Below are 57671 nucleotides of genomic sequence, written 5' to 3' on the forward strand. Positions count from 1 at the left end.
CCAGAGCCGACACCAGAACCGACACCAGAACCTATACCAGGAATACCAAAAACTAACGCACCCTAAACTTTCTGCACATGAAAATTACGAGACGTGATGAGTAAAACCCACAGATAAACCCAAAATTCTAAGGTATGTATGTGATTTATTAACCTTGCGGTGTACGTATATAAATTACCTGATTTTCCGTGTTGTAAATAAACAAAGGCAGATTGGCATTTTCACTAATTACTGTTAAAGCTTCCTGTAAGATTTCCCAGTGATTTGTAACGTCAACAATAGCACTGCTATTGTTAGTCGTGGCTTCGGATATACCACTTTGCAGCATTTGTTCGTATTCAGGAGTAATCCTGACACTAATTCCCTTTTCATCTACTGTAAAATTACAAATTCTAATTTCACTAGAACAGGTTTTATTTAAATCTGTACGGGTTTGCTGCCAAGCACTATTTAGTTGCAGTTTCTCTTGTGCTTGCTTGAGAGAGGCTGAGTATGGTGCTATGGCACTCTGAGCTTGATTGTAGTAGAGACTGTCATTAGAGACTTGTTTAGCCGCCTGTAAAGCCTGCTCCCAATATATGACAGCTGCTTGCCATTGTTGTTGTTGTTCGTAAGCTTTGGCTTGCTTGGCAATGCTTATAAGTTGTTGGTAGCTTTTAGCTCCTAGTTCTTCTATGGTGACGCGATCGCGCGCTCTGGCTAATTTAGGTTTATATTCTAGTAAAAGCTGTTGTGCCTCTTGGTATCCCGGACTAGTCTGGGGAATAACATTCAAAGCATTAACGACTATTTGCCAAGTAGACTGTACTTTTTGCCAATCTTGGATAGTTTTAGCCGTGCTTTCACGCCTTGCTGCTACACCCGCCACAGCTTTCGCATCCACCAGTTTTTTTAGCCATTTTTCTTCAGTCAGTATTTGCTGATTGACAGTTTTTAAGTTGGCACGATATCTCAGTAATCGTGGCTGCACTAGTCGGTAAAGTTCATTATTGGCATTAACTAATTCTAACGGTGCGATCGCCTGCCGCCATAAGTTTTGCCTAGCTTTTAATTCTTCTGGGCTATTGGCAGGTGTTTTCATCTTTTGTTCTGCCACAGTAGCAGCTTCTAAAGCTTTTAGCACCTGATTAATTTTTTCCGACTGTACAGACAAACTGGATTTGAGTTCTTCAGCTTGCTGATAATGCGGTGACCACAAGGGGATAACTGTTAAGGCAGCACTGGCGGTTTCTAGCTGCTGTGTAATTGCAGCTAATTCATTGTCTGACTTAGCGCGACTTATTAGCTGTCTAGACTGAGTTTTGAGTTCTTCAGCCGTTTGCATCTCTCTACACTCAGACATCACACAAGGACGAGTCAGTACATAAGCACCGACACCACCTACAAGGACAATTCCTATCAAAGCCATACCCAGGAAAATAGGCGAAATTTGCCTGCGGTGTGGAGTTGTTAATAAATCTGGTGTACCCGCTAAAGGGTCAAATATTTCTTCTTCAGTTTCATCTTCAGTCTGACTAACTGGAGGGGAATAAGCCAGAGGATATGCCCCAGGTAGTGCTTCCTCAGCTATTTCATTTTCCTCCTTGACTGGAGTTTCTATCTGCTCATAACCCTTCATCATTAGGGAGCGTTTAGCATAGGGAAGTTTTTCACCCAACATTCTCAAGAAGCACTGAATTTGTTGCTCTCTATAAGGTGCTAGGGACTGAATAACTTCCTCAATCACGGAAAAAACTTGTTCTGTGTCAACTTTTATACTGACTGGATGTTGAGTAAGAATCATCAACTCGTCTTTGTTGACAGCACACTTAATCTGGAAAACTTCACCAGATGGGACTTCTGCTAGGAATTGTTCCTGCAAGGTTCTGGCTAAGATTTGCAAATCTTCCTGCTGGACTGCTACTGTCATAGAGCTTTCCTGCTGGTTGTCTATATTATATTTTTTATGTTTGAGAGACCCAAATGAAGGTTGCTCATTGATTGAATGCAGATGCACAGTTTAACCAACCATAATCATAAAATCCAATAGACCAACTTTTTAACACACAATTTGGAGTTGTCACCAAAAATTCAACTGCTACATCGAATCAACGCAGGTTTTATTCTATATTAGTAAATTCACCGATATTGTTTATGACGAAATTCCAACACAATACTAAGGAGTTAGTGCTAAAAATTAAATGTGCTGTATTGGCTCAATTCGATAGAATTGATACGTGAAAAATAAGTTTTTATAGTTGCTCAAGGCTGGATTATTTAATTGGGGTGCAGTCAAAAACTAAAAAACAGCACCAAAAATAATTCTCTGAAAGTATAAATATCAGGTGCGTAACAATGGATTTATTGGAATATCAAGTTAAAGAATGGTTTGGGGAAATAGGCATTCCCGTATTGCCTTCCCAACGCATAGACCATCCTACAGATTTAAAACGCCTGAAAATTCGCTATCCGATTGTGCTGAAATCGCAAGTACACGCTGGAGACAGGGCAAAAGCAGGAGGAGTCAGGATAGTAGAAACAACCATTGATGCTGTCGCGGCTGCCCAAAACATCTTTAACTTGCCCATTTGGGGCGAATTACCAGAAGTTGTGCTAGCAGAATCTAAGTACGATGCTAGTCAAGAGTTTTATTTAGCAGTAGTTTTAGATACGGCTATTTGCCGACCAATTCTTTTAGGTTGCCAAGAACCGGATGTTGATTGGGAACTAGCAGGCGAAAAAATGCAGCACGTTGTTGTAGAACAAGAATTTTCGCCTTTTTATGCCCGCAGGCTGGCTTTAAAAATGGGTTTACAAGGCACACTGATGCAGTCGGTAAGTACCGTTTTAGAGAAAATGTATCAGTTATTCATCCAAAAAGACTTAGATTTAGTGGAAATTAATCCCTTGGCCATTAATACCTCTGGGGAAGTGATGGCACTCAATGGTAAAGTCAGGGTGAATGAACGGGCAATTGGTCGGCATCCAGAAATTGCGGCAATGGCAGCGAAAATAGCCAATTATCATGGCAAAAATCAGATCAATTCCCGGTTTGGTGAGTGGGATAGTCTAGCGATGCAGGGCAAAATTGGTATTTTAGGCAATGGTACAGGTTCGATGATGGCAACCTGTGATTTAGTGGCTAGTGCGGGAGGTAAACCAGGAATGTGTTTAAATCTCCGACACGCTTCGATTATTGATACATCACCAACCACGTTTTGCGATCGCTTAGTTAAAGGTTTAAATATCCTAGCTGCTGATAAAAGTATTCAGGTCATACTCATTAATCTTCTCGGTAGTATTCCCCAACCAGAAGCCGCAGCCACAGCGATTGTTGATTTTGCATTAGGTAACAAAGGTGAACTACCATCATCGGTGGTACGCTCTAAGGGCAATAAACGAGAGCATCTGTTACCATACTTAGTCATTCGTCTAGCTGGTTCAGAGCTAAACACCGTTAAAAACGTTTTAGCACCATTAGAAGCTCATGATGATGGACTGATAGTGGTGGAAAATTTAGATGAAGCTGTAGCCGCAGCAGTTAGTCTGGTCAAATCACCCGCCTATAAGAAAGCTTCCTAGCTATTAGAGGTTACAGGTTACAGGTTACAGACTATGATCATTTTCCCAATTCCCAATCCCCAGGAGTTATTTAATTAATTTTGACTTACCCTTCGGGTACTCCTGCGGAGAACTCGTAGAGTAGCCGCTTTTGCGTCTATGACTTTTGACTTTTGACTTGATTTGTCCCCATTCTCCATTCCCATCTTTTATGAACTTAACGCCAGATAGCAAAGTTATTATCCAAGGCTTCTATGAATTTATTTCAGAAAATCATATTGCTCAAATGAAAGCTTATGGTACAAATGTAGTTGCTGGTGTCGATCCTGGATGTGGTGGACAGGAAATTTACAATCTACCTGTATTTGACTTGGTAGAGGAGGTAGTAGAGAAATTCGGCACAATTGATACAACAATTATTTGCGTACATCCATACCAAGTTCTAGATGCGGCTTTAGAGGCGATCGCCTCGCATATCAGTCAAATTATCATCATCTCTGCGGGTGTGCCACCTTTAGATATGGTGCAATTACTCCGCAAAGCTGAAGCCGGTGAAACTCTAGTCGTCGGCCCCAACAGTCCCGGAATTATTGTGCCAGGAAAAATCCTTTTAGGCACACAACCAAGTGAATTTTATACGCCAGGTTCGGTAGGAATTGTGAGTCGCAGCAGCACTCTGACCTATGAAGTTGCTTGGGAACTGACAAAAGCAGGCTTGGGGCAATCGATTAGTGTCAGTATTGGTAGTGATGCCATTGTTGGTTCTTCGTTTTTGCAATGGCTGCAAATTTTAGATGAGGATGACAGTACCGAGGCGATCGTTTTAGTCGGTCAACCAGGCGGGGGTAGTGAAGAAGCCGCAGCTAGGTACATCACTGAAGCCATCGATAAACCAGTTGTTGCTTACATCGCAGGTAGACAAGCACCACCGGGGAAAACTTGGCGACAAACTGGTACTTTAGTTACCGTTGTTGGTCGTCCACCTAACTTTGGTACTGCACAATGCAAAATCGCCGCTTTTGAAGCCGCAGAAGTTCCTGTGGCGGAACGTCCTTCTTTGATTCCCGACTTGTTAAAGAAGGCAATTCATTGATGGTACTTGCTTGGTTTATTGAGTTAACTAATCAATTAAACCTGCTTCTCTAGCGCGAATTTTAGTAACAACTCTAATGTTTTTTCCTTGATTTCTTAATTCGGCACAATCAATACCTAAAGCTGCTTGCAGTCTATCCCACTGGTTACGTACCGTGCGTTCAGATACACAAATATGTGCTGCGATCGCTTTATCTTGGAATCCTTCATTAAAGGCTAGGCCTAGTAGTTGTAATATCTCTGGTTTAATATTTAATTTCTCATAGATATCTGTAATCTCTTGAATACGAGTAAATCCCTTTTGCTAAAGATTGACTCATGTTTTTATGTCTGGATGGTTAATTGAGATGATTTATGCTTGTATGAAAACGTTGCAATACAACGTCTTGAAAAATTAAAGATTAATAATTTCTTTTTCGGTCAAACACATAGCAACGCCTTTCTCATAGTAAGCTGCTTCGTTAATAAAAATAGGGTAGACTGTAGATGTGCCTTCATAGGCGATCGCTTTACCTTCAAATGTTAAAAATATAGGATCACCTGGATGAAGTGGTTCATAATCACGAGACTGGATTTCAGGGTGAATCATTGCCTGAATTTCGCCTTGTTCATTTCGGGGATAATCTATAGAACATAAAAATTTATACAGAGTGAGTGTATTATTACTTTCCCCAATATCACCGCGATTATATCGTTCTAAATAATCTAAAATTTCGTAAATCAGTTTTTCTGTGTTTTGAAATAATTTTGCATCTAATACACCTTGAGCTACAGCCCCCACTTCAATTACAAAACCTAATTCACTAAGGGAACGGAGAAAATTACTACCTTGCTCTGGTATCGTATGACAAACCTTTACTAAAGGATTAATTGCACTCAGATAAGCAGACAATTGTAATAGAAGTGGATGCTGATTGCCTATAATAATACTCAGTCCCATATTGGCAGTTGTACTGTGTAAATCAACAATTACATCTGCCTTAGTTTTATTATCTTCTCCTAAGATTTTAGAGATATTTTTTGCCCGTATATCTTCATAACTAGACAGATTAGTATTTTGTAAGTCTCCACTTAAAAAACAACGGTTTAAATCTTTTTCAATGTAGCGTCTACCTGCGGCAAAGGCTTGAGGATTACCTAATAACGTCACAGTTTCAAAGCTATATTTTTGAATTAATTGCGGAAATTTTTCAAATTTTTTAATTAGAAATGCACCTGTAAATTCATTCCCATGTGTTCCACCAACCAGGGCAACACGATTAATTTTATTCATAAAATATTCCTCAAAGTGTAGAAAATAGTCTCAATTTAGTAAGTGGGAGAGTAGAAAGTCAGGGAAAATCGCTTTGATGCTCGGTCATAGAAATAATTTTATTGGGACTGCTTCCTGTTTCATGCCAACTATAAATTTAGTCTTTGTTGATAAAATTTTCTTGTATGATTAGCAGCGTACCTAATATTTCTAAGATGTGCAATACCAATTTCATTAATGGAATTATATTTTAAATATATACTTTTATTCATTCTCCAGAATCAAGCAATAGATGCAAACCTGGAAACCCAGGCTATATCTGCTTTTATTAAGTTTAAATTTTGTATTTCTCCCCTACGGACACTTTATGAACGAAAAAACCGTAGTAGTGCATTCAGTTTAAATTGATGGATAAGCACGTTCGTAGTAAGGACTTTAGTCCTGATTGTTCTAAACACTAAAGTCCTTACTATAACCCCCAAAACTAACTTAAAAAAGTCATAAATTGGGATTATACTAGTAATGATTGAAATTCGACATTTGCGATATTTTATTGCTGTAGCAGAAGAACTAAACTTTAGTCGGGCGGCAGAACGCTTAAATATTGCTCAACCACCTCTAAGCCAACAAATTCAAGCCTTAGAAGCAGAATTAAGACTACAACTATTTGAGCGTCATCGGCGGCCACTGCGCTTAACGTGTGCGGGGAATGTGTTTTTAGAAGAAGCACGTTTAGTTTTGGCAACTTTAGAAAAAGCAATTATCTCAGCACGCCAAGCAAGTCTAGGAGAGATTGGCAGTTTGATAGTGGCAGTGAATAGTTCGATCGCTAATAGTGTTTTACCAGAAATTTTGCGAACTTTTCGCGATCGCTATCCCCAAGTTAGGCTGATTTTGCGTGAGGTGATGTCTTCACAACAATCACAACAGCTACACAACTGCAAAATTGATGTTGGTTTTGATTGTTTACTCAGCAACGGTAATACTGGGTTGAATTCTTTAGAAATTCTGCAAGAACCAATAGTCATTGCTTTACCAGAAAACCATCCCCTAGCAAAACAACCCCAAATCCCCCTTAAAGCTTTAGTAGATGAACCTTTTGTTTTACCTTCACCCGATGTAGTTCTTTCCTACGGTCAAATTATTGAGCTTTATCAAGAGGAAGTCGGTTTACCACCAAAAGTAGTCCAAGAAGCAACTTGGATGATTACAGTTTTGAGTTTAGTTGCTGGGGGAGTGGGTGTAACATTGCTACCAGCTAACGCCCAAAACCTACAACGCACGGGAGTTGTCTATAGACCTATACAGGGCAAAAACCTGACTCGACCCATAGCCGCAGTTTGGCGCAGTGATGATATGTCTGTGATTTTGCAGAACTTTTTGCAGGTAATTAAAGATGTGGTTGGAGCGGAGATAACAGATTAATTTGCGTAAAAAGTTTTTTTGAAGGTGATTGTTAATTATAGGATTTCACCTCGATTGTATTTAACCCAAAGTTTCAATTTTTATGCAATGGCCAATTTGGGCTGTGTCTGGTGAAATTCATCCTACATATTGATTGGAGCATATTATGACGAAAGTAAAAATTCAGCTTGTGAATGTTCAATGCAAAGATACTGAAGATGTCACAGGTGCTGATGAGTTATATCTAGTCGGTGCATTGGTAGGAGGTAAAACTACCAAGGCAATTTTGACAACTCCCATGTCTATTAATGATGGAGAAGTTAAAAGATTTAAGCCAGACCAATCCATTTTATTTGAAGGCGACGTACCCGCAGGGGAAAGCGTTAAAGGAGGAATCAAAACTTACGACGAAGATGCTGCCAAAGACTGGTCTAAGTATGGTGATACAATTACAGGTATTACCAGTGCTGTATCCGCCGTTTTATCAGCAGCCGGCCCTAAAGGAGTATTGGCAGGAACTATACTTTCCGCTTCTGTCAAGGGAGTAGGTATTCTTGCTAGTTTAGATAAAGATGACTTACTTGGTTCTACGGAATTAGTCATATCTTCCACAGGCCCAGCATTTGAAGAAGTTTCTTGGAGATTTAAGAAAAAAGGTAGCTTTTTAGGTTACTCAAACTGGGATTACACACTTAAGTATCGAATTACTCGTTCTTGACATCCTCTCTACCGTGTACACACAAATCATCTGATCCCCCTAAATCCCCCTTTTAAGGGGGATTTTGATTCTAGTTCCCTTGGAAAGGGAGGTTAGGAGGGATCAAAACGTTGTGGGGCAAGTATATAAGACTTGTGTGTACACCATAGCCCCAAAAGGTGAGCGTGCGGAGTATGTCACTTTTGCACAGACAGCTAAACCAAACCCAATCGATCCAAAATAAAGGCATACTCAAAAGCTAACTCTTTTAAGCTTTCGTAACGCCCAGATGCACCGCTATGTCCAGCATCCATATTGGTTTTCAGCAAGAGAATGTTATTGTCTGTTTTGAGTTCTCGTAGTTTGGCTGTCCATTTGGCAGGTTCCCAATATTTGACGCGGGAATCATTTAACCCGGCGGTGATTAACAAATCGGGGTAATCTTGGGCTGCGACATTATCGTAGGGTGAGTAAGACTTCATGTAGTCATAGTAGACTGGATCATTAGGATTTCCCCATTCTTCCCATTCCATTGCTGAGAGGGGTAAAGATGTATCTAGGATTGTACTCACCACATCGACAAACGGCACATTAGCCACAACTACCTGAAATAAGTCAGGACGCAGATTAATCACTGCACCCATTAATAAACCGCCTGCACTACCGCCTGTAATGGCTAGGTGTGTATTTGCTGTCCATCCTTCGTTAATCAAATATTCGGCACAGGCTATAAAATCGGTGAAGGTGTTGTTCTTGTGGAGGAATTTGCCATTTTCGTACCATTTGCGCCCCATTTCTTCCCCGCCGCGAATATGCGCGATCGCAAATACTACGCCTCGGTCTAATAATGTTAGTCTAGTTGAAGAGAATGATGCGGGGTAAGAAGCACCGTAAGAACCATAGCCTGTGAGTAATAAGGGATTTTTTCCGTCTTTTTTAATTCCCTGTTTGTAAACAATCGATATGGGAACTTGTGTACCATCTTCGGCTGTAGCCATCAACCATTCACTACGATATTGAGTTAAGTCATAGCCGCCAAGCACTTGGGTTTGTTTTTTCAATTCCCGTTCTTGCGTTTCCATATCGTAATCGAAAACAGATGGCGGTGTAATTAACGAAGTGTAATTAAAACGCAAGATAGTAGTATTAAATTCCGGATTACTACCTTCGGAAAAAGCGTAGGTAGGTTCAGGAAAGATAATATTACTTTCATCATCTGTTGATAGATTTTGAACTCTGGCAGTTTGCAATCCATCTTTGCGTTCATAAATTACCAAGTGATTAGCAAACAAACTAATTCCTGATAGCAAAACATCTTCACGGTGAGGAATTACGGTTTGCCAGTTATCTTTTGCTATTGCAGTTAAGGGAGTTTTCACTAACTTAAAATTAGTGGCTACTTCATTGGTAACGATGTAGAAGTAATCACTATGATGGTCTACATCGTATTCTATTCCTGGGTGACGTGGGTAAATGATCTGAAAATCACTACGGGGATTATTGGCATCTAGATAGTGAACTTCTGTGGTGATGCTGCTCCGCAAAGTCATCAAAATATATGCTTGAGAGCGAGTATTATCAACGTATAAAGCGTAAGCCTCATCCGGTTCATGATAAATTAACTCATCGGACTCTGTTGATGTGCCGAGAGTATGTCTAAATAATTGGTAAGGACGGTTAGCCGTATCAATTTTGGTATAAAAACCTGTTTGATTATCGTTACCCCAACAAAAAGAAAAATAAGTATCAGCAATAGTTTCTGGATAGAAATGACGTGTATTTAAATCTAGAAAGAAAAGTGTATATCTTTCAGAACCGCTAGTATCAAATGAATAGGCGAGAATTTGATGATTAGGGCTAATATCAAATACACCCAATTCAAAAAAATCATGCCCGGCTGCTAATTCATTTTCATCTAATAGCACTTCTTCAGGCGCATCTAAACTACCTTGTTTACGGCAATAAATGCGATAAGCTTTTCCGGCTTCAGTTCGCGAATAATAATAGTAATTATCTTTGCGGTATGGTACTGAGAGGTCAGTTTCTTGAATGCGCGAAAGCATTTCATCATAAAGCTGAGTTTGCAGCGTCTCTGTATGCTGCATCATCGCTGTAGTGTAGGCATTTTCTGCGTCTAGATATGCAACTACTTTGGGGTTATCAATGTCGCGCAACCAAAAGTAGTTGTCTAAACGGCGATCGCCATGTAACTCTAAAACCTGGGGCTGTTTGTCAGCAACAGGAGGCTGAATATTTTTCTGTAACACCCGATCTTTTGTCATCCTTCTGTAACCTTTTATCCCATGTCAACCAACTAGCCACCCAAAAATTTAGGATGAGCGAGGAATTCCAGCCTGACGTTGTAATTGTTTTCTCAAAGTACACAAGCCAATTGCTGGTATAACTCCGAGAATCATAGCTGTAAATCCTTGTTCAATCCAATACATTCCTGCTGCTGGAATCAAATTTTTCATCAAAGAAAGCAACCAAACTACCAGACTAATACAGAAGAAGGAAAAAGAGGGGAAAAAATTCCACCACCAAGTTTTGACTGTATAACGCCGCAAGACTAACCATTGCAACAACCCCAGCCAAATCCCTGAAAGAATATAGAGAAATGTTGACAAAAAACCTAAAGTCAAACTAGCTTCAGTAGTTAAGGTTTGAGCAGATGAATTAGCCAGAGTAGCAATATAGTTAATCCAAGCGGTTGATACACCATTAGCTAGTAGCCAACCGATACTCGTAGCCAGTATCCATAGCCAACCAGAGAGGTAACGGCGCATAACTAATGCTTGATCAGCAGCAAAAACTACCGCAAATACAATATTACCAAGCAATCTCACACAAAAACTCCATACTTGCGGCTGATTGGCAAAAGTAGGGAGCAGACTTTGCCAGAAAATTTTTTCTACAGCAATACTGACAATACCACCCACCACCCAACCCACAATAGTCATTAAGGTAAACTGCACAAAGAAGATCCGGCGTTGAGAACGGGGGATTAATAACCTGGCTGGGCGAGAATTACCATGAGCATCTGCAAAATGAGAGTAGTTATTAGAGTTGGTTTGCATATTAATTTAAGTTAAGAAATTTAAGCAAAGCAGTACCAATAAAACAACTTTTACCGCCAAGTTATGAAATGGGCATAGGGCATAGAGCATGGGGCATAGGTGTAAAATATTCACTTGTCCCCTGTCCCCTCTCTCCTGTCCCCTGTCTCCTCTATTTGATCAAGCGTAATCCCAGAATGATAAGCTAAACAGTGACATAAAAAAGTGACTTAGGATGAAGTGTTAAATGGGTGTTTCGTCAACGACTCCTCATCTTTTACGGGCTGCTCGTGGTGAAATTGTGGATCGTCCCCCTGTATGGATGATGCGACAAGCCGGACGATATATGAAAGCATATCGGGATTTAAGGGAAAAGTATCCTTCATTTCGCGATCGCTCCGAAATTCCTGAAGTAGCGATTGAAGTCTCCTTACAACCTTGGAGAGCTTTCCAACCAGACGGAGTAATTTTATTTTCCGATATCGTCACCCCCTTACCAGGTTTGGGGATTGAAATGGATATTGCGGAAGGTAAAGGCCCTATCATTCATGCGCCCATTCGCACTCAAGCACAAATTGACGCGCTGCGTCCTCTAGAACCAGAAGCGGCTCTACCGTTCATTAAAACCATATTGCAGGCTCTACGCCAAGAAGTAGGCAACAAATCAACGGTATTGGGCTTTGTGGGTGCGCCGTGGACATTAGCCGCCTATGCGGTGGAAGGTAAAGGTTCTAAAACCTATTCCATCATCAAAAATATGGCTTTCACACAGCCAGAGGTGCTGCATCAACTCCTAGCTAAATTAGCAGATGCGATCGCAGTTTATACCCGTTATCAAATCGATTCCGGCGCGCAAGTCGTGCAAATGTTCGATTCTTGGGCGGGATACCTCAGCCCCCAAGATTATGACACCTTTGCTCTCCCCTACCAGAAGCGAGTATTCCAGCAAGTCAAGGAAACTCACCCAGACACACCATTAATCTTACTAGTCAGTGGTAGCGCAGGCGTACTAGAACGCATGGCGCAATCTGGTGCGGATATCGTCACCGTAGACTGGACAGTAGACATGGCCGACGCTAGAGCCAGATTAGGTAAACACGTCAAAGTCCAAGGTAATCTTGATCCTGGCGTATTATATGGCTCAAAAGAGTTTATCCGCGATCGCATTATCGATACCGTTCGCAAAGCGGGTAACTGGGGACACATTCTCAACCTCGGACACGGTGTACACCCAGACACCCCAGAAGAAAACGTTGCCTTTTTCTTTGAAACAGCGAAACAACTTCATGCGGTTGTGTAGTCAAGAGTTAAAACTTCTCTTTCTCTGTGTCTTCCCTGCGGGACGCTCCGCGAATGTGTCTCTGTGGTGAAAAATATTCAACCACGGAGACACAGAGACACAGATTGTTTTACTTCTAGCTTTCTTTTATGACCAAGAAACGAATTTTAGTGACTGGTGCTAGTGGCTGTATAGGTCACTATATTAGTGAAGCCTTAATTCAAGAAACAGATGATGAATTATATTTACTAGTCAGAAATCCCCATAAATTGCAAGTTGATACCACGGTTCGTCCTGGTATTCATGTGTTGCAGGGTGATATGCAAAATATCAGCGAATTAGCTGACTTATTACCAACAATTGATGTTGCAGTTCTCACTGCTACGGCTTGGGGTGGTGAACAAACTTTTGATATTAATGTCTCTAAAACTTTAGAGTTACTCAGTTTATTAAATCCTGACAGTTGCCAACAAGTTATTTATTTTTCTACAGCTAGTGTTTTAGATAGCCACAATCAACCACTCAAAGAAGCTGGAGAAATTGGCACAGATTATATTCGTTCTAAATATGAATGTTTACAGAAGATATCAGAGTTAGCAATAGCATCTAAAATTACTACAGTTTTCCCGACTTTGGTTTTAGGTGGTGATGCTAAAAAACCCTATTCTCACCTCACAACAGGAATTCCCGAAGTTACCAAATATATTAATTTAATTCGCTTCTTAAAAGCTGACGGCAGTTTTCACTTTATCCACGGTCAAGATATTGCTAGCGTTGTTAAATATTTAATTGTTCATCCTCCCCAAAGCGATGCACCGCGCAGGCTAGTTTTAGGTCAGCATAAGTTAACAGCCGACGAAGCAATTGAAGAACTTTGCTCTTATTTCGGCAAAAAGATTTACTTCCGCATTCCCCTATCTTTATCCTTAGCTAATTTTATTATCGTTGTCTTTGGGATTCAGATGGCAGCTTGGGACAGATTCTGCATGAACTATCGCCATTTTACTTATGACACTGTGATTAATCCTAGTAGTTTTGAACTACCGAATTACTGTGCAACCATGAGTGATGTGTTAAAAATTAGCGGTGTTGGTAGGGCATAGGGATAATCTAATCATGCAGAGGCGCAGTCCTTTGGGCGGCTGTACCGACTTGAAGGAACTGCGAACCCGGAGGGAGGCACAGAGAATAAGAGTTTGAGAGAGATTTTTGCTTTCTCTCTGCGTGATCTCTTAACACCATATTTGCTTGTTAGTTAAGATATGTCAGAAAGAATAACCTCCCAGTATTTCCAGGTTTTTACTGACAAAACTATGTTCAATAAACCAAGGTTCAAGTCTTGTTACTCCGTTGAGACCATAGAACCAGACCAAGTGTTTATTTTATCTGAGAGAGAGGCGATTTGCTTGAGCGACGATCGCCTATCATTTCTCCTAGCTTCTCTCATCAAAGAAGGTAAATATAGCGTTGATGAAATTATTGACATCATTCAACTAGAACTACTACCCACAGAAAATTCAGATTTTTTTCAGAATGTTCTCAACGTCAGTATCAAAGCGCAATATGCCCTATTCCACATGGAACAACAGGGTTATCTAGAAGATGAATCCGAGCGATGGGCTTCGCCCCGCCAAAGGCGATCGCACCTAGCCATTTTCTGCCATCATCTCAATATTCCCCCAATAGTAGCTGCTCAACGGTTGCAATCAACAACAGTCGCTGTCAAAGCCTTTGGTTCTCTTCCCACCGATGACTTCATCACTATCCTCAAATCCCTAAATATTCAAGTCGCAGATACCGGAGATATCACCGTAGTCTTGACTGATGACTACCTCCACCCCGAACTAGCAGCATTTAACCAACAAGCCTTAAAGTTAGAATCGCCTTGGATGCTAGCCAACCCTCTGGGAACGATGGTTTGGATAGGGCCGATATTTCATCCCCAAAAAACTGCGTGTTGGGATTGTCTAGCCAACCGCCTACACAATAATAGACCAGTTACCAGTTTCATTCACCGACATAAACAGATTTCCTTATCCCCGCCTCTGGGATTCCTTACTGCTACAGTGCAAACAGCATTAGGAATGTTAGCTACAGAGGTTTTTAAGTGGATTATCCAAGGCAAAAATCAACGATTGGCCGGAAATCTCATCACCTATGACACCTTGACTCTCCAAACCCAAGACCATATTTTAGTGCAGCGTCCGCAATGTCATAGTTGCGGTAAACAAAATCACCAGCCATCACCAATTGTTTTAGAACACCGTCACAAAACTTTTACCGCAGACGGCGGACACCGTTCTTGTTCACCACAAGAAACTTTAAAGAAATACGCACATCATATTAGTCCCATTACGGGTATTGTGCGGGAATTGAGCAAAATACCGGGGAATAGCTTAACCCATACATACATTGCCAAGCATCATTTTCAGAGTCTTTTTGATGATTTAGCCAGTTTACGCCAAAATATCGGCGGTAGAAGTGCCGGTAAAGGTAGAACTGATACTCAAGCCAAGGCTAGCGGTTTTTGCGAAGCGATTGAAAGGTATTCTGGTATATTTCAGGGAGATGAAATTAGACATAAAAGCAGTTACGAACAGTTGGGGGAAAAAGCAATTCATCCCAATGACTGTATGAATTTTAGCCAAACACAATACCAGCACAGAGAGCAATGGAATGCTGAGTGTCAAGGATGGTTTCAGAAAGTCCCTGCACCTTTTGATACAACCAGAGAAATTGACTGGACACCAGTTTGGTCTTTAACCCATCAGGAATTTAAATATCTGCCAACTGCCTATTGCTATTATGGCTATCCCCAATCAGAGCAACGGGAATGTTGGGCAGACTCTAACGGCTGTGCCGCAGGTAATACCCTCGAAGAAGCCATTCTCCAAGGATTTATGGAACTGGTAGAACGGGATTGCGTGGCGTTGTGGTGGTACAATCGGCTACCAAAATCTCAAGTGGATTTAGATAGTTTCCATGAGCCTTATTTTCAAAGTTTGAACAAATATTATCAAGCTATTGACAGGCAGTTGTGGGTGATAGATATTACTAGTGATCTCAATATTCCTGCTTTTGCGGCCATTAGTCGCAGAACGGATCGAGAAGTAGAGGATATTATTTTAGGTTATGGTGTTCATTTTGACCCGAAGCTGGCTATTAGTCGAGCTTTAACAGAGGTGAACCAAATTCTACCGAATGTGTTAATTGCTAACGCCGATGGTAGTACCCAGTATCCTCCATCTAGCGATCGCCTAGCAATTGAATGGTGGAAGTCTGCGACTATCTCAAATCAACCTTATCTACTTCCCAACCCTCAAAGTGTTCCCAAAGTCTGTGCAGATTATCCCCAACTAGCAAGTGATGATCTTCTAGAAGATGTCAGGCTATGTCAAAAAATTGTTGAGCAAAATGGTCTAGAAATGCTCGTTCTAGATCAAACTCGCCCTGATATTGGCCTGAAAGTTGCCAAAGTGATTGTACCGGGAATGCGCCATATGTGGAAACGGTTAGATTCAGGACGGCTTTATGATGTTCCCGTCAAAATGGGTTGGTTACAAAAGCCTCTCACAGAAGAACAATTCAACCCCTATCCCATGTGGATGTAATTGACATCACTTTGTGATTGTTAAAAAACAATTCCCTAAATAGCAGATGACTAGACAGCAGATTACAAGACTTTCAACCCTGTTCCCTATCCCCTGTTCCCTTCTTTATGCTGAATGGATACAAAATTATTGATGCTGATTCCCATCTGATTGAACCGCCGCAGATGTGGGGAAAGTACCTTGCACCTGAATTTAAGCATTTTGCACCCTCAGCAGACATGAAAATTCAAGGAGAAGACATTGTAAATAAGATATCACCACAAGTGAGAGAAGAAGGCGATCGCCAGATGATGCAAACTCATCCCGAAGCTTATTTTCGTCGTTACGATGCCCAATCTCATCTCCAAGCAATGGTACAAATGGGGATTGATTTAGCCTTTATTTATCCCACTTATGGACTGTGGCTATTTGCTATTGATAGTATGCCCCCAGAAGTTGTAGGAGCTTTTACCCAAGCCTACAACACTTGGTTATATGAAGAATTTTGTAGTTATGCTCCAGATAAATTAAAAGGAGTCGGAGCAATTAATCTTCATGCACCAGAGCAAATGGTGTCAGAACTACATCGCATAGCCGAGTTTGGCTGGAAAGCTGTTTGTTTACGTCCCAACCCCATCAAAGGCAGAATCCTCAGTCATCCCAGCTATGAGCCATTTTGGACAGCCTGCGAGGAATTAGATATAACAGTGGGAATCCATGAGGGAACTCATAGTCAGTTACCAACTACAGGTGCAGATAGATTTCATACTCGTTTTGCCATGCACGCTTGTTCCCATCCTATGGAACAAATGATGGCCTTGTTAGCCTTGATTGAAGGCGGAGTTTTAGAACGTCACCCACAGTTAAGAGTTGGCTTTCTAGAGTCTGGTTGTGGCTGGCTTCCTTATTGGCTCTGGCGACTAGATGAAGAGTATAAAAATTTATATTTTGAGGTGAAAAATCAGATCAAAATCCAGCCATCAGAATACTTCCGCCGTCAATGTTTTGTAGCAATTGAAGCTTCTGAACCTTGCTTATCAGAAATTATCGAGTACATTGGTGCTAACAACTTCATCTTCGGCTCTGATTACCCTCATATGGATCATCAGACAGACGTTGTAAACAGGGTTTTAGAACTTGAAACTCTGTTATCTCCAGCAACAATTCAAAAAATTGTTTGGGATAATCCCCGCAGTTTTTACAGACTAGGCTAATACTTTTTTACTGAAATTCAACGACTAATTGCCAAGGAGGCTAAAATGCACATATTTACACCAGAACACTTAGAGAATTTGAAAAATTTATTTCCCAATTCTCCCATGTCCCATCACCAAGTAATGTTGAAAAAAAATCAATCCCTAGACGCAGAAACAACATTATTCCAAATACTCGCAATTGAAGAAGAATTTGGTAATCTCAAAAAGAAATTAGTCTATGGAACTAAAAAGGACTTAATTGCCTACTATCAAATTGCTGACAATAATTTGCCCACGGCAGGGACAGAAGTTAACAAAGATTTTGTAGACACAGATGATCCACGATTTTCCGCAGTTAGGTTTCTGTTACAATGCCGCCAACTCTCTCAAATCATGTCTTATACATGGTTAGACGAACAATCAATTCAAACATCTCCACAAAAAACACAGATAGAGTTAGTCAGAGAAATATTTAATTCGTATAATATTATCCCCGACACTTATTGGTTGGAGAATCATAATGGAAAATTGGAATTAACTTCAATACGCTCCCTGCAATTGAGTAAAAAGCTAATAGACTTAGACATAGAAGGTGAATACTTAATTCGACCTGAGTATGTAAGTTATGGTTCAATATCTTTGTCTCTTCTATTAAGTGGGCAAGCATACTATCAAGAAGGGAATCAATGGAAACAAATTTGGAAATCTATTTTAAGCACCTATGAAACGATTTGGGAGTATGCTTTAGATGTATCATGGGATACATTTTATGCTAGTCGAGTAGACCTTTCTCAAGCTGGTTATCCAGCAAGACCTCCTTATACAAAAGTGACTCTAGGTTATCCTTCTAGACCCTCTGAATTTAGTCTGACACAAGAAAACATCCAAAGATGGGCTGAAGCACATGAAACCGCACAAGATGAGCATCGAAAATTCCAGATAAAATTGCCATTTTATCCTGAAAGATACGAGGATAAAGAGCAGAAAATAGAAACTGAAGACTGGCAGCAGAAAAAATTAAAATTTGTTGCTGCTCCCTACCCCTATATTCCTCTCAGCACCACTTAATTAAATTTAGTTAATTGATTGATTGATTGTCTTGCCAGTTGATTAATTTTGTAAATAGTAAAATATAAAATACCCAAGCAGGTTGGCTAATTTTCACCAATCTGCTTATTTATTAAGATTAAAATCGGCAACAAAAAAGATGCTGTTAGTTCATAGTCTGTAATCACAATCTAAATATGATTCATCATCAAGATATTCTTCAACAAGACTACCAGATTCTTGAAAAAATATATGAAAGTGCTAATTCATTGATCTATCGAGGTATCATCAGACTTGAGCATCGACCCATTATTCTTAAAATTCTTAAAGATGATTACCCAAATCCCTCAGAACTTACCCGATATAAACAGGAGTATGAAATTACCAGTTCCCTAAAAAAAGAAGGCATTATTAATGCCTACAACCTACGGCGATATAAGAATAGTTTAGTAATGCTATTGGAAGACTTTGGTGGAGAATCTTTAAAATTTTTAATATCTAAGTACCAGTTGAAATTAGAAGAATTTCTGAGCATTGCCATCAAGATTACAGAGAGTTTAGCAGCTATTCACGCTGCTAATATTATTCATAAAGATATTAACCCCGCCAACATAGTTTATAACCAAAAAACAGGACAACTCAAAATTATTGACTTTGGTATTTCTACCAGTCTATCTCAAGAAAATCGGCAGATTTGTAATATTAATCAATTAGAAGGAACTTTAGCTTATATTGCTCCTGAACAAACTGGTAGAATGAACCGAGGCATAGATTATCGCAGTGATTTTTATTCTCTCGGTGTCACTTTCTATGAACTACTAACTCAACAAATTCCCTTTGTAACCAATGACCCGGTAGAATTAGTTCATTGTCATATAGCTCAATATCCAAAAAGACCTCATGAAATAATTTCTTCAATTCCTTTGGCAGTATCTAATATTGTCATGAAACTATTATCTAAAACCCCAGAAGAACGATATCAAAGTGATTGGGGAATCAAAGCAGATTTAGAAAACTGCCTCCAAAAACTAAATACTTTAGGACAAATTTCTTATTTTCTTTTGGGGAGTGAAGATATATCTGATAAGTTTCATATTTCTCAAAAACTCTACGGACGAGAACAAGAAATCACTCAATTGTTAAATACCTTTGAGCGGGTTTGTCAAGGTACTACTGAGATGATACTGGTTTCTGGTTATTCAGGTATTGGCAAATCTGCTTTAGTTAATGAGATTCACAAACCTATTACACGCGAACAAGGATACTTTATTACGGGTAAATTCGATCAGTTAAAGCGAGATATTCCCTATGCAGCAATCACACAAGCTTTTCAAGACTTAATTCGTCAACTCTTAAGTGAATCTGACACAAATTTAAAAACTTGGAAAGAGCAAATTTTAGCAAGCTTAGAACCTAATGCTCAGATAGTTATTGATGTAATTCCTCAACTAGAACAGATTATTGGTAAACAGCCCTCAATTGAGCAACTAGGAGCAACAGAATCTCAAAATAGATTTAAATTTTTCTTTCAGAAGTTTATTAGGGTTTTTAGTACACAAGAACACCCTTTAGTTATATTTCTAGATGATTTACAATGGGCAGATTTACCTTCTCTCAAGTTAATTGAGCTATTAATGACAGATTATGATAGTCAATATTTATTAATAATAGGAGCTTATAGAGATAATGAAGTGAGTTGCACCCATCCTTTAATGCTTACCCTAGAGCAAATTAATCAAGCAAGAGCAAAAACTAATTATATTAGTCTGAAATCTTTAGAGATTGACCACATCAAGCAATTAATTTCTGACACTCTAGGATGTTCAGTAGAGGATTCAACATCTTTGGCAGAGTTAGTTGCTCATAAAACTAATGGCAATCCTTTTTTCTTAAATCAATTACTTCAATCTTTACATAAAGATAAATTGCTTTTGTTTGACAATGATCGAGGTTGTTGGCACTGGGATATTGAACAGATTCAACGAGTTGGCATTACTGACAATGTAGTTGAATTAATGGTAAGAAAAATTAAAAACCTATTTAATACAACTCAAAATGTTCTAAAGTTAGCTGCTTGTATTGGTAATATTTTTGATTTAGATGTTCTCTCTCTCGTTAATAAAAAATCCCAAAAATCTACGGCTGAAGAATTACAGCCGGCAATCCAAGGAGGATTAATTGTTCCACTCAGTGATGAATATAAAATACCTTTACTTTGGAATCCTGAACAAATATTTATTAATGCTCCTGAAGCATCTGGCTCTTTAAAACCTAACTTCACTCAATCTATACTCTATAAATTCCTACATGATCGAGTACAACAAGCAGCCTATTCTCTGATTCCAGAAGACGAAAAAAAAGCAGTTCATCTTGAAGTAGGCCGTCTATTAATTAAAAATCATAATAAAGCAGAATTAGAAGAAAAAATATTTGATATTGCTAACCAAATTAACGAAGGTTCTCAATTAATTTTTGAACAATCAGAGAGAGATGAATTAGCTAGACTAAATTTACAAGCTGGTAAGAGAGCAAAAGCATCAACAGCTTATGATACAGCTTTGAGATATTTCGAGACTGGATTGAAACTATTGACATTAGATAGCTGGCAATATAACTATCGATTCACCTTGGAAATTCATTTAGAAACTTTAGAAGCTCTCTATTTAAATAACAAATTTGAAAAAATTGAGTCTTTGTCTACGATTGTTGAGCAAGCAACTAATAATTTTCTTGATAAAATCAAGATATATGAATTGAAAATTTTATCTTATTTTGCTCAATTTCAACTTCAAAAAGCTATTAACATTGCTTGTGAAACGTTGTTACAATTAAATATACAACTATCTCAATTAGTTATTAATGTCAGTGAACTAGAAAATAGACTTAAGCAAGAGCAGCAAAATGTAAAACTTATTCTAAAAGGAAAAAATATTGAAGATTTAATTGATTTACCTATAATGGATGACCCTGATAAATTAGGGATTATATTAATATTGCAGACTGTGATGAGTGCTACATGGACAACAAATTTTCCTTTGTTCGTCGAAATAATTTTAATTCAGCTTAATCTTTGTATTAAATATAATAATCCGCCTCAAGCTCCTGGTATTTATAGTTGTTATGGAATGCTACTATCTGGACTAATAAACGATATTGATTCTGGATATAAATTTGGCAAAACAGCTCTTAAATTATTAGAGAAATCCGTTAACCGCAAATCAGAATGTTTAGTTATGCACTCTTATTATGCCTTTGTATGGCACTGGAAAGAGTTGATAAATAAGCAAGCAGCAAAAGATCAATTACTAAATACTATAAAACAAGGTATAGATACGGGCAATAATGAATATGTTTGCTATATTGCTATGGACTATTGCTTGATAAGATTTTTTGGAGGATGTAATTTACAACAAGTTGAAAAAGATTATATAAAATATAATAAATTAATCAAAAAACTTAATCAAGAATATTCTAGTAATTACATAGAGGTGTGCCAAAATATTGTAGTAAATTTAACAAAAAAGCAAAATAAAGATTTTTTATTAATTGGAGATTCTCAGATTTCAGAAAATCAAGCTGTCGAAAAATATCTGGATGAAAAAAATAACTGGCTCTTATTTATTTACTATTTTGGTAAAACTTTTATATTTTATTTATTTAAAGATTATATTCAAGCTACTGCCAATGGCATCAGAAACCAAAAATATATAAAAGACTGTAGTGGATTTTTAGTAAATCCTCAATATATTTTTTATTCTTCTCTCTCTTTTATTGCTTATTCTCATGCTTGTGACATAAAGCAACAAAAAGAATTAGTTGAGCAAGTAGAGAAAAATCAGGAGAATATGAAAACTTGGGCTAAACAATGTCCAGAAAATTTTCAACACAAATATGATTTAGTCGCTGCTGAAAAAGCACGAATTTTAAAACAAACTTGGCAAGCAGAAGAACTGTATGAACGTGCTATTCAAGGTGCTAAAAAGTCTGAATTTATTCATGAAGAAGCACTAGCTTATGAACGAGCCTCAGAATTTTATTTCGACATTGGTAGGGAAGAAATTGGTCAGTTATATCTGAGAAATGCACACCATTGTTACACTTGCTGGGGAGCTAAAGCTAAAGTCAAGCAATTAGAAGATGAATATCCGCAATATTTTATCGGAACTATAAACCAAGGGATAGCTAAAACCTTTAGCCCAACTATCTCTACAACTGGAAGTGATGGAGAATTCCTTGATTTAACAACGGTTATTAAAGCATCTCAAGCCCTAGCCGAAGAAATTATTCTAGATAAGTTGTTGGCAAAGTTAATGAAAATCATGATTGAGAATGCAGGCGCACAAAAAGGCTTTTTGTTATTGCATTCTCAGGATGAGTGGGTAATAGAAGCGATCGCCACAACAACCGATATTAAAATACAATCTATATCAGTAAATTCACTAGATAACTCCACCCAAATACCCTTAGTTTCATCTGCTATCATTAACTATGTCGCCCGCACCCAGGAAAATGTGGTGCTTGATGATGCTACCCAAGACGGACAATTTACCCGCGATCGCTACATTATCGCTACCCAACCTAAATCAATTCTCTGCACTCCCTTACTCAATCAAGGGAAATTAAGCGGCATTGTCTATTTAGAAAATAATCTCACCACAAGAGCATTTACATCAGAGCGTGTCCAAGTATTAAATATCCTCTCTAGCCAAGCTGCTATTTCAATTGAAAATTCTCGCCTATACGCTACCCTAGAACAGAAAGTAAAAGAACGTACCCAAGAACTATCACAAACTCTAGAAATTCTCAAAGCCACTCAAGCCAAATTAGAATTTGAAAATGCTCTACTCAAAAGTGCGGAACAAGCCTCAACCTATGATTATCAGGTAGGCGGGAGTTTGCCAATTGATGCGCCTACCTATGTAGTGCGACAGGCTGACCGTTATCTCTACAAAGCATTGAAAAGTGGCGAGTTTTGTCATATCTTAAATACCCGACAAATGGGTAAATCAAGCCTGATGGTGCGGATGATGCACCACTTACAGCAAGAGGGTCTTTGCTGTGTTGCCATCGACATGACCAGAATTGGTAACGAAAACATCACTCCAGAGCAATGGTATAAGGGATTAGCTGTGGAACTGTGGCAAAGTTTTGACCTGCTAGACAAGGTGAACTTAAAAGCTTGGTGGCAAGAGAGACTGGATATTTCTGCTGTACACCGATTGAGTAGATTTATTGAAGAGGTTTTGTTAGGCGAAGTTAGATTAGCTGATAATACTCTTCCGCCTAAGATTGTCATCTTTTTCGATGAAATTGATAGTGTTTTAGGGTTAGATTTTTCAGTTAATGATTTCTTCGCCCTAATTCGCTCCTGCTACAATCAGCGCAATATTAATCCAGAGTATCAGCGATTGTGTTTTGCTTTATTTGGAGTTGCTACTCCTAGTGATTTAATCACTGATTACCGCAAAACGCCTTTTAATATTGGTCAAGCAATTCAACTGCACGGCTTCCAAATGCACGAAGCTCAACCCCTCGTGCAAGGATTGGCAGACAAAGTGAGCAACCCGCAAGCAGTGCTGCAAGAAGTCTTATTCTGGACTAATGGCCAACCGTTTTTAACTCAAAAGATTTGCCAGATGATCCGCAGTTTATCACCTTCTGTCCCTGAAAAAAGGGAAAAAGCATGGATTGAGAATTTTATCCGTACCAATATTATTGACAATTGGGAAGGACAAGACGAACCAGAGCATTTTCGGACAATTCGCGATCGCATCCTCAAAGGCGAACGGCAACATACTACAATGCTAGAACTGTATCAACAAGTTTTAGAGTTAGGACAAGTGATGGCAGATGATAGCCAAGATGAAAAAGAATTGATATTATCAGGGCTATTGATTAAGCAAGCAGGTTATTTAAAAACCCACAACCGGATTTATGAATTAATTTTTAACAATACTTGGATTGAAGGTAATAGATAATGAATTGATAGATAGAATTCCCATTTTAATCGTCATGCTTTTTAACTTAGATGAGGCAATTAAAGTCGCTAACCAAGCAGTCATGACAAAATTTTTAAGAAAGTTAAGTGATATTGAAATAATCATCCTTAAAGGGGCTTGGGAAAGAGAAGAATACGATCACATTGCAGCCAAACACAAGTATGCAACAAGTTATATTAGTCAAGATGTTGCACCGAAACTGTGGAAATTACTGTCAGATTCTCTAGGAGAAAAAGTCAAAAAAAGTAATTTTAAGGAAGCATTGAAACGGAGTTGGGAAAAGCGAACTACATCGGAATATTACTTATCAAGCAAAGAATCAATGATTGCTAACGGCAAGCAGCTTAACACCAAGTTTGTGAAAACCGCCTCTGCTCTAAATGTAACCCAAAATGAACAAAGCTTTGCAGATTCACAATTTTATGTAGATCGCTATTCCTTGGAATCGCTATGCTATGAAAGCCTATTACAGCCTGGTTCTCTCATCCGGATTAAAGCACCTAAACTCATGGGTAAAACATCCTTAATGGAACGGGTGTTGGCTAAACTAGCAAAGCAGGATTATCGCACAGTCAGTTTAAGCTTGGAGATGGCAGATAGAAAAATTCACTGCACCAACCTGAATAAATTTTTGCGTTGGTTTTGTCTCAATCTCAGTCGAGAACTGCACTTACCCAATCAGATAGATGAGTATTGGGATGAAGAGGGTATAGGTGCTAAAGTCAGCTGCACAACCTATTTAGAGGAATATCTCTTAGCTGATGCTGACACTCCCCTAATTCTCTGCCTAGATGATCTAGACGTGCTTTTCCCTTATCCTGAAGTTTATGAAGACTTTTTTGGGTTGTTGCGTTCTTGGTATGAAAAAGCCAGAAGCCGCCAAAACTGGAAAAAACTGCGATTAGTTATCGCCCACGCCACTGATGTTTATATCCGCTTGAATATTAATCAGTCGCCTTTTAATGTAGGATTACCCATTGAGTTACCAGAATTAACTAGAGAGGAAGTTCAGGTATTTGCCCGACAATATGGATTAGCAGGAGATTCATATTTAGTAGACTCCTTAATGCAATTGGTAGGCGGTCATCCTTACCTGTTACAAATGGCATTTTCTCACCTCAAAAGTTATCCTGATGTGACCCTTGAGCAATTGTTAGTAGAAGCCATAACAGATGCAGGAATTTATCGCCATCATTTAAGAGACTATTGGTTGAGTTTGCAACAAGAACCAAAACTGATGGCAGCATTCCAAACGGTAATTACTTCTACAAAACCTGTGCGATTGGAAACAACATCAACTTATCAATTGCAGAGTATGGGATTAGTAAAGCTTGCGGGTAATGAAGTAGAACCACGCTGTCATTTGTATCGTAATTATTTTAGTGATGTTATTAAGCTTCAGGTGAATATAAATGTATTATAGCGTTTCCTCATCATATGAGGTACATCATAGTCCCCTAATCGCTTGTGGGGCTAAGGTATACACACAAGTCCTATTCGTCCTCAAGCTACTGTGAACTGTCAAGAATCGCCGAGGTTCTACCTCGGTGAGGATGTCAAAGTGGACTGAATATTAAAACATCGAACATTTCAATAGTGGGATGGGATGGAGGATTAGGGACAGTCTGGGACGAGGGAGAAGTTGTAACACTGTATGTGAGAGTGTAATAAGCAGCTTTTGCAAATCTTGCAGTTCCTAAATTTATATTAAAACTACCTACTTTCAGCTCACCAATCAAGTCATAAATATCTAAAAATGATGGGTTGTCTTCATCCCATAGCTTGACTGTAGCATTATGATTGAACTCATATGACTTGCCTAATAACCAGGTATCTCCCTGCTTCATATTATTCCTGAGTTGAACACGCTGGTTCCCGTCAGTGAAGACTTCCAGAAGAGTTTTGTCACCGCCGAAATAGTATTCGGTTTTATCACATCTGAGGGTATGGAGAATAATTTTACGAGCCATACAGATATAACTCCTTAAACGCGATAAATGAAGCTTCTCCAACCGTCAAAATTAGGTTTGACAGACCAGTAGGATTATTTAACTTCTGGGACTTGCTACAGTTGGGTTCTCAATCCCCGACGGTATCCCTTCCCCGGAGCAATCACCAAAATGGCTTTAATTTTGGATTTAAATATCGTTAGTTGTGGACTAAATAATATTTTTCTAGTATGTTTGAATTTTTCAATTAATATTTAAGTTAAAATCAGGACTTTTAAAACTCAGTTAAATTCAGTTAATTTTAGTTAAATTCAGCTACTTCATTGAGGTGCGGCTATGCAATGGCACGAAATCATGTGAGAATTAACACTGAAGAAGGTCTTAAGCGTGCCACCAAATATCAATGTTTGCCAAATTCAACGCCACCTATCGATATCAGCCAGGTGGTAGTCTCCCGCCTGATGATCCTACTTATGTAGTACGACAGGCTGACACAGAGCTTTACGAAGGATTATTAGCTCTTGAGTATTGTTATGTCCTCAACGCTAGACAAATGGGGAAATCTAGCTTACGAGTCAGGACTATGGATAAGTTGCAAACTCAAGGTATTGCTTGTGCTGAAATCGAATTAAGTGGGATTGGTAGCCAGCAAATTACGGCCTCCCAATGGTATGGCGGGATTATTCAGGAATTGGTAAGCGGTTTTAAACTAAAAATACATCGGCGCAGTTGGTTAAAAGAACGGGATGATTTATCTCCTGTCCAGTGCTTAAATGAATTTATTGAAACGGTCTTGCTGAACCAGATTCAGGAGAAGATTATCATCTTTATTGATGAAATTGATAATGTGCTGGGTTTGAAGTTTCCCACCGACGAATTTTTTGCCTTGATTCGCCACTGCTATGAAAGCCGAGCGATAAAACCAGCCTACAGACGGCTATCTTTTGCTTTGTTAGGAGTAGCTTCACCTTCAGACTTGATTCAAAACAAACATTATTCTACTCCCTTTAATATTGGCCGAGCGATTGAATTACAAGGATTCCAAATCAAAGATAGCGAACCTTTAGTAAAGGGATTAATTGGGAAAGTTAGTTATCCAGAAGCTATCTTAAAAGAGGTTTTATATTGGACTAATGGACAGCCATTTCTCACTCAAAAACTGTGTTGGTTAATTGTCAATCACTGCAATAACAACACAGAATCTTCTCCCCCTCAAGAGGGTGAAATAGCACAGTGGGTTGAGCAAATTGTCCAGAGCCAAATTATCAATAATTGGGAGACTCAGGACGAACCAGAGCATTTAAGAACAATTCGCGATCGCCTGCTTCGCAATACTCCCAAAACTATCCAATTATTGCAATTATATCAACAGATTCTACAACAGGGAAAAATCCGCTTTGAGAAATTACCTGAGTACCTAGAATTGTTCTTGTCGGGACTTGTCGCGCAACATCAAGGACATTTAACAGTTAAGAACCCCATCTACGATAGAATTTTTAATCTGGTTTGGGTAAATCAAAAGCTAGCATTGCAAATTGTTAATTCGGTCAATTCTCCCTGTTACCCAAGTGGTGCAATTCCTCTAGAATCTCCATTTTACATAGAACGAGCTGCGCTGGAAACTCAAGTTTGCGAAGAAATTAGAAAACCTGGTGCTTTAGTGCGGACTAAAGCACCTAGAGAAATGGGTAAAACTTCTTTATTACTAAGAACCTTGGATTATGCTACTCGTCAAGGCTACCGCACTGTTAGCTTAAATCTAGAACAAATTGACGACGTAATTTTGAATGATTTGAATCGATTTTTGCGCTGGCTGTGTGCAAATATCACTCGTCAATTAAAACTTGAACTGAAACTAGACGATTATTGGGATGAAGATATCGGCAGCAAAATTAGTTGTTCCCTCTATTTCCGTAATCATATATTAAAGCAAATTGATACTCCTCTCGTTTTATCTTTAGATGAAGTCCAATATCTCTTTGAGCATCCTTTGGTAGCAAAAGATGTTTTACCTCTATTTCGTTCGTGGTATGAGGAAGCTAAGAGAGAACCCATCTGGCAAAAGCTACGGCTGATTATTGTTCACTCTACGGAGATTTATGTACCTCTCCAGTTAAAGCAATCTCCATTTAATGTAGGTTTACCAATAGAGTTAAGCAGTTTTAGTCTAGAGCAGATTCAGCAGTTAGCTCAACGCTATGGACTCAACTGGACTAAGGGACAGGAAGCTACAGAACTGATGGCGATGGTAGAAGGACATCCATCATTGGTACATATGGCTATATATCATCTTAGTCGCGGGGACATTACCTTTACTCAATTCCTCGATACAGCAGCTACATCAACCGGAATTTATTCACATCACTTGCAGCGTCATCAAGTAATATTACAAGAACAACCTGAATTAGCAAAAGCATTAGATACAGTCATCAATGCTCAAGAACCGATATCTTTGGATGCAATCATGACTTATAAACTCAGTAGCATGGGACTGATCAAACAGTTAAGAGATAAAGTAATCCCAAGTTGTGAATTATATCGGCAATATTTCATATCCAGAAACAACAAACGATAGAGGAAATAGACAGAAATTTTTCATTTTTTTCTAGACTGGCAAAGCTTGTCGTACTTCTACGGGTTCACCAGTCAAGCTAAAAGCGCGAACTTCGGTGATTTTCACCTTTACTAATTGCCCTTTTAGTTGATTAATATCGCCAGTAAAGAAAGTCAGACGATTACCTCGGATGCGTCCCATGACCTGGGTTTTATCTTTGAGATTTTGGTCTTCTACCAAGACTTCCTCAATGCGTCCCATGTAACGCTGCGATCGCTCGGCTGCTTTGACGTTAACTAAATGGTTTAATCTTTGTAGGCGATCGCTTTTCACTTCTTCACTCAGTTGATTGTCCCACAATGCGGCTGGTGTACCTGGGCGAGGGGAATAGGCGGCGGTGTTCAACAGATCAAAACCGATATCTTCTACCAATTTCAAGGTATTTTCAAACTGTGCTTCTGTTTCCCCAGGGAAACCAACAATGGCATCGGCACTAATTGACGCATCTGGCATATATCGGCGAATAGTGTCAATAATGCGGCGGTATTTTTCGTGAGTGTAACCCCGCGCCATCACTTTTAATAGTTCGTTATCTCCAGACTGGAAAGGAATATGGAAGTGTTCGCAGACTTTAGGCAATTCTGCACAAGCTTTAATGAGTCTCTCCGTAAAATAACGGGGGTGACTGGTAGCAAATCTGAGGCGTTCAACTCCCGGCACATCATGGACGTAATACAATAAATCTGTAAAGTTGTGCAGGTGTCGCCCTTCTAGTGTTGCTCCTGGTAAATCTCGCCCGTAAGCATCAATATTTTGACCAAGGAGGGTAATTTCTTTATATCCTTGCTGTCCCAATTCTGCCATTTCGGTGCGGATAGCTTCCGGTGTGCGGGATTGTTCCACACCGCGCACATTGGGTACTACACAATAAGTGCAGCGTTCATTGCAGCCGTAAATCACATTTACCCAAGCTGTCACAGTGCTATCCCGCCGCGCTTGGGTGATATCTTCCATAATGTGGACGGCTTCAGTCGCCACAACTTGATTACCTGCAAACACCGACTCTAGTAAATCTTGCAGACGGTTGGCGTGTTGAGGCCCCATGACTAAATCTAATTCCGGTACTCGCCGTAATAGTGCTTCGCCTTCTTGTTGAGCAACGCAACCAGCAACGACTAAAGTTAAGTCTGGCTGCTCATGTTTGCGCTTGGCTTGTCTACCGAGGTAAGAATAGACTTTCTGCTCGGCATTATCCCGAATGGTGCAAGTATTGTAGAGAATCACATTGGCATTGTTGGGATCTTCGACAAACTCAAAACCCATGTCTTCTAATATGCCAGCCATGCGTTCTGAGTCGGCTTTATTCATTTGGCAACCGAAGGTAGTAATGTGATAGCGGCGTTTAGCAGTGGTCATGGGTAATTGCTGAGTGAGCGTGATGTTAAATATGCTTTATTTTCTTCTCTATTCTATTATGATTCAAAATTTAAAATGAATTTAGATAATTCATGTCTTTAGTTAGAGCTAATAACATAACTGCCGACAGTAGAAAAAAATATCAATGTATCTCAATATATGGTATTACGACAAAAAATTATAAAATGCCTAATACTTCTGTTGATCAAGAACAACATCTCCAGTTCAAGTGGAGCATTCCGCTTCCTTCAGAACAGTACCTAAATTATCGAATCGTCATCTATTTTTTCAGTGACGGGCTATGGATACCAATTAAGTATTGTCACTTATCTAAAGCAATTGAAATTTATCACACGGGAGTATTTGAAGCTGCTAAAGAACTTTTAGTCTTTCCTGTCGATTTAGACCCTAATATTTTTTGAGATAACCCAGATTCCGCACTACGTACTGCTACGCAAACGCCCACCCCATCTCTAATCTGATTAAAATCAAATTAGTTGGAGTAGTTCACGCTGGTTTCCAAGTGCCGTGGAAACTGTGGGGGATAACGCTGGGTAATTCAAGTTTGCAGACGGGTTCTTCGTCTAGGTGATCGCTATCATATACCCAAACTTCGCTACGGTGAGAATTGCCATCATATACCACTGTTAACAGCCAATCTTGGGCGAGAATGGGTTCTGAAGGGTAGCAGTTTTCGCCTAGGTTTGCTTCAGTGAGAGTTTGGGTCTTGTGGTCGAAGCGGGCGATCGCGTTTAATATTTCTTGGCTCATATCTGTACCTGTCCGAGATATGGACATATAAGTGTAACGTGAAGCTTGTCCTACATTGGGTTTTGGTACAAGGGGAAATTCACAAGTGCGGTCTAATAATGTTTCAATGGCTATCACTCTACCTGTTTGGGGTTGCAGTTGTACTCGCGTTAATGTGGTTTCAGCCAGAGTATGAGTTTTACCTGCGGCTACCTCCCTGAGATATTGGTTAGTTTGAAAGTCTTGATAACGGGCAAAATCTATAATGACACTGCCACTAGCATCAACGTAACCGTTAGCAAAATGCCATTGATACCAAGGTTCTGTTTTACCACGACTGACTAAGGTTAATGTCTCCCGGTCAAATACTAAAATCTCCGTACCTGATTCGGGTTGCCATTTCATCGAGTCGCTGTAAGTCTTGAACCCGAAAAGCACAGGAAAAATATTTATCTGCACTGGTGGCGCAAAAAAGATGAGATATTGCCCAGCTAAGACAAAATCATGAATTACTGGAAACCCTTCTAATGTAAACTTGGCTTTTTGCAGAATCTTGCCAGTAAAGTCACTCTTATAAATATTCAGAATGGCATTGATGCTGGGAGTAACGCCAAAGTTAAAAATTTCCCCTGTGTGGGGGTCAACTTTGGGATGAGCTGAATAGGGTACACCTTGATCTAGACCGCCTAAATTATCTAAACCTTGAGTTTCTAAAGTTTCGAGGTTTAGGGCATGAGGGTTATTACCTTCCCACAATGCTAAGAGTTTATCAGGTAACGCTAACACTGAGGTATTAGCAGCATTTTTTACCGGCCTGCGCCATTGATTCCAAATCGCACCGGGTGCAGCCATGCCATAATTGCCATACAAGAATTTCCCGGCTGCGGTTTCTGCTTGATAGCCAGTAGTCTGCACGTAGCGATAAACTGCACTAGCACCAGCATCGGTAAAATTGACTGCAAGAATTGCCCCATCACCATCAAACCAGTGTCCAACGCGGACACCACCTCGTTCTAGTCTGGCTGCACCGTTGCGGTAGAGTGTCCCACGCAAGCGATCGGGGATTTTACCAGAGATAATTGGTAGTTGCGTCAGGGGAAATTCTTTGGCTGGTTCTGTTATTGCACCTGCCCAAGCTTTTTTAGTTGACTTTTTATCAATTGTCTGCATCTATACTATTTCCTAATTATCATTTCTTCCCAAAAAGTTTGTAAAGATGTTGTCTAAGCGTCAACAGACAAAAGCTTTATAGGGATATGTACCCGAAAAATCTGAAAATCATTGTCAGTGGTGAGGATGCTGTAGCTTCGACGATGGGCAACTGCACAAATCAAAAAATCAGTATTTGAACCCTGGATGCCATTACTGCGGCAGATATTGAAAAACTCTGCGGCGAGTTCGTAGTCTTCAGGTATGAGTTCTAAATCGGGGAAAGCTCGGAGGTAATCCCGCAGACGGGTAAACTGTTCAAAACTGCGGATTCCAGAAAGAATTTCTTGGCGAATCCCGCCTAGCAAGGCAACCTGGTCGTCAGTGATTAAATTTTGCAATAGTGTGATGGCAGGGGAAGAATCAGGTGGCGTTCTTCGACGCAGAGCCAATGACCAAACAGAAGTATCAACAATAACACTCATGTTTGGTGACGTTGTTGCTTGTAGTCATAGCTTCCATCATAATCGATAGTGCCAAAGAGGTCTAATACTTTGAGCCGCTTACGACGTTGAATATATTCGCGAAGTGCTGTTTCCACCAGAGAATCAAGATTCTCCTGATCGTCAAGTGCTAATACCTCTTGCAGTAAGGCTTCGTTTATGTTGAGTGGTGTAGCCACAATCAATTTTGATCCAACAACTTATTAAATAGATGGTAGCGCACTCTCTCTTTTGGCTGCTTTCAAAAGTTAGGAGCGATCGAATACTCAACTAAGAACCCCTATCAATTAGTATAATTTTCTCAATCGCATATAAGCAGCACCCAGAATCATACCTGCTAACTGCATCCAGTAGGCCAATGTAGGTTGATTTACACCCGATGGGGGAATGTTTAAACTGCCTATACCATAGAATAACTGTTGAATAAACCACCAAAATAAGTAAAAATAAGCGGGTAATTGCATTGGGATATAGACAAAAATTAGAGGTAAAACACTATCTATTTTGGCTTTAGGAAATCTGATGACATAAGCCCCTAAAATAGCTGCGATCGCTCCATTTGCCCCAATCAGTGGTACTGTTAAACTCGGCTCTACTAAAATCTGTGCTAACCCTGTTAAAATACCCGTAATTAAATAAAATGCTAAATAGCGACCATGCCCTAAGATATTTTCTAGAGACTTGCCAAAAACCCACAAAAATAGCATATTGCCCAAAATTTGGCTAAAACTACCGTGTAGAAAAATAGCAAATATCAGAGAAAATAAACTTCCCACCACCACAACCCAAGCCGCCGGATTGACAAATATAGCATTATTTAAAGCTGTAGTAATTTGCCCTGGGACTAAACCACAATTCTGGATAAAAGCACCTAATTCACCACCAATTTCTAATTTAATTTCCCAGAAAAACATCAAAATATTAATACCAATCAACCAATAGTTGACAAACGGTTGTTTATAAGTGCGTAAGTTATCACTAATAGGAATCATTGAGATTAGTTATTAATCATTAGTTTTATTCTTGTCCCCAGTCCCCAGTCCCCAGTCCCCCAAACCTATGGCAAGATTGGAATCAGATTGCAATGCACTCAATTAGGTACACTGGATGCTAGGAAATACACTTGTTGGACGATACCAGATTATTAACCACTTGGGAGGAGGGGGATTTGGTGAAACTTTTGTGGCTTCTGATACCCATTTACCTGGTTCGCCTAAGTGTGTTGTCAAAAAGCTCCAACCTCAATCTAAAGATACAACTACTTTAGAGATTGCGCGGCGTTTATTTGATACGGAAGCTCAGGTATTATATAAATTAGGTACGCACGATCGCATTCCTCAACTTTTGGCTTACTTTGAGGAAGATGCGGAATTTTATCTGGTACAGGAACTTGTCCCCGGTTATAACCTCAGTCAAGAAATCACACCGGGAAAAACTTACTCCCAAGGGGAAGTCACAAAACTGTTACAGGAAATTCTCATCATCCTGGAATTTGTCCATCAGCAAAATGTGATTCACCGTGATGTTAATCCGCGTAATATCCTGCGGCGTGAGGATGGTAATTTAGTTTTGATTGACTTTGGAGCAGTTAAACAAATCACAACCCAGATAATTAATACCGCAGGTCAACCTAAATCTACTGTGGTGATTGGTACACCCGGTTATATACCAGGTGAACAAGCACAAGGAAACCCCAAATTTAGCAGTGATATTTATGCGGTGGGGATAATTGCTATTCAAGCACTGACGGGTTTATCGGCTAGCCAAATAGAACAAGACAGCGAAACTAATGAAATTATCTGGCGTAATCATGTGACAGTTTCGCCAGAATTTGCTGATTTTATCGACAAAATGGTTCGTTATGATTTCCGTCAACGTTATTCTACAGCTACCGCCGCCTTAGCTGCATTGGCAGAATTAACTCAACCGTCATCGCCTCCTCAAGCTGTAACACCAAATTTAGCACCCAAAAAAGTTAAATTTCTGCAAAATAAGCAAGGTATATTACTCAAGATTTTATTGGCAATCTTATTAATGGGTTTAACTGGTGTGGCGGCAAGATTTATTATTAATAGTGTCAATACTAATAATGCTACAGAATTATCTAATAAAGGTAATACATTTTTTGAGTTACAACGCTATGAAGATGCACTAGTAGCTTACCAAAAAGCTGTAAATATTAGACCAGATTTCCCTCAAGCTTGGCAGGGAAAAGCTAAAACTTTCACACAATTGCAGCAATATCAAGCAGCATTGACAGCGTATGATAAAGCCATTCAACTCCAGCCAAATTATCTAGAAGCTTGGACTGGTAGAGGTTTAGCTTTGCAAAAATTACAGAGATATCAAGAAGCGATCGCCTCTTTTGACAAAGCTTTAAAACTTAAGAATGACTCCCCAGAAATTTGGAATAATAAAGGCGAAGCTTTCAGTAACTTAAAACAGTATGACAATGCAATCAAGGCTTATAATCAAGCTCTAGTGCTAAAACCAGATGATTATATAGCTTTATATAATAAGGGTTTAATCTTACAAAATTTAAAGCAATACGAGGAAGCGATCGCAGCTTATAAAAAAGCTGTAGAAATCCAACCGAATTATGTAGGAGCATGGTATAATTTGGGTAATTCCCTAGTCAATTTAAAACGCTATGAAGATGCTATCAAAGCTTATAATCAAGCAGTAAAATACAATACAAATTATTACGCGGCTTGGTTATCAAAAGGGAATATTTTAATTATTTTGCGTCGTTATCCAGAAGCGATTGAGGCATTTAATCAAGTCTTGAAAGGTAATTCTAATAACTATCAAGCGTGGTATGGTAAGGGTTGGTCACTACACCAAAACCAAAGTTATGCAGAAGCCATAGAAGCTTATAATCAAGCCGCCAAAATTCAGCCAAAGAATTATCAGGTTTGGTATAGTTTGGGCAATTCTCAATACAATTTACAACAATACGAAAACGCGATCGCTTCCTATAGTCAAGCAGTACGCCATAAACCAAATCACTACGAAAGTTGGTACAGCCGAGGTAATACGTTGTTTAATCTGCAACGTTACAAAGAGGCGATCGCGTCTTATGATCAAGCTATTAAACACAAGCCCAATGATCAGCCTGCAATCAATGCACGGAATGAAGCCCAAGTACAATTGGACGCAACAACGCCTCAGCCTATAACTTTACCCACTATGCCTAATGCTGAGTTTACTATACCTGCATCCGAAAATTGATCTGGAATTTTGAATGCAAAAAAGGTCAACCAATTTTGGATTTTGGATTTTAGATTTTAGATTTTAGATTGACTGCACCCATAAAGGGATGCAGCTTGGGGATTTTAGATTGACTATTTGAGATTTTTTCCGCCCACAATTGGGCGTGGCTTGTACCAAAAACAATCCAAAATCCAAAATTTAAAATCTAAAATTCGGAGGGTCAACTTTTGGGTAGTGGTAGTCTAAATGTAAAAGTTGCTCCTTGTCCTTCACCGGGACTTTCGGCTTCAACTGTACCACCGTGTAGTTCGACAAAATGGCGGACAATTGCTAGTCCAAGTCCCAATCCCCCCTCGGCTCTAGTAGTCTTAGAATCGGCTTGGCGAAAGTATTCAAAGACATGGGGTAGAAATTCAGGTGTAATGCCTTTACCTGTATCAATCACCTGAATTTGGGCTTCTACTCCCACCTGTTCTAAGCGCACCTCTACTCGTCCGCTTGGGGGTGTGAATTTAACCGCATTCGAGAGTAAATTCCAGAGTACCTGCTGTAAGCGATCGCCATCACCCATCACTTGACCGATATGATCATCTAGTGATGTGTGTATGTGAATTGATTTAGCATCTGCGGCTAAACGCACTGTTTCTAGTGCGGCTGTAATTGTGGCGCGTAAATCGACTCGGCGAATATTGAGGTTGAGCTTACCCCGTAAAATTCGCGACACATCCAGCAAATCATCAATTAATTGCGTTTGTAATTTAGCGTTGCGTTCAATTGTTTCTAAAGCTTGGGTGACAATGGTTTCATTATATTTGCGGGTGCGGAGTAACTTAGCCCATCCCAAAATCGGATTGAGGGGAGTCCTGAGTTCATGGGAAAGGACAGTGAGGAATTCATCCTTGATGCGGTTGGCTGATTCAGCAGATGCACGGGCATTTTTTTCCGCTTCGTAAAGTTGAGCGCGGGCGATCGCTTGGGCGCATTGTTGTGCTAGCGTCAACATATATCTTTGGTCTTCGGCATTAAATATTTGCTCTGTCGCAAAGCTCAAAGCCAAAACCCCAATTGTATGCTGCTCAACTATCAGAGGAATACAAGCAAAGGCACAATTACCTGTGAGAGATGGCACATCAGCAATAATAGGGTATTGGCGAACGAAGGTGGCAATGTTTTCTAAAAAAATTGGCTCTCCAGTTCTAGCAGCTACCGCAATGGGAACATTAGCTGTGATGGGGAAACTAGACCAATTTTCTCTAACAGATGCAGGATAGCCTATGGCTTCTAATATCTTCAGGGATTTACCACCTTTCTCTAACAAGACAACAGAACCGCCTGAAGCACCCAAGGCGGCAATTCCTTGATTAACTACCACATCAGCCACTTGTTCGGGAGTGAGGGCTTCTGAAAAGGCCGCCGTGATACTTTGTAACCTAGCTGTGCGACTTGCAGCTATTTCTGCTGCTTGTTTTGCCTGTTGAGTTTTTTGGTAGAGTCTGGCATTATCAATGGCTATAGCAGCACGGCGGGCAATATCTGTGGCTAATTCTAAGTCTGGTGGTTGATAATATCGAATTGATTCGCCAATCACAAAAGAAATTACACCAAATAATTCCCCGTGTGAGTAGAAGGGAATCACCATCAAAGAACGCATTCTTAAACTTTGCAGCAGTTGCAAGTGTGTTTCATCTCTAGCCATCTCCACTAACAGAGAATCCGGAAATTCAGGATAAAAAACAGATTCTCCTTGTAGCAATATTTCGCGGAATGGATGTTTGCCCTCGCTACTAGCTGGATAGCGGCGTTGAATTTCCTCAAGGATTTGCAGCTTTTGGGGATTGTTAGCGGCGATCGCTACCCGTTTAATTGACCAGTCTGCTTGTAAAATGTCTACGGTACACCAGTCCGCTAGGATAGGCACTGCTAAGTTAGCTACGTTATTCAGTGTCACTTCATAATCTAAGGAGGCTGCTATTGTAGTGCTAGCTGCTACTAAAAAATTTTGTGTCGCTTGTGCTTTTTTGCGTTCATGAAGTGCAGCTTGCTTTTGGCTAATATCTTCGACAATCCCTAAAGCATATTGTATTTCTCCCTCATCATTCCCCACTGCCGATGAAGTCAGATTAACCCAAACAATAGAACCATCTTTACGGACGTATCGCTTTTCTAGAGAATAATTACTAATTTCCTGCGCCAACACTCGTTGAGCTTCATTCCAATCACTTTCCAAGTCATCAGGATGGGTAATGTCCTCAAAGTTCATCTGGATTAACTCGTCATGACCATAACCAGTAAGTTTACATAGTGCCGGATTGACTTGCAGAAATTGACCATCTAAGCCGACAAGTGCTATACCTAAAGCTGCCTGGTTGAACATAGCCCGAAATCTGGCTTCGCTTTCTCTTAATGCTTGCTCAGTCTGCTTCTTTTGGGTAATATCCAGTCCAGTTACACCTACTCCCAACAATTGCCCATCTGGTAAACACACTGGATAGTAACTGACAAGCCCACAACGATAAACCCCAGATGGATAGGTTTCTCCCATTACTTCTTGATTCAGCAATGGTTCTTTAGTTTCCATAACTCTATACAGAATCGGCTCTATTTGATTAGCCCATTCTGGTAATACTTCCCTAAAAGTATGTCCAATATGTTGGCTTTGCGGTACACCGTTGATTGTAGCCAATGCCTCATTAGCATAAACGTAGCGGAGTTCTTTATCTAAAAAAGCCAAGGCTAAGGGTGAACTGGCTAGCCAAGCATTCAACAGTGCTAAGGACTCTTCTTTCTGTTGAATAGCTTGTTGCAACTTCTGATCCAATTTCGCTTTTTCTTGCTCTACTTGCTGTCGTTGAGTAATATCGACTGCTGCACAAGTAATTCCCTGAATCTGATTATTCACTTTCAAGGGTTCTACCAGCAAATCATAATACAAAACTTTCCCCTGCAATATTACACACACTTCTTCCCGCGCAGAAACATCACTTTCTAGAACTCTACGCTTAATTGCCGTTAGTTGCTCTGCTATGGCAGGAGGAAATAACTCATAGTCAGACTTTCCCAATATGTCTTCAGCAGTTGCTTCACCTTGGGGATTATGAACCCACTGATAGCGCAAATTACTATCTTGTTGAAATACTACAATTTCTGAGCTACTTAATGCTAATCGAAACCGCTCCTCACTCACTTTGAGATTATGTAAGTTCACCTCATCTCTGCGTTTAGCATCCTTTAATGCAACGCACAAAGTAGTGAAGAGCAATCCTTGCAAAATAAACAAACCAAGTTTTACGGCATTAACAATATCCAAAGATAATTCATATTGGGGATGCAGAAAAAAATAATTGCTGAGTAAAGCTGATAAGCCGATTGCTAATAGTCCCGGATTCCCTCCCCCATACCAAGCACTCAAGATCACAGCACTAAAAAATAGTATAAAAGGCGTGCTACTCATTTCTATCCAAGGATCTAGTATCAGCATTAACGCCAGTGCTAACACAACTGTTAATACGGCAATGCTAAAGCGTGATAAAGAAGAACTAGCAATATACGGCATGAAAATTTAGGACAACCAATACTGATTGCAGAAGCTTTACATAACCTAAGCTAGTTTGCACGTTTTTGTAATTTATCTCCAGATAGATTCTTAGATCAGATCAAAAGACCTCTTTAGTTAGATGAAACTTTCTCACCGACTTAATTTTTCATGAAAAATATGTATTTTATAGTCAAAACTTATTTTTAATTTACTAATGTATAAGAAAAGTTTCTAGTAGTGAGGATTGTACTATTACCAACATAATAACTTGATATTTTCAGCGACAAAATAATATAATTTTCAAAAATAATAATGCTTATTACAAAGTCTCTACACATCCAGAGATATGCTGATGATCACAAGTCACTCAGCACTGATACCAATTTTTCAATATGTGCTGCATGATGGGTTGCCATTAAAGAGATTCTAATGCGACTTGTGGGGACTGTCGGCGGACGAATAGCAGGGGCAAAAATGCCGGATGCTTTGAGTTGCTGTCCAGCTTGCAGAGATTCTGTAGCACTAGGTAGCTGAAAACAGAGTATGGGTGAGTTGGATGGTAGTAATGTTAGGTGGGGTAATTGCTGTGTGAGTAATTGTTTTAAGTAATCTACGTTTTGCCATAATTGAGTGCGGCGTTGCGGTTCTTGTTGGACTATTTTCACGGCGGCTAAGGCGGCGGCCGTGTCTGCGGGTGATAATCCAGTAGTGTAAATCCAACTGGGGGCGCGATTTCGCAAATAATCAATCAAGGTAGCACTTCCGGCTATATAACCGCCTAAACTTCCCAGTGCTTTACTCAAAGTCCCAATTTGAATTAATTGCCTACCACTACAGCCAAAATATTCTACGCAGCCAGCACCGGTTGCACCCATTACCCCAGTTGCATGGGCTTCATCCACTAGCAGCATACAGCTAAACTCGTCAGCTAAATCTAAGAGTGTAGCTAAAGGACATAAATCCCCATCCATACTGAAGACAGTATCAGTCAAGATTAAGCAGCGACGGTAGTTTTGTCGTTGCTGAACTAACAGGATTTTAAGTTGTGTAGCGTCACAGTGGGGGTATTCTATCACTGTTGCCCCACTGAGGACTGCACCATTTTTCAGGCTGGAATGATTGTATTGGTCAGATAATATTAAATCTCGCTTACCTACCAAAGCGGCGATCGCACCCAGATTAGCTAGATACCCAGAACTAAATACTAAGGCATCTTCAGTTTGTTTTAAAGAGGCGATCGCTATTTCTAATTCCCTATGTAATTCCCGATGTCCACTGAGTAATCTAGAACCAGTGCTACCTGTCCCAAACTCCTGAATAGCTGCCACAGCCGCCTCTAGCAAGCGTTCATCCCCAGCCAACCCCAAATAGTCATTACTAGCAAAATTAATTACTTCCTGCCCATCTAAAACCACCATCGCCCCTGGTAGACCGGAGATTGTACGGACTGAACGATACCAGTCAGCTCGATGAATGGTTTCTAGAGAATTTTGTAACCAAGCATAGGGATCGAGCATATTGATATAATCGCTTTTTGGGGCATGAATTATAGATGAATATCTTGCTAACCGATCAAATCGAGCATCATTGAGTTACACTGCCTTATTTTCGAGTCGGTACAAAAGCAAATTGATAACTTGCCATATCCACCAGATACAGGAAAAAATTATTTTAATCTTAATTTAACAACGCATTATACTCATCATGAGTACCGATCCAAAACCAGTAATAATCATCTCCCTTTTTTAAAGCTAAAGCACGATATCCACCAGTTACACGCGCAGACCAAAGATTTTTGCCAACTTTTTTAAAATGTAAAGATGGATGGGATTGATTTTCCTGCCAAAGTTGATATCCTTTCTTTGCTTGTTCTTTTATATCCTTCGGTAGTTGAGCATAAGCTTCCCAAAAATCAGGAGTTGTTAAGGATTTCATCTATATCTTGCACCCGGGTTGCCGCAATATCGGCTTCAGCTTTCGCAATTAGTCGATCTAATTTTCCCGATGTCAAATCATTTTCGATTTGCTTATCCCACATTTGTTCCAAATATTCTTCCAGCCAAGCAGCTAGTTGACGAATATCATTTTCCGGTAGTTGTTTGATAACAGCTTCGATTTCTGGCAAAGTACCCATATCTGAGTCGATACTTCAATACATTTTCTTATTTTATCGTGTGGTGCAACAGCTTTCCTAACCTATACTTAGAAAATTGTGAATCATTGATGATAATTTGCTATAATCTTGCACTACAGTAGCCGTGGACTATTAAGCTAATCGTCATTCATTTTGCTAGACTGATTCGTTTGTAGTTAGGGCTACCCTAAGGGTTCTGCGAAGCAGTACAGCCCTGCTGCTATGCAACTTAAATGCTGATTACCTTAACTCACTTGCTCACTACTGCTGAGGTGAGCGATCGCTTGTCTGATCCAATCTTCTACATAGGCATCCTTTGGTAATCCAATATCTTCGCTGACTACGTGTAAGGCGTGGCTGACTTCGTGGGCTGTGTATCCTAGGGCAAATAAAGTCATTTGCACTTCTTCTAGAATACCGGGGGCTGGCCCTTCGGTGGCGACGAAGAAGCCTGCTGATTTGCGCCACTCGATTAATTTTGCTTTCAGTTCCAAACAAATGCGTTCAGCGATTTTCTTACCCACACCAGGGGCTTGAATGAGTATTTGGGTGTTAGCAGCAATGATGGCTTGGACTAAATCTGGTAATTCCAGAGTATCTAACAATGCGATCGCTGAGGCTGCACCTACACCACTCACAGTTAATAAGTGGCGAAATAAATCTCGTTCTGCTGGAGAGGCAAAACCGTACAGTAAAGGTACTTCTTCCCGAACTTGGTAATGGGTGAAGATTTGCACTAAATCGCCAGTTGTGGGTAGTTGTTTGGCTAACCGTTGGGGAACTTGCAAGTCATAACCCATCCCGTTGACTTCGAGAGTCAAAATCACTTTATTGCTGTTTTGGTTTTGGATACCGGCAACTATACCTTTGAGATAACTAATCATTATAGGAAACCAAAATACTGTAAACCTTCAAGAATTCCACCTGCACAAGTATCTTGTGCTAGGTAACGATGGTCTGCGGGATAATCGCTGTGCCATTCCAGTAACTCTGGCCGGGCGTTCCCGACTATGATTCCCCGTTCGTTGCCTACGGCAAATAAAGCAATATCATTACCTGAATCACCACAGACAACTGTTTGTTCTGCTGCAAATTTCCACTTTCGACGTAGAAACTGCATTGCCTGACCTTTATCGCTGCTACGCGGCACAATGTCAAGGTCAATACCGCTACTATAAATTAACTTTACATTTACTTCATATTTCTCTAACTCTGACTCAAGTAGTGGTATCACATTAGCCGCTACTTCTTGCTGGAGGAAAAAGCTAATTTTAAAGGGACGCTGTTCTGAGTCTGGTTGTGGTACTAACTCAGTAATTTTTTCGGTAATCGATAATACTAGTTCCCGATTCCAACCGACGGAGAGAATTTCTGACCAAGCTGCATCAGGAGTACCACTACCATCCAGATAAATTTCTGTACCTACGGATACAACTAAGCCATCCGGTTCTACAAGATTTTGTTCTTCTTGAAGTTCCTTATACAAAACAGGCGATCGCCCAGTAGCATAAACTATCTTTGTTCCATATTCTCGGCGATGCTCCGTCAGCATTTGAGTCAGTTGTACCAGGGCTGAGTCATTACCTACAAATGTGTGATCCAAGTCGGTGACAAACAGAAATGGTTTCATTGCTTTCATGATGATTTACTCCAAGTGATATGGTTGCCAAAATACTGAAAAATTTCGTATTTGTTAAGAATATTCGTAAGTTTGGAAGCCAAGGACTTAGAAGGGTCTCCTGACTTGGGGCGAGTGGCGTTTAAAGTAAGGAAACCCAACACCAATATCTATATCAGGTTGCTGAGATCCGTGTTGGGTTTGTCTGCACGCTACGAGAACGCAAAGCCTCAACCCAAACTACTAGCGGGTCTAGTCTAATTTGTTGGGTTAAGTAATCAATGACCATGATGAATTTTTGGTTTTTCACCTGATTAACCCAATATTTTAAGCTTGCCGCGCTACATACGACTAAAGCAATATTTTAGCCTTGCCCGCTTCTCATGGCGTGACAAGGCTAAAATATTGCTTTAAATTTTTGAGAAAATACGATAGAAAATGCTATAGAGTTTCGATAGGTAAAGGATTCCACACTTCCCCATACTTTTCTTTTAAACTTTGCCAAGCTTCCACTTGTCCTGGTTCATATTCTCCTGGTTTACCCCATTGTAAAAATGCACTCAAAGCAGGTTCTTGCTTTTCATCTAAAAAACGAATGGTGTAAGTTGTAAAATTGCCTCTTTTTGCTGTACCCGTTTCAAACTTTACTTGGGTAATTTTGTCCATGTTCAAATGAAATTCAAAGCCTTCGGTGTGCAGATTAGCATATTTACCTTTGGGTAATTCTGCATAAAAGAGCTTTTCTATTTTGCCTCTTGCTTCTAACACAGCCGCACTGCTAGTAACAATTAACCGCAGTGTTCCCAATTTTTCACAAGCTTCTAAAAATTCTCTCAAAGTAGTCATAAATGAATCTTTATCCTTGGTTTATTTGCAGTTTTACTAATGACTAATAACCAATAAATATTGACTATTTATCATGTTGTTCGTAAGCCGAGACAATACGCTGTACTAAAGGATGACGCACGACATCTTTTTGGGTAAATTCCGAAAAAGCAATACCTTCAACGTGCTTTAAAATTTGCAAAGCCACTGTTAAACCAGATTGTTGATTCATCGGTAAATCAGTTTGTGTGGTGTCGCCTGTAATCACCATCCGCGAACGGAAACCCAAACGAGTTAAAACCATTTTCATTTGGGCTGGGGTGGTATTTTGGGCTTCATCTACAATCACAAAAGCATGGTTTAAAGTCCGTCCCCGCATATAAGCTAGTGGAGCAACTTCAATGATTCCCCGTTCTATCAAATTAGCTACTTTTTCTTGATCGATGAATTCATAGATAGCATCATAAAGAGGACGGAGATAGGGGTTAATTTTCTGCTGCAAGTCTCCAGGTAAAAATCCCAGGCGTTCGCCAGCTTCTACCGCCGGACGGGTTAAGATGAGTTTTTCTACTTGGTTAGACAGGAGTGCTTGCACTGCAATGACAACAGCCAAGTATGTCTTACCTGTTCCAGCCGGCCCCGTGCAGAAAGTGAGGTCATGCTTTCGTATATATTCGATGTACTGGCGTTGTTTAAAGGTTTTGGCGCGAACTTCATCACCCCGACGAGTTTTTGCTAGGATATCTCGCTGTAATTCTTGCAATTCTCCTTGGCGGTGGGTCTCTAGGGCTTGGCGGGCTGTTAAAATATCGGCACTAGAAATATTATTGCCCTGAACCCAGATATTTTCTAGCGATCGCACTAATTGAGCAGCCAGGTCTTTTTGTGTGTCTGTACCAGAAATATGTAGTTCTTGCCCACGCAATACAAAGTTAGCACCTGTGTGCCGGGATAAGATTTTCAGATTTTCTTCTCTATCACCAGCTATGGCGATCGCACTCGGAATATTAGGCAGCTGAATTATTAAGGCATCTGCCATAGTTATTTTTTAATGGTGTGAGGGGCAATTTTTAACAACAATTAATTAATTTCCTGAGTTTTTTTATTCTCTCAAGATTATTTTTATCGTAAATTCAAGGGTTTAAGACCCCCTACATCTTATGTAGCACCAGTTTCAGTCGGGGTTTAAATCCCCATCTGTTCGCGTAGCGTGCCGTAGGCAAAATGTCTTTAATGCAAGAATTTTGAATTTTAACTGCTTCCCGGATTTTTTGGGAAGTTTCTGAGCGGAAGTAACTCCGACCGCTCAGGCTTCTGATTTATTTTTAACTTAGCGGGTGCGGGGTTTCACAACAGGTCTTGATAAGTTCTGTTGTTCTCGTGTTCGAGGAGTAGGCGATCGCTCTTGCTGGTCTTCTTCAAAAGACATCCCTTCCCGTCCTGGAGTGGTGTTGCCGTAGATATCCAGGTAAACTGATTGTTCAGACAGTCCTGCCGCAGCCGCAATTACTGTCCGAATGGCCTGAATATTCCGTCCACCTCGGCCAAAGACTTTCCCTTTGTCGGTACTGTCAAAGGCGATGCGAATCCAAACCCGTTTGAGAGCTTGAGAAATTTCACAATCAACACTTAGAGACTCTGGAGATTCTAAAAATGGTTGCATCAAAAACTTTACTAGCCCAACATAGTCAGGGCTAGCTGTTGCTGCTGTGGGATTATGATTCGGTTGTAACACTGACCTGTTCAAAGACATTGGCTTTTTTTAAGATGCTACGGACGGTGTCAGTGGGTTGTGCGCCTTGTTGTAATCGCTTGATGATGCCGGGAACATTCAATCGGACTTCATCGGTTCTGGGGTTGTAGAATCCCAGTTCTTCTAAAGGACGACCATCGCGGCGAGAGAGATTATTCATAGCGACAATGCGGTAGCTCGCTTCCCGCTTTTTACCGTATCGCTTCAAGCGCAATTTGATCATGATTGAAGAATTATTCTCCTGTTTGTGGATAATTTCAGGAAGCACCTATTTTGAATTCAGAACTTCCTAATACTGAAATGCTAATTTTAGCACTTGCCTAGGGTTTACGGCTATGAGTTAGTGGTCAAAAGTCAAAAGTCCAATGTGGCAACCCCTTTTGACTCATGACTATTGACTAATAACTAAAGATTCCCAAACCCTCTTTTCTTCTTATCTTTGGGTTTTTTCTTCTTAGTACCAGCACCGCTATTGTAACCCCGCCAACCGGGGGCGGAGGGGCGATCGGTCATACCACCACCACCAAACATTCCTGGCATTCCTGGCATTCCTGGCATTCCTGGCATTCCGGGGAAGCGACCTTGACCCATTTGTTGCATGAGCGATCGCATTTTTTGGAAATCGGCTACCAGTTTACTTACATCTGATTCTCTGTAGCCTGAACCACCAGCAATCCGTCGCCGTCTGCTGGGAGAACTGGCCAATAAATCAGGGTCGCGGCGTTCTTGGATGGTCATGGAGTTAATCATGGCTTCACAGCGTTTTAGCTGGGTTTCACCATGTTTGAGCTGATCATCTGAAAGTTTGCCCATCCCTGGAATCATCTTCATGATCCCACCCAGAGATCCCATGTTCTTTAACAGGCGCAGTTGCTTAACGAAATCTGTAAAGTCAAATTTTGCTGACAGGATTTTCTCCTGCATTTGTTCAGCATCAGCCAAATCAATTTCTTCCTGGGCTTTTTCTACCAAGGTGAGAACGTCACCCATACCGAGAATCCGTGAGGCCATGCGGTCTGGGTAAAAAGGCTGTAGGGCTTCGACTTTTTCACCCACACCCACAAATTTAATTGGCGCGCCGGAAATTTGCCGCACTGACAAAGCTGCACCGCCACGGCTATCACCATCCATCTTGGTGAGAATTGCCCCAGTAATGCCGATTTGGTCATGGAAGGTGCGGGTTAGGTTAGCGGCTTCTTGACCCGTCATCGCATCCACTACTAACAGAGTTTCATGGGGTTGAACGGTGGCTTTGATGCGGGCTAATTCCGCCATCATGTCTTGGTCAATTTGCAGACGACCAGCCGTATCGATAATTACTGTGTTCACGCCTTCAGCCTTGGCGCGTTCAACACCTTGGCGGGCAATCTCTACGGGGTCTGCATCACTTCCCAGTTCAAAAACTGGTACACCAATTTGTTTACCAAGGGTGATTAACTGGTCAATCGCGGCGGGACGATATACGTCTGTCGCTACTAACAAACAACTGCGTTCTAATTTTCTTAAATGTAGAGCTAACTTAGCAGTGGCTGTGGTTTTACCCGTACCTTGTAAACCAGCCATCAAAACTACAGTCGGCTGCTGTTCAACTTCTGCTAGGGGGACATTTTCTTCCCCCATCACCTGCACTAGCTCATCGTAAACAATCTTGATGAACTGCTGGTCAGGTCGCACACCGCTAATAACTTCCGACCCCTGCGCCTTGGCTTCAACTTCGCTAATAAAATCTTTGACTACTTGGAGGTTGACATCTGCTTCCAACAGGGCGCGGCGCACTTCCCGCAAAGCATCTTGAATATTAGATTCAGAAATTTTATCTTGTCCGCGCAGTTTCTTCCAGGCGGATTCTAAACGGTCAGCTAATGCGTCAAACATATCTTAGTTACAGTTATTGAGCCAATGGGGATGTCCGAATCACTGATCAGTGCGATTCAGGAATTTTTAATTTTTAATGTGCTATTTACCAGCTTAGTAGTTTTTTCCCCGACTTGGAATGGGAGATTGGGGACAAATCAAGTCAAAAGTCAAAAGTCAAAATTAAATAACTAGAGACTGGGGAGAATAACTAATAACTATTGACTATTGACTAAATCTTCTACAGCATTGGCTTGAGTTGGTAACTCAAGCGTTAAAACTTCGCTACCATCATCTGTAACTAAAACATCATCTTCAATGCGGATTCCTCGTACATCGGCAAATTGTGATAAACGTTCCCAATTAACGATATGCTGGTATTTTGCGTGATTTTTGGCATCATTTAAAATGGCTGGGACTTGATAAAATCCAGGTTCAATGGTGACTAACATACCTGGATAAAGGGGACGATTTAAACGTAGGTAGCCTAAGCCAAAGCGATCGCTCCTCTCTCTTCCTGCTTCATACCCGGCTAAATCCCCCAAATCTTCCATATCATGAACATCTAAACCCAGTAAATGCCCAATACCGTGGGGAAAAAACAGCGCATGGGCATCCATATCTACTAAATCTTGAGGATTCCCCTGTAAAATACCTAAATTCACCAAACCTTCGGCGATGACTGTGGCTGCTAAAAGATGAATGTCCCGATACTCTACACCAGGGCTAATTGTAGCGATACAAGCATCATGAGCCGCCAACACAATATCATAAACGTCCCGTTGCGTAGGTGAAAACTTACCCGAAACAGGCCAAGTCCTTGTGATATCAGCAGCCCAACCCATTTGAGTTTCCGCACCGACATCAGCCAAGAGTAAATCACCTGGTTGTAGGGGGTGGTGATATGCTTCGTTATGCAATACTTCGCCCTGAACAGTAACAATACTATTGTAGGAGGTAGTCATATTGTGGGCAATGATTACCCCTTCCATTGCGGCGCGGACTGATGCTTCGAGTGTGGCTTTGGGTGTGGCTATCATCCCGGCTTTGTGTGCCTCAACACTTACAGCAGCAGCTTTGCGTAACTCAATTAATGCGCCTGCATCGTGGGTGAGACGTAAAGTTGCGATCGCCTTTGCCAATTCTAAGTCTAATCCCTCAAGGTCAGAGGGTGAAGATATTTGTCTTTGCAGAATTTTTGACTGTACCAAGGTAGTCCGATAATTCTGCACGGGAATTGATGCCGCATCTTTACCCCGATGCTTCAATTCCGACATCGTTCTGGCAACATCCGCACCAATTTGCGCGGCGATTTCCTCCCGTTTGGGCATTTCTCCATGCCAGAGTGCGCTACTAGGTTCGGGATTATCCATGAACAATTCTAGCTTCCCAGCTTCTAGACGAATCGCTGCATTGGGTAAAGGCAAACCAGAAAAATACAGGAAATGACTGCTAGCACGAAATGGAAAGACATTGGCTGGAAAGTTGCGTGGGTTGCTGTGACCTGACCAGAGAATTACCGGAAAATCAATCAAACTGGCTAGTCGTTGCCGTCGATGCAGTAGAGTCTCAGCCAGGGAACTAGAACTGTTGTGGATTACCATAAATCAAAACTCAAACAACCTCTAGTTTCTATCTTCTTGTTTGGTATCTTCTTCTTGCTCATCAGCCTCATCTTGCTCATCACCCTCATCTTCCTCTTGATCTGTCTCGGTTGGTGATGGTTCAGACTCTATAGTTGGTCGTTCTATTTGAGGTGGAGATGCTTGTTGATTAATATCGCAACTAACTAAACCGAATACAACTAACCCCATACAAATAGTAGCAAAGATATTTTTGAAGATTTTTATTCCCCAGTTTTCTGCTTGATTGAACATAGTTTAATCATTCCTAAATACTACAAATTGAACTTTTGCTTTACTTTTAAACGCAGAGGGGAGGCAGCGCATTGCGTGTGTCCCCTGTTGTAGCAACTGCCATTGCGCGACGGTTCATGCAGAGGCATTTGTGTTGTATTTTGAAAAAGTTGGAATACTCTGCCTTTTTTACCTTGTTCGTCCTCAAATTCTCTAGATTCTTCTTCTAGTTTTCCCTAGGCGATCGCTTTAATGTATGTACTCAAACATAATTAAACACACTATTTTCCTATCACCTGTCACCTGTCCCCTGTCCCCTCTATTTACCTGACTACTTATGAGACAAATCATTACGCAGGTTGATGCGTTTACCGATAAACCCTTTGCAGGCAATCCCGCCGCCGTCTGTGTTTTAGCTACTCCCCAGTCTGACGAGTGGATGCAGAATGTAGCCCAGGAGATGAATTTATCTGAGACGGCTTTTTTACTGAAGCAGGATGATGGTTTTAATCTGCGCTGGTTTACACCTACAGTAGAAGTGCCACTTTGTGGTCATGCAACCTTAGCTAGTAGTCATGTGCTGTGGTCTGAGGGGCATTTATCACCAGATGAAACCTCACGTTTTTACACTAAAAGCGGTTTACTTATTGCCAAACGAAAAGATGAGTGGATTGAGTTAGATTTCCCGGTGACTCACTCACAAGCAACTATTGCACCTCCAGAACTCAGTGAGGCTTTAGGAGTATCGTTAAAATCAGTTGTACAGAATTACTTGGGTTACTTGGTAGAAGTTGAATCTGAAGATTTAGTCCGGCAGATGCAGCCGAATTTTCAGCAAATGAAAAGCTTGCCTCTGGCTAATGTGATTGTGACGAGTCAGGCCAACTCTGATTCTCAGTACGATTTCGTTTCTCGTTTCTTTGCACCAGGCTTAGGGATTAACGAAGATCCCGTAACAGGTGCAGCCCATTGTTGCTTGGCTTCATTTTGGCGCGATCGCCTCAACAAAGATCAATTCTTAGCATATCAAGCATCAAGTCGCGGTGGAGTAGTAAAAGTGAGTTATGGGGGAGGCGACCGCGTCTTGCTATCAGGTCAAGCTATTACAGTCTTACGGGGAGAGTTAATTAGTTAATTAGTCATTAGTTTTTCTCCTCTGCTCCCCTCCGAGTCCCAATCCGCGCATAAAAAAGTCAAAATATTAAAGGCAACTCATGTTGATCAATAAAAATGTCTGCTAAACAAACAGGTACTAAAAACCGCAGTCCGATGCAATATTCTGACTGGCCGATTGAACAGTTGCCGGGATTGAGTCAAGAAGAACAATCCCAACTACAAAACTGTGGAATTAAAACTACAGTTGGGCTAGTAAAACAGGGCAAAACTCTACAAGATAAGGTAGCTCTGGCGAAGAAATTACAGGTTAACCTTCAATATGTAAATAAATGGGTGGCTTTGGCTGATTTAGCCAGAATTCCTAGCGTAGGAACGCAGTATTGTGGTTTATTACTACACTCAGGTGTTGCTTCTGTGGCACAGTTGGCGCAGACTCCAACTCACAGATTACACAAACAGATTTTACGCTTGCAGGTGGCAACCATGCAGCGACGGGATTTGTGTCCAGCAATTGAGCAAGTTCAACAATGGAGTCAGCAAGCGAGAATAGTTTTGAGTGATGAGTGCTGAGTGCTGAGTAATGAGTGGTGAGTGGTGAGTAATGAGTGGTGAGTGATGAGTGCTGTTAGGCTTTATGTTTCAATCATCCCTGGATAGCAGTTAACTCCTATCCTCACAACTTCCTCAATTTTTTTAGCTAATGTTTCAAATGGAACTACTAAAGCTGAAGATACTGATTAAATTTACAGTTTTATGAAGTGTGCTGAGTAGGTCAATTGTTTACATCATAGAACTAAAAATTATGAAAAACTCTGTAATGGTGATTGGTTATGGTAACGACTTAAGAAGTGATGACGGTATTGGACAACGGATAGCAAATGAGATTGCTTCTTGGCATTTATCGTCTGTGGAATCCCTGGCAATTCACCAACTTACACCGGATTTATCTACTGCTTTGGCAAAAAGCAGAGGATATTTTACCAACTCAGCACTTTTCATAAATTCCGGTTTAGCAATTTGATTCACCCCTTCAGGAAATTTGTATCTGCTCTCTTACCCAAATCCGAAAATTCTTGAGCGTGGTATTTCTCCCAATGATTTTACTTTGATCAAGATATTGTGTCATGACATCTATTAAAGGCAATTGGGGGAAATTCAAGCTGTTTTGAGATTCTATATAAATGTCATCATGTAAAATATTAATTTGTAACTTACCGTTTTCAAAACGCCAAAGTTCTGGCACTTTTAGCGATTGATAAATATAGGTATGGGTGCGAGAAGTAATATCAATTTCTAAGGCTAAATCTGGAGGAGGATCTACTGTTAAATCTAGTCGCTTTTTACCACGTATTTTAGATTCATTGGTGATATAAAAACACTGATCAGGTTCTATCCCTTGAGCCATGAATTGATTCTTGAAGGTAGTAGAACCTAAGCATCTAAACTCAATGCCTAACTCCTCTAAAAGTGCTTTGACTAAATCGCTGATAATTTCTTTATTATCTTCATGTTCTGGCAATGGAGACATAATTTCTAATATTCCCCTATCATAAGCAATACGGGCTGCGCGGTGTTCGCCTAAATCTTCAAGAATTGTTTCTAATTCTTGCCAGGTTACATCTCGCAGCAATACTTTTTGTCCAGGTGGAATATAGATGCGCTTTAATTCTAATAACATCGTTGCCACTCTCAGAAACTTAACTCTAAATTAGCTCATTTGACTGATTTTGTTTATGTAATATTGTGATGCTAATGTAGTAATTTTTACGTCTAGAGTCAGATACACAGGATGAATTGATCAGGTTAGGATATTGACTAAATTAAAAATGTCATTTTATCTACTCAGTAGTTGTGATTAATCAAAATGCTGAAAGTCTGGGATATTCCCAACAAGCAACTGCATCTCAGCAACCATATCAATTTAAGTGGTTTGACTGGTTTTGTTTGTGGTATCCGCCCGGTTGGCTGATTTTATTTAATCGTCACTGGCAACATTATCACGCAGATCCTGATGGTTGGTATTGGCTAGAATATTTACTATTTTTAATTCCTGGGGGATTTTATCTAGCATTGTTGAGTCGGTGGTTGCGCTTAGGTTGTCGTTCACCCAGAACAGAAATTGCAGACTTTAATCCTCACTATCAACAGGCATTTCGGGAAGAAATTTTAGCTTTTATTGTGAGATATTATTTCCGGGGGGAATTGCAGCAAATTGAGAATTTGCCATCTACTGGTTCGACGATTGTAGTGATGAATCATGCAGGGATGTGTTTTCCCTGGGACTTTATTTGCTTGGGTTATTTATTAGGTGAAGCACGAGGTTGGACAGTACAACCTTTAGCGGGAGTATCATTATTTGATCATCCTTGGGTTGTCTGGTGGCTACCTCCTAAATGGTCACAGGTTTTGGGTGCTGTGCGGGCAGAGTTAGGTGATTTTGAACAGGCTATTTCCCAAGGTAAAATTTTGCTATATGCCCCCGAAGGTTTACGCGGCCCCCTGAAAGGTTGGGGTAAACGCTATCAACTGCAAAAGTTTGATGTGAGTTTTTTACAGTTGAGCGATCGCTATCATATTCCGATTCTGCCCGTCGTTTGCGTCGGTAGTGAATTGTTACATCCTTGGACTGTTAATATCAAAAAATTACAAAGACTATTTAAATTACCGTTCTTGCCTATCTCACCTTTAATGTTGGTACTAATGATCTTTCCCTCAATGGGTGTTTGGGCTATGAGAAGTCGGTTACGTTATTTTATTCAGTCTGTGGACACAGTAGACGCGATCGCATATCTTAATCATAATTCTAGTAAAGCGCGTAAAGCCGTGTATCAACGCACTAACCAAGTTCGTGAACAGTTACAGAATCAAATCAATCGATTATGCGAAAGGTTCTAAGGGCGTAGTGGAAAGAAAAGAGGGGTTAACAGGATACACCATCTTGTTCGGTACTGCTAAACTAGGTAAGTCCCCAAGAACCAATTACTATGCTCAAGCGTTCTAAGTTCGAGACAACACAGTCTCAGATTATGCACCGTTCGGAGGAACTAATTAGTGCAGCTTCCAATCGCTACCGCATTACGGTTCAAGTGGCAAATCGTGCCAAGCGTCGGCGTTATGAAGAATTTGAAAATGCCGAAGATGCCATGATGAAACCTGTGCTAAGGGCAATTATTGAAATGTCCGATGAACTGACACAACCAGAAATCATTGGCGAACTGTGAAATTAATGCTGAGGTGGAAGTGCTGTTAGCGTAGCGGTGCGTCAGCCTGTGCAGAGTTAAAGACAAAACTATTTGCTTTGTGCTTTCACCTCAGATATTCACTACTATGAACAAGCAAAAGTTTTTTTCTCATTCTCAGTTTATATTTGTGCGACTTAAATTAATTGCGATCGCTATCTTAACTGCCAGTGTAATATTATTAACTTCAGGAATAAGTATATTGCACATTGCCCCAGCACAAGCCCAAAGAATTAGTCCTAGTGATGTGTGGCAGGTAGTCTATGAAAAATTGCCTGATTTGCCCAAAGAAAACCAATATATCAGCAAAGAATCAGGGAAAGTGGCAGAAAATAGCACCCTAGCTAGCCGCTTGATTAGATATCACATTTACATCAAAGAACGCGCCCCCAATTATCGCCTAGATTGGAAGCTAACCTTAGCTGATTACCTGGATGCCAACGAAACCATGTATGAAACCACCTACCCAGGTAATGATACCTTAAGGCAGAACCCCTTAGAAGGCGATCGCACCACTATTAAAAGCCTCACCCGCCCCCAAAGAGATGCCCTAGTTCAAGTCCTCACCAACATCTTTAACCCCAATCCCTAACCCTCATGGAACGTCTAATTAAAAGCGGTGAAGGTTGGCGCATTGGCTGGAATCCCAACGCTAGCGAGTTTCAAGGGTTAGTAGGTACTGATGATTGGGCAGTTGAGTTAACCGCAGCTGAGATAGATGATTTTTGCCGCCTGTTGGCAAAGCTAGCCGACACAATGAAACAACTCACCGCCGAATTAATGGACGAAGAAAAAATAGCCTGTGAAGCCGAAAGCGATTTATTATGGATGGAAGTAGAAGGCTATCCCCATGAATACAGTCTGCGCTTCATCCTCAACTCAGGACGTTGTGTAGAAGGTCAATGGCCAGCCCCTGCTATACCTGGTCTATTGCAAGCTGCGGGAATGCTCAAAGTTTTTTGAACTTACCCCTTGATTATCATAAAGCTTTGCGATAATATAGTAATTCTGACCGGGGCGTAGCGCAGCTTGGTAGCGCGCCACTTTGGGGTAGTGGAGGTCGTGGGTTCGAATCCCGCCGCTCCGATTGATAAAATCCCTCAACCTGCTAATCTTGACTATAAGATTGGCAGGTTTTTCGACTTCGTAAATTCTAACTTTAATCAATAATATCTTGAGTAGCCGACAGCAAGCGTTTTCTTCGCCAATATATTGTTCAATCAAATCATCAATTTTTTGCCAACCTCTGAGGTTAAAATAACCTACGCAAAAATTTGTTTTGTAGGACACGTTTAGCGTGTCGGGTAAAATGGGAAGCAGTCGTAAATCAATATTGTCAAAGATACGTGGCATAGTTTATAGCTTTTCCGAGTCTGCGGAGGTACAAATTTATCTGCGATTAATTCTTTCTTTTTGTAACTCACTGATGCAGGAATCGCTATCAAGGAAATAGGTTTGCATACTGCTAGGTCGCTCGCGGTAGCGTTGCGTAGCAAAGAAAGCTACAACATAACATAGAACAACCCTTTTTAAACACACTTTAAGAGTTAGACTGATTGCATATTATTTACTTATCAAATCTATTTGATAATGTATATACCCTGATCTCTGGTTCTCCAAACATATGAAATTTAGCAGCTATCAAAATCTCAGTGTATTGATGCTTATCAGCTTGAGCTTCATCCAGTTTGCTGATGCTAGAACTCCTGTAGATCAATCATCTCGGCTATCTCAAGAGGTGTCAATTCTACGGGGACAGGGGTCACAAGGATTACAATTATTTCTCAAAAATCATGCAAGTCAACTGAATGATCCCAAAATTAGGACGGCTTTAGATACACTTTGCCAGCAACGAGACTGTTACGCTTCCCGTCTTTACTGGTACACTGACCTAAAACAAGCTAAAGCAGCTGCTCAAGCTAGCGGTAAACCAATTTTATCTCTGCGGTTGCTGGGTAGACTTGACCAAGATTTGAGTTGTGCGAATAGTCGGTTTTTTAGAGTCGCGCTGTACCCCAATGCACAGGTATCAAAAGTGCTGCAAGACCGTTTTATTCTACACTGGCAATCAGTACGTCCTGCACCAAAAGTCACAATTGATTTTGGTGATGGTCGCAAGTTGGAACGGACAATTACAGGGAATAGTATTCACTACATATTAGATGGCTCTGGTCGTCCTATTGATGCTATTCCCGGACTGTATGGGCCGAAAGCTTTTTTGCAAAAACTCCAACAAGCTGAAGTAGCAGCAAAAGAATATAGTAAACTAGCGATCGCCAACCGAAATCGCTTTCTACAAAAATATCATAGCGATCGCCTGCAAGCAATCCAAACCCAATGGACGGCTGATTTATCCCAGTTAGGGATACAGACTCCTCCCGCAAGAATGGCATCAATTAATACAACTCAGTCACCAAGAGCAGAAATAGCAGCTCCTTTGGCAATTTCTAAAATGGTAGTAGAACGTCCACTACTCAGGACTATCCAACCTAACAATAATAGAGATACGTTGGCAAAAATTACCGACGAGGATGCTTGGAATAAGATTGCTCAACTTTATACTGCTGATACCAAGCTTGATCAAAACAGTCTTGCTTTGATCCGAGCTAAAACTCAGACAGGTAATTTACAGGGATTAGTGCAAAATTTTGAAGCCGCAATGGCTTTAGATACAGTCAGAAATGAATATATACTACACAGCCAAATTCATCAATGGTTTGTCGCAGGTAATCAGACTAGTGATGTAGCAATACTCAATGAGAAAGTATATGCTCAATTATTTCTTACTCCTAGTTCTGACCCTTGGTTGGGACTTGCTCCCAACGACGCATACACTGCTATAGATAATGATGGTTTTCGTTAAAGATTCTTTTAGCTTACGCCGCAAGCGATCAAGATGATTGCAGTCACAAATAAAGTAGCGATCGCACCTTGAAAAGTGTAGCGACTTTGTTGCTCTTGATCAGGGTAAGGTGCATAGTACATTTCGGTTTCGGTAGCGTAGTTATTGAGTTGACCGCTTTCGTTGATGGTAGTGTAGATAATTTATTCTCCTTTTGTTGCCTTATGTAAATAAATTTAATACTAATGTTACGAATCATCGATAGGGATTGACATATTAAATTTAATACTATCAATGCAACTCACTTATATGAAAAACCCTGCTTTCTTTAAGAAAGCGGGGTTCTGGGTTTAGCTGATATTAGAAGTTTTAAGAAGCTTGAGATTGCAACTGTTCAAGTCTTGCCAAAACTTCTGCACTGTGAACAGAAGGATTAACTTTGACAAAAGTTTCCCGCAGCAAGCCTTGAGGATCGATGATAAAACTATGACGCATGGATAGAAAACCCAGCCAAGAACCGTAAGCTTTGCTGACAGTGCCAGTAGTATCAGCCAAAAGAGGAAATTTTAGCCCCTCGGAGTCACAAAACTCAGCATGAGAATCGATATCATCAGCACTGACACCAACAATTTCCACATTTTTCTTCAGATATTTTGGTAAATCTTGCTGAAACCGTCGTGCTTCAATGGTGCAACCAGCAGTGAAATCTTTGGGATAAAAGTAAAGGACTACCCATTTACCACGCAAATCAGCCAGGGCAAGTTCACCGTCACCCGTATTTGTGGGTAGAGTAAAGTCTGGTGCAGGCTGATTAATTGCTGGGAGTTTACCCCCAAGTGCATGAGCAGCAGGGGCAAAATTTAACCAACTAATCACAGCAAAAGTGAGAGCGATCGCACCAGCTAGAAGAGATAATGATTTGAGTTGCATTGAAGACCTCGTTTTTTTTCTTGTGGTATGCAACCATATTAATAACTTACATCAACTACCCACATGAGGAGAAAGTCATGAATACACCCATGACTAAAGTCATGCTTTAACTATGATTCAGGTAACTGGTAATAATTTTAAAACTAAAGTAGATATAGAAAACAGAATAGGTAATTAGCTATTTACTAATATTTTTCGCTTTAAATTAATAATTACGAATTAATTATGACTCGCCCCATCCAAGTTAATAATCATCCTTTTCGGTTTTTGCTGTATTTAGAAT

48 protein-coding genes, 1 tRNA gene and 1 pseudogene (1 of these 50 cut by a window edge) are annotated in these 57671 nt (G+C 40.4%); 24 read left to right on the plus strand and 26 right to left on the minus strand.

What is annotated here, in order from left to right:
- Positions 1–148: 148 nt before the first annotated feature.
- The gene (locus VB693_RS08550) at positions 149–1909 is read right to left on the minus strand and encodes a hypothetical protein (protein ID WP_323265885.1); all 1761 of its coding nucleotides are present in this window, start codon (positions 1907–1909) and stop codon (positions 149–151) included.
- Between the two features lie 425 nt (positions 1910–2334).
- Here VB693_RS08550 and VB693_RS08555 point away from each other — a divergent pair, with 425 nt between their 5' ends.
- Together VB693_RS08555 and VB693_RS08560 are read left to right on the plus strand one after the other, a co-directional pair.
- The gene (locus tag VB693_RS08555) at positions 2335–3561 is read left to right on the plus strand and encodes a succinate--CoA ligase subunit beta (RefSeq protein ID WP_323265886.1); all 1227 of its coding nucleotides are present in this window, start codon (positions 2335–2337) and stop codon (positions 3559–3561) included.
- A gap of 190 nt (positions 3562–3751) precedes the next feature.
- Positions 3752–4633 carry a CoA-binding protein gene (locus VB693_RS08560; RefSeq protein WP_323265887.1) on the plus strand — a complete coding sequence of 294 codons (882 nt, stop codon included), beginning with the start codon at positions 3752–3754 and terminating at the stop codon, positions 4631–4633.
- Between the two features lie 393 nt (positions 4634–5026).
- Here the strand turns inward: VB693_RS08560 and VB693_RS08565 are convergent, their stop codons facing one another.
- Positions 5027–5905 (minus strand): aspartoacylase, encoded by an 879-nt coding sequence (locus VB693_RS08565; RefSeq protein ID WP_323265888.1) that lies wholly within the window; start codon positions 5903–5905, stop codon positions 5027–5029.
- Between the two features lie 501 nt (positions 5906–6406).
- Between VB693_RS08565 and VB693_RS08570 the strand changes: the two genes are divergently transcribed.
- On the plus strand, positions 6407–7309 hold the full coding sequence (locus VB693_RS08570; protein ID WP_323265889.1) for a LysR substrate-binding domain-containing protein: 903 nt from the start codon (positions 6407–6409) through the stop codon (positions 7307–7309).
- Between the two features lie 145 nt (positions 7310–7454).
- On the plus strand, positions 7455–8006 hold the full coding sequence (locus VB693_RS08575) for a hypothetical protein (protein WP_323265890.1): 552 nt from the start codon (positions 7455–7457) through the stop codon (positions 8004–8006).
- Positions 8007–8200: 194 nt separating this feature from the next.
- Here VB693_RS08575 and VB693_RS08580 read toward each other — a convergent pair whose 3' ends face one another.
- Together VB693_RS08580 and VB693_RS08585 are read right to left on the minus strand one after the other, a co-directional pair.
- Positions 8201–10267, minus strand: coding sequence for a S9 family peptidase (locus VB693_RS08580; protein WP_323265891.1), 2067 nt, complete (start codon positions 10265–10267; stop codon positions 8201–8203).
- Between the two features lie 48 nt (positions 10268–10315).
- Positions 10316–11062, minus strand: a complete 747-nt coding sequence (locus VB693_RS08585; protein ID WP_323265892.1) for a hypothetical protein — start codon at positions 11060–11062, stop codon at positions 10316–10318.
- A gap of 226 nt (positions 11063–11288) precedes the next feature.
- On the opposite strand from VB693_RS08585, the gene hemE reads away from it, so the two are divergent.
- From hemE to VB693_RS08620, 7 genes are all read left to right on the plus strand, one after another.
- Positions 11289–12341 carry a uroporphyrinogen decarboxylase gene (gene hemE, locus VB693_RS08590; protein ID WP_190700944.1) on the plus strand — a complete coding sequence of 351 codons (1053 nt, stop codon included), beginning with the start codon at positions 11289–11291 and terminating at the stop codon, positions 12339–12341.
- A gap of 128 nt (positions 12342–12469) precedes the next feature.
- Positions 12470–13423, plus strand: a complete 954-nt coding sequence (locus VB693_RS08595; protein WP_323265893.1) for an NAD(P)-dependent oxidoreductase — start codon at positions 12470–12472, stop codon at positions 13421–13423.
- A gap of 210 nt (positions 13424–13633) precedes the next feature.
- Positions 13634–15931 carry a TOMM precursor leader peptide-binding protein gene (locus VB693_RS08600; protein ID WP_416233375.1) on the plus strand — a complete coding sequence of 766 codons (2298 nt, stop codon included), beginning with the start codon at positions 13634–13636 and terminating at the stop codon, positions 15929–15931.
- A gap of 107 nt (positions 15932–16038) precedes the next feature.
- Positions 16039–17124, plus strand: coding sequence for an amidohydrolase family protein (locus tag VB693_RS08605; protein ID WP_323265895.1), 1086 nt, complete (start codon positions 16039–16041; stop codon positions 17122–17124).
- 45 nt (positions 17125–17169) lie between these two features.
- Complete coding sequence (locus VB693_RS08610; RefSeq protein WP_323265896.1) at positions 17170–18174, plus strand: hypothetical protein; 1005 nt, start codon at positions 17170–17172, stop codon at positions 18172–18174.
- A gap of 176 nt (positions 18175–18350) precedes the next feature.
- The gene (locus VB693_RS08615) at positions 18351–24131 is read left to right on the plus strand and encodes an AAA family ATPase (RefSeq protein WP_323265897.1); all 5781 of its coding nucleotides are present in this window, start codon (positions 18351–18353) and stop codon (positions 24129–24131) included.
- A gap of 34 nt (positions 24132–24165) precedes the next feature.
- A complete protein-coding gene (locus tag VB693_RS08620; protein ID WP_323265898.1) occupies positions 24166–25575 on the plus strand; it encodes an AAA-like domain-containing protein in 1410 nt (469 codons plus the stop codon).
- A gap of 133 nt (positions 25576–25708) precedes the next feature.
- Here the strand turns inward: VB693_RS08620 and VB693_RS08625 are convergent, their stop codons facing one another.
- Entirely contained in the window at positions 25709–26122 is a 414-nt protein-coding gene (locus VB693_RS08625) for a hypothetical protein (RefSeq protein WP_323265899.1), read from the minus strand.
- 382 nt (positions 26123–26504) lie between these two features.
- Between VB693_RS08625 and VB693_RS08630 the strand changes: the two genes are divergently transcribed.
- Positions 26505–28676 carry an AAA-like domain-containing protein gene (locus VB693_RS08630; protein ID WP_323265900.1) on the plus strand — a complete coding sequence of 724 codons (2172 nt, stop codon included), beginning with the start codon at positions 26505–26507 and terminating at the stop codon, positions 28674–28676.
- Positions 28677–28706: 30 nt separating this feature from the next.
- On the opposite strand, the gene miaB is transcribed toward VB693_RS08630, so the two are convergent.
- On the minus strand, positions 28707–30071 hold the full coding sequence (miaB, locus tag VB693_RS08635) for a tRNA (N6-isopentenyl adenosine(37)-C2)-methylthiotransferase MiaB (RefSeq protein WP_190700965.1): 1365 nt from the start codon (positions 30069–30071) through the stop codon (positions 28707–28709).
- A gap of 185 nt (positions 30072–30256) precedes the next feature.
- Here miaB and VB693_RS08640 point away from each other — a divergent pair, with 185 nt between their 5' ends.
- Complete coding sequence (locus VB693_RS08640; protein ID WP_323265901.1) at positions 30257–30493, plus strand: hypothetical protein; 237 nt, start codon at positions 30257–30259, stop codon at positions 30491–30493.
- Between the two features lie 85 nt (positions 30494–30578).
- On the opposite strand, the gene VB693_RS08645 is transcribed toward VB693_RS08640, so the two are convergent.
- The 4 genes from VB693_RS08645 to VB693_RS08660 all read right to left on the minus strand — a co-directional run bounded on the left by VB693_RS08645 (position 30579) and on the right by VB693_RS08660 (position 33465).
- Positions 30579–31991 (minus strand): carotenoid oxygenase family protein, encoded by a 1413-nt coding sequence (locus VB693_RS08645; RefSeq protein WP_323265902.1) that lies wholly within the window; start codon positions 31989–31991, stop codon positions 30579–30581.
- Positions 31992–32044: 53 nt separating this feature from the next.
- Positions 32045–32455, minus strand: coding sequence for a PIN domain-containing protein (locus tag VB693_RS08650; protein ID WP_323265903.1), 411 nt, complete (start codon positions 32453–32455; stop codon positions 32045–32047).
- Positions 32452–32652 (minus strand): type II toxin-antitoxin system VapB family antitoxin, encoded by a 201-nt coding sequence (locus VB693_RS08655; RefSeq protein WP_323265904.1) that lies wholly within the window; start codon positions 32650–32652, stop codon positions 32452–32454. Before VB693_RS08655 ends, VB693_RS08650 begins: the two co-directional genes overlap by 4 nt.
- 108 nt (positions 32653–32760) lie before the next feature.
- Positions 32761–33465 carry a rhomboid family intramembrane serine protease gene (locus VB693_RS08660; protein WP_323265905.1) on the minus strand — a complete coding sequence of 235 codons (705 nt, stop codon included), beginning with the start codon at positions 33463–33465 and terminating at the stop codon, positions 32761–32763.
- Between the two features lie 115 nt (positions 33466–33580).
- Between VB693_RS08660 and VB693_RS08665 the strand changes: the two genes are divergently transcribed.
- Positions 33581–35704 carry a tetratricopeptide repeat protein gene (locus VB693_RS08665; protein WP_323265906.1) on the plus strand — a complete coding sequence of 708 codons (2124 nt, stop codon included), beginning with the start codon at positions 33581–33583 and terminating at the stop codon, positions 35702–35704.
- A gap of 202 nt (positions 35705–35906) precedes the next feature.
- Here the strand turns inward: VB693_RS08665 and VB693_RS08670 are convergent, their stop codons facing one another.
- The 13 genes from VB693_RS08670 to VB693_RS08730 all read right to left on the minus strand — a co-directional run bounded on the left by VB693_RS08670 (position 35907) and on the right by VB693_RS08730 (position 49282).
- A complete protein-coding gene (locus tag VB693_RS08670; protein WP_323265907.1) occupies positions 35907–39239 on the minus strand; it encodes a PAS domain S-box protein in 3333 nt (1110 codons plus the stop codon).
- Positions 39240–39577: 338 nt separating this feature from the next.
- Entirely contained in the window at positions 39578–40738 is a 1161-nt protein-coding gene (gene bioF / locus VB693_RS08675; protein ID WP_323265908.1) for an 8-amino-7-oxononanoate synthase, read from the minus strand.
- A 160-nt stretch (positions 40739–40898) separates the two neighbouring features.
- Positions 40899–41156, minus strand: coding sequence for a hypothetical protein (locus VB693_RS08680; protein WP_323265909.1), 258 nt, complete (start codon positions 41154–41156; stop codon positions 40899–40901).
- Positions 41134–41355, minus strand: coding sequence for a hypothetical protein (locus VB693_RS08685; RefSeq protein WP_323265910.1), 222 nt, complete (start codon positions 41353–41355; stop codon positions 41134–41136). The genes VB693_RS08680 and VB693_RS08685 overlap by 23 nt, the downstream gene beginning before the upstream one ends.
- A 245-nt stretch (positions 41356–41600) precedes the next feature.
- A complete protein-coding gene (gene ruvA, locus VB693_RS08690; protein WP_323265911.1) occupies positions 41601–42239 on the minus strand; it encodes a Holliday junction branch migration protein RuvA in 639 nt (212 codons plus the stop codon).
- Complete coding sequence (locus tag VB693_RS08695) at positions 42239–42985, minus strand: sucrose-phosphate phosphatase (RefSeq protein ID WP_323265932.1); 747 nt, start codon at positions 42983–42985, stop codon at positions 42239–42241. The genes ruvA and VB693_RS08695 overlap by 1 nt, the downstream gene beginning before the upstream one ends.
- A gap of 429 nt (positions 42986–43414) precedes the next feature.
- The gene (locus tag VB693_RS08700; RefSeq protein WP_190700990.1) at positions 43415–43819 is read right to left on the minus strand and encodes a ChuX/HutX family heme-like substrate-binding protein; all 405 of its coding nucleotides are present in this window, start codon (positions 43817–43819) and stop codon (positions 43415–43417) included.
- Between the two features lie 64 nt (positions 43820–43883).
- Entirely contained in the window at positions 43884–44837 is a 954-nt protein-coding gene (locus tag VB693_RS08705) for a PhoH family protein (protein WP_323265912.1), read from the minus strand.
- Positions 44838–45128: 291 nt separating this feature from the next.
- Positions 45129–45551 (minus strand): KH domain-containing protein, encoded by a 423-nt coding sequence (locus tag VB693_RS08710; RefSeq protein WP_323265913.1) that lies wholly within the window; start codon positions 45549–45551, stop codon positions 45129–45131.
- Entirely contained in the window at positions 45514–45774 is a 261-nt protein-coding gene (gene rpsP, locus VB693_RS08715; RefSeq protein ID WP_190701267.1) for a 30S ribosomal protein S16, read from the minus strand. Before rpsP ends, VB693_RS08710 begins: the two co-directional genes overlap by 38 nt.
- 182 nt (positions 45775–45956) lie before the next feature.
- Entirely contained in the window at positions 45957–47426 is a 1470-nt protein-coding gene (ffh, locus tag VB693_RS08720; RefSeq protein WP_323265914.1) for a signal recognition particle protein, read from the minus strand.
- A 197-nt stretch (positions 47427–47623) separates the two neighbouring features.
- Positions 47624–49009 carry an aminopeptidase P family protein gene (locus VB693_RS08725; protein ID WP_323265915.1) on the minus strand — a complete coding sequence of 462 codons (1386 nt, stop codon included), beginning with the start codon at positions 49007–49009 and terminating at the stop codon, positions 47624–47626.
- A gap of 21 nt (positions 49010–49030) precedes the next feature.
- Positions 49031–49282 carry a hypothetical protein gene (locus VB693_RS08730; protein ID WP_323265916.1) on the minus strand — a complete coding sequence of 84 codons (252 nt, stop codon included), beginning with the start codon at positions 49280–49282 and terminating at the stop codon, positions 49031–49033.
- 316 nt (positions 49283–49598) lie between these two features.
- Between VB693_RS08730 and VB693_RS08735 the strand changes: the two genes are divergently transcribed.
- The 3 genes and pseudogenes from VB693_RS08735 to VB693_RS08745 all read left to right on the plus strand — a co-directional run.
- On the plus strand, positions 49599–50396 hold the full coding sequence (locus tag VB693_RS08735) for a PhzF family phenazine biosynthesis protein (protein ID WP_323265917.1): 798 nt from the start codon (positions 49599–49601) through the stop codon (positions 50394–50396).
- Positions 50397–50491: 95 nt separating this feature from the next.
- Positions 50492–50947 (plus strand): DUF4332 domain-containing protein, encoded by a 456-nt coding sequence (locus tag VB693_RS08740; protein ID WP_323265918.1) that lies wholly within the window; start codon positions 50492–50494, stop codon positions 50945–50947.
- Positions 50948–51179: 232 nt separating this feature from the next.
- Positions 51180–51344: pseudogene (locus VB693_RS08745) on the plus strand (hydrogenase maturation protease); the annotation flags it as partial.
- A gap of 63 nt (positions 51345–51407) precedes the next feature.
- Here the strand turns inward: VB693_RS08745 and VB693_RS08750 are convergent.
- Positions 51408–52055 carry a Uma2 family endonuclease gene (locus VB693_RS08750; RefSeq protein WP_323265919.1) on the minus strand — a complete coding sequence of 216 codons (648 nt, stop codon included), beginning with the start codon at positions 52053–52055 and terminating at the stop codon, positions 51408–51410.
- A gap of 173 nt (positions 52056–52228) precedes the next feature.
- On the opposite strand from VB693_RS08750, the gene VB693_RS08755 reads away from it, so the two are divergent.
- From VB693_RS08755 to VB693_RS08780, 6 genes are all read left to right on the plus strand, one after another.
- Positions 52229–53272, plus strand: coding sequence for a 1-acyl-sn-glycerol-3-phosphate acyltransferase (locus VB693_RS08755; protein ID WP_323265920.1), 1044 nt, complete (start codon positions 52229–52231; stop codon positions 53270–53272).
- Positions 53273–53361: 89 nt separating this feature from the next.
- A complete protein-coding gene (locus tag VB693_RS08760) occupies positions 53362–53598 on the plus strand; it encodes a DNA-directed RNA polymerase subunit omega (RefSeq protein ID WP_190701020.1) in 237 nt (78 codons plus the stop codon).
- A gap of 106 nt (positions 53599–53704) precedes the next feature.
- The gene (locus tag VB693_RS08765) at positions 53705–54208 is read left to right on the plus strand and encodes a hypothetical protein (RefSeq protein ID WP_323265921.1); all 504 of its coding nucleotides are present in this window, start codon (positions 53705–53707) and stop codon (positions 54206–54208) included.
- Between the two features lie 5 nt (positions 54209–54213).
- Positions 54214–54579, plus strand: a complete 366-nt coding sequence (locus tag VB693_RS08770; RefSeq protein ID WP_323265922.1) for a DUF1818 family protein — start codon at positions 54214–54216, stop codon at positions 54577–54579.
- Between the two features lie 50 nt (positions 54580–54629).
- Positions 54630–54703 (plus strand) — tRNA-Pro (locus VB693_RS08775).
- 537 nt (positions 54704–55240) lie between these two features.
- A complete protein-coding gene (locus tag VB693_RS08780; protein ID WP_323265923.1) occupies positions 55241–56479 on the plus strand; it encodes a hypothetical protein in 1239 nt (412 codons plus the stop codon).
- Positions 56480–56487: 8 nt separating this feature from the next.
- Here VB693_RS08780 and psb34 read toward each other — a convergent pair whose 3' ends face one another.
- Both psb34 and VB693_RS08790 read right to left on the minus strand, forming a co-directional pair.
- Positions 56488–56601 carry a photosystem II assembly protein Psb34 gene (gene psb34 / locus VB693_RS08785; RefSeq protein WP_414575951.1) on the minus strand — a complete coding sequence of 38 codons (114 nt, stop codon included), beginning with the start codon at positions 56599–56601 and terminating at the stop codon, positions 56488–56490.
- Between the two features lie 226 nt (positions 56602–56827).
- The gene (locus VB693_RS08790) at positions 56828–57388 is read right to left on the minus strand and encodes a peroxiredoxin (protein WP_323265924.1); all 561 of its coding nucleotides are present in this window, start codon (positions 57386–57388) and stop codon (positions 56828–56830) included.
- A 225-nt stretch (positions 57389–57613) separates the two neighbouring features.
- Between VB693_RS08790 and VB693_RS08795 the strand changes: the two genes are divergently transcribed.
- Positions 57614–57671, plus strand: partial view of a sensor histidine kinase gene (locus tag VB693_RS08795; RefSeq protein ID WP_323265925.1) — the 5' end (the start) only. The gene runs 1151 nt beyond the window's last position; the window shows 58 of its 1209 coding nt (coding positions 1–58); the start codon lies at positions 57614–57616; its stop codon lies off the right edge, out of view.

This window comes from Anabaena sp. UHCC 0399 (assembly GCF_034931465.1).
In the GTDB taxonomy this organism is placed as follows: Bacteria; Cyanobacteriota; Cyanobacteriia; order Cyanobacteriales; family Nostocaceae; genus Trichormus; species Trichormus minutissimus.

Excerpts from the sequence above, each read along its gene's own strand:
- VB693_RS08700 (WP_190700990.1), bottom strand. The coding sequence starts at position 43,819 with ATGACTACTTTGAGAGAATTTTTAGAAGCTTGTGAAAAATTGGGAACA.
- VB693_RS08665 (WP_323265906.1), top strand. The coding sequence starts at position 33,581 with ATGCTAGGAAATACACTTGTTGGACGATACCAGATTATTAACCACTTG.
- VB693_RS08780 (WP_323265923.1), top strand. The coding sequence starts at position 55,241 with ATGAAATTTAGCAGCTATCAAAATCTCAGTGTATTGATGCTTATCAGC.
- miaB (WP_190700965.1), bottom strand. The coding sequence starts at position 30,071 with ATGACCACTGCTAAACGCCGCTATCACATTACTACCTTCGGTTGCCAA.
- bioF (WP_323265908.1), bottom strand. The coding sequence starts at position 40,738 with ATGCTCGATCCCTATGCTTGGTTACAAAATTCTCTAGAAACCATTCAT.
- VB693_RS08740 (WP_323265918.1), top strand. The coding sequence starts at position 50,492 with ATGTCTGCTAAACAAACAGGTACTAAAAACCGCAGTCCGATGCAATAT.
- VB693_RS08610 (WP_323265896.1), top strand. The coding sequence starts at position 17,170 with ATGCACATATTTACACCAGAACACTTAGAGAATTTGAAAAATTTATTT.
- VB693_RS08615 (WP_323265897.1), top strand. The coding sequence starts at position 18,351 with ATGATTCATCATCAAGATATTCTTCAACAAGACTACCAGATTCTTGAA.
- VB693_RS08555 (WP_323265886.1), top strand. The coding sequence starts at position 2,335 with ATGGATTTATTGGAATATCAAGTTAAAGAATGGTTTGGGGAAATAGGC.
- VB693_RS08550 (WP_323265885.1), bottom strand. The coding sequence starts at position 1,909 with ATGACAGTAGCAGTCCAGCAGGAAGATTTGCAAATCTTAGCCAGAACC.
- ruvA (WP_323265911.1), bottom strand. The coding sequence starts at position 42,239 with ATGATTAGTTATCTCAAAGGTATAGTTGCCGGTATCCAAAACCAAAAC.
- VB693_RS08695 (WP_323265932.1), bottom strand. The coding sequence starts at position 42,985 with ATGAAACCATTTCTGTTTGTCACCGACTTGGATCACACATTTGTAGGT.
- VB693_RS08765 (WP_323265921.1), top strand. The coding sequence starts at position 53,705 with ATGAACAAGCAAAAGTTTTTTTCTCATTCTCAGTTTATATTTGTGCGA.
- VB693_RS08595 (WP_323265893.1), top strand. The coding sequence starts at position 12,470 with ATGACCAAGAAACGAATTTTAGTGACTGGTGCTAGTGGCTGTATAGGT.
- VB693_RS08565 (WP_323265888.1), bottom strand. The coding sequence starts at position 5,905 with ATGAATAAAATTAATCGTGTTGCCCTGGTTGGTGGAACACATGGGAAT.
- VB693_RS08750 (WP_323265919.1), bottom strand. The coding sequence starts at position 52,055 with ATGTTATTAGAATTAAAGCGCATCTATATTCCACCTGGACAAAAAGTA.
- VB693_RS08770 (WP_323265922.1), top strand. The coding sequence starts at position 54,214 with ATGGAACGTCTAATTAAAAGCGGTGAAGGTTGGCGCATTGGCTGGAAT.
- VB693_RS08640 (WP_323265901.1), top strand. The coding sequence starts at position 30,257 with ATGCCTAATACTTCTGTTGATCAAGAACAACATCTCCAGTTCAAGTGG.
- VB693_RS08790 (WP_323265924.1), bottom strand. The coding sequence starts at position 57,388 with ATGCAACTCAAATCATTATCTCTTCTAGCTGGTGCGATCGCTCTCACT.
- VB693_RS08730 (WP_323265916.1), bottom strand. The coding sequence starts at position 49,282 with ATGTTCAATCAAGCAGAAAACTGGGGAATAAAAATCTTCAAAAATATC.
- VB693_RS08630 (WP_323265900.1), top strand. The coding sequence starts at position 26,505 with ATGTTTGCCAAATTCAACGCCACCTATCGATATCAGCCAGGTGGTAGT.
- VB693_RS08710 (WP_323265913.1), bottom strand. The coding sequence starts at position 45,551 with ATGTCTTTGAACAGGTCAGTGTTACAACCGAATCATAATCCCACAGCA.
- VB693_RS08680 (WP_323265909.1), bottom strand. The coding sequence starts at position 41,156 with ATGAAATCCTTAACAACTCCTGATTTTTGGGAAGCTTATGCTCAACTA.
- VB693_RS08705 (WP_323265912.1), bottom strand. The coding sequence starts at position 44,837 with ATGGCAGATGCCTTAATAATTCAGCTGCCTAATATTCCGAGTGCGATC.
- VB693_RS08735 (WP_323265917.1), top strand. The coding sequence starts at position 49,599 with ATGAGACAAATCATTACGCAGGTTGATGCGTTTACCGATAAACCCTTT.
- VB693_RS08585 (WP_323265892.1), bottom strand. The coding sequence starts at position 11,062 with ATGCAAACCAACTCTAATAACTACTCTCATTTTGCAGATGCTCATGGT.
- VB693_RS08620 (WP_323265898.1), top strand. The coding sequence starts at position 24,166 with ATGCTTTTTAACTTAGATGAGGCAATTAAAGTCGCTAACCAAGCAGTC.
- VB693_RS08605 (WP_323265895.1), top strand. The coding sequence starts at position 16,039 with ATGCTGAATGGATACAAAATTATTGATGCTGATTCCCATCTGATTGAA.
- VB693_RS08685 (WP_323265910.1), bottom strand. The coding sequence starts at position 41,355 with ATGGGTACTTTGCCAGAAATCGAAGCTGTTATCAAACAACTACCGGAA.
- VB693_RS08760 (WP_190701020.1), top strand. The coding sequence starts at position 53,362 with ATGCTCAAGCGTTCTAAGTTCGAGACAACACAGTCTCAGATTATGCAC.
- VB693_RS08560 (WP_323265887.1), top strand. The coding sequence starts at position 3,752 with ATGAACTTAACGCCAGATAGCAAAGTTATTATCCAAGGCTTCTATGAA.
- VB693_RS08650 (WP_323265903.1), bottom strand. The coding sequence starts at position 32,455 with ATGAGTGTTATTGTTGATACTTCTGTTTGGTCATTGGCTCTGCGTCGA.
- VB693_RS08575 (WP_323265890.1), top strand. The coding sequence starts at position 7,455 with ATGACGAAAGTAAAAATTCAGCTTGTGAATGTTCAATGCAAAGATACT.
- VB693_RS08725 (WP_323265915.1), bottom strand. The coding sequence starts at position 49,009 with ATGGTAATCCACAACAGTTCTAGTTCCCTGGCTGAGACTCTACTGCAT.
- psb34 (WP_414575951.1), bottom strand. The coding sequence starts at position 56,601 with ATGTACTATGCACCTTACCCTGATCAAGAGCAACAAAGTCGCTACACT.
- VB693_RS08600 (WP_416233375.1), top strand. The coding sequence starts at position 13,634 with ATGTTCAATAAACCAAGGTTCAAGTCTTGTTACTCCGTTGAGACCATA.
- VB693_RS08625 (WP_323265899.1), bottom strand. The coding sequence starts at position 26,122 with ATGGCTCGTAAAATTATTCTCCATACCCTCAGATGTGATAAAACCGAA.
- hemE (WP_190700944.1), top strand. The coding sequence starts at position 11,289 with ATGGGTGTTTCGTCAACGACTCCTCATCTTTTACGGGCTGCTCGTGGT.
- rpsP (WP_190701267.1), bottom strand. The coding sequence starts at position 45,774 with ATGATCAAATTGCGCTTGAAGCGATACGGTAAAAAGCGGGAAGCGAGC.
- VB693_RS08580 (WP_323265891.1), bottom strand. The coding sequence starts at position 10,267 with ATGACAAAAGATCGGGTGTTACAGAAAAATATTCAGCCTCCTGTTGCT.
- VB693_RS08670 (WP_323265907.1), bottom strand. The coding sequence starts at position 39,239 with ATGCCGTATATTGCTAGTTCTTCTTTATCACGCTTTAGCATTGCCGTA.
- VB693_RS08660 (WP_323265905.1), bottom strand. The coding sequence starts at position 33,465 with ATGATTCCTATTAGTGATAACTTACGCACTTATAAACAACCGTTTGTC.
- ffh (WP_323265914.1), bottom strand. The coding sequence starts at position 47,426 with ATGTTTGACGCATTAGCTGACCGTTTAGAATCCGCCTGGAAGAAACTG.
- VB693_RS08570 (WP_323265889.1), top strand. The coding sequence starts at position 6,407 with ATGATTGAAATTCGACATTTGCGATATTTTATTGCTGTAGCAGAAGAA.
- VB693_RS08645 (WP_323265902.1), bottom strand. The coding sequence starts at position 31,991 with ATGCAGACAATTGATAAAAAGTCAACTAAAAAAGCTTGGGCAGGTGCA.